Consider the following 57,671-nt stretch of genomic DNA (forward strand, 5'->3'; position numbering starts at 1 on the left):
AGGGCGCATAGCTCAGCTGGGAGAGCACCTGCCTTACAAGCAGGGGGTCACAGGTTCGAGCCCTGTTGCGCCCACCATTTAGGCCCGGTAGTTCAGTTGGTTAGAATGCCAGCCTGTCACGCTGGAGGTCGAGGGTTCGAGTCCCTTCCGGGTCGCCATTCTATTGAAAATAATTATTTGTAACAAATATAAGCGGGTGTGGCGGAATTGGCAGACGCACTAGACTTAGGATCTAGCGGGCGACCGTGGGGGTTCAAGTCCCTCCACCCGCACCATCATTTTAATATATGGAGTTATTTGCGGAAGTGGCTCAGTGGTAGAGCATCGCCTTGCCAAGGCGAGGGTCGCGAGTTCGAATCTCGTCTTCCGCTCCATTTTACGACCCATTAGCTCAGTTGGCAGAGCACCTGACTTTTAATCAGGGTGTCCCGCGTTCGAGTCGCGGATGGGTCACCATTTTATGGCGGCATAGCCAAGGGGTAAGGCAGAGGTCTGCAAAATCTCTATCCCCAGTTCAAATCTGGGTGCCGCCTCCATATGCGCTCATAGCTCAGCTGGATAGAGTGTCTGACTACGAATCAGAAGGTCGGGAGTTCGAATCTCTCTGAGCGCACCAAAAATAAAAAGTTCCAACGTAGATATGCGTTTGGAACTTTTTTGTGTTATGATAGTAAAATCGCAAGTAAATAGATCGCAGCCTTTCTAACTATTAAAAGATCAGAAGGAAGGAGTAGTAGTCATGAAAATTATTACGGATAGTTCCAGTGATTTACCCAAAGACTTGAAGGATAAAAATGAGATCATTGTGATTCCCATGAGCATCGAAGTTGACGGTGCTGAGTACATAGATGGCGTTGACTTGTCACATAATGATTTTTATAAAAAAATGGAAAAAAGTAAATCTTTACCGAAAACCTCACAGCCTTCTACAGGGACCTTCTTGAATGTATATCAACAGTTTATTGAGGCTGACGAAGAAATAATTTCTATTCATATGTCCTCTGAAATTAGCGGAACTTACGAAGGAGCAATGATTGCGGCCAAAGAGATAGGACGTAATATCCACGTCTTCGATAGCAGGTTAGGGACAATGGGGACGGGTTTGGTGACGGTTAAAGCAGCACAATTAGCTCGCAAAGGGTTTAGTTGTAAGAAGATAATTAGTATCTTGGAAGCATATCGTTCTAATGTCAATGTTGTTGGATATTTAGACAGTCTTAAGAATGCTGTTAAAGGTGGCAGGGTTAATCCTTCGAAAAGAATTATTACAGAACTAATGAATATTAAACCAATAACAAAAATAATAAATGGACAAGTGAAAGTAGTGTATTATGCCAGAGGTAAACAAAAAACCTATCAGTATCTTTTGGATATGATAAATGATTCAATTTGTTCATATGAATCGGTGAAGCTTGTAATTGTCCATTGTGATGCCGAAAAAGAAGCCATGCGTTTACAGAGTATGATAACAGAACAAACTGGCATCAAAGACATAACGGTTACTACTATGGGACCTGTAAACAGCACACATGTTGGGATTGGAGGTATTTCTATATGCTATGCACCAGTGTAATCCTTACAAATCGATAACAGATTATTAAAAACTATTTACGGTAAAGTGTTTTTTAAGTAGAATATATTTATTCTAGTAATAAGGGGAGCCGGGATTATGAAAAAAAACAAGTTTATTACTTTTGAAAAAGCTTTATTAACATGCTTTTTTTTGATCTTACTGATGGCTAGTCAAGGAATGAAAGTTTATGCACAACTGGAAGTGGGTGATAAAACAGGTGAAGTTTTATCAACGGATATTATTGCCAGTATCAACAATAAACATATTCCATCTTTTAACTATAATGGGTATACCGCTGTTATTGTTGAAGATTTAAGATCCTATGGTTTTGATGTAAGATGGATTCCAGCGAAAAGGATGTTAAGTATAGAACGTGATTTTCAAAATAATATTGTAGGAAAAGAAGCGTCTACAGATAATAATACAAGCCCCGGTCTTAAGTTATATGATGTTCTATATACGGACATTCAAACCTATATCAATGGCGAAAAAGTTGAATCTTACAATATTGATGGACAGACGGTGATATATTTTAACGCTTTATCAGAGGTTGGAAACATAGAATGGAATCAGGATGCAAGAATGGCTTCACTTTATCTTGAAGATACAGATCAAAAAGTTGCTAAATCAGAGGAAAGCAATGAAGAAATAGCTAAAGCTGAGATAGAACAAATAAATAGTGAAAATTCAACAAGAAGATCTACTAATACGCCTGTTACGCGACAGAAAACAAGAGTAGATCCTGATGCACGCTTTTTGCAAAAGGGTAATTATCATCCATCGATGATCCCTCATAATATTAAAATAGGGCTTTATTTTGGTGAAACAGCCGTATCATCTATTAGTATCGAATCTGATAGTGGTTTTCAAATGGGCATGTTTGCGAATGACAATTTTAAGGATGTATTGACATTAAATGATGCAAAAAATATTACAATTAGTCAAGAGTCATACTATTATGTTGGTTTAGAAACTTCGTTTTCATCATTAAATCAGATGAATGAAGAAATGAAAAGAATGAGAAAGTATACGGATGAAAACTTAGTATACGCTAGAGTGACAGATGGTTGGAACATCTATATGGGTCCTTTTCATAGCAAAACAGAGTCTGCAAATGCCGTGAAAGACTTAGGGCATACAGATGAAACGAAGTGGAAAATAATAGAGCCATCAAACAAGTATATTGCTATTTCAGCTTCAAATCAACCTTTTATCATATATGATAAAAATGAACCTATTTATCTTGCATCAGCAGGTCAAGATTATACGAATTCAATTATAAAAATCGGATCAAAAAAATACAGAGGAGCTGTTACCGCGTTAATAGATAATAATAACAGATTATCTATTATTAACGTATTGCCTATGGAAAAGTATCTTTATGGTGTTGTTCCGAGAGAAGTGCCTCATAGTTGGCCAGAAGAAGCCTTAAAAGCACAAGCTGTTGCTGCTAGAGGATTTGCAGTAGCAAGCTTAAATAAATATGAAAGCTTGGGATTTCACTTGTGCAGTACGGTTAATTCTCAAGTATATGGCGGTTACGAAGCAGAACAACAGCGTACAAATCATGCTGTTGATGCAACAAGAGGCCAGATAATAACCTACAATGGTCACCTAGCAATTCCATACTATCACTCAACTAGTGGTGGACATACTGAAGACAGCGAAAATATTTGGACTAATGCAGTACCTTATGTCAGAGGTGTTTCTGATCAATACTCGTATTCTTCACCACATACTAATTGGGAAAAAACCATATCTGGTGAAGAAGCTCGAGATCTTTTGAAGAATCATAATATCATGATAGGGGAATTAGAACACATGTATGTCGCAGAAATTTCCTCAAATGGAAGAGTGCTTTCGTTTATGGTGGAAGGAAGCCTTGGGCATAGCGAACTGATAAAACAGGAAAGCAGGAATGTATTTGGATTAAGGAGCAGTTGGTTTCAGTTGGAGTATGATACAAAAAACGATATCTATTATTTTGAAGGAAAAGGGTTTGGTCATGGTATAGGAATGAGCCAGTATGGGGCTAAAGGAATGGCAGAAGCAGGTTATCGATATGATGATATATTAAAACATTACTTTACAGGTGTAAGTATTCAATAATATGTATTGACAAATGATATTAAATTTGTTATTATGTTTCTTGTGGTTACTACTTATCACAAGCAACATGCGGGTGTAGTTCAGTGGTAGAACTTCAGCCTTCCAAGCTGATCGCGAGGGTTCGATTCCCTTCACCCGCTCCAAACTGGAGAAGTACTCAAGTAGGCTCAAGAGGACGGTTTGCTAAACCGTTAGGTCGCTTATGCGGCGCGCGGGTTCGAATCCCGCCTTCTCCGCCATATGGCTTATAGCCAATTTCATCCGGGTGTAGCGCAGTTTGGTAGCGCACATGGTTTGGGACCATGGGGCCGGGAGTTCGAATCTCTCCACCCGGACCAGTTTTGCCCAGATAGCTCAGTCGGTAGAGCAGAGGACTGAAAATCCTCGTGTCCGTGGTTCGATTCCGCGTCTGGGCACCACAAAACCAGCTTTTCGCATAATTGTGCGAACAGGTGGTTATTTTTTAAATAAAATAAGGAGCGTCCTCATGGTACTAAAATGGCTGGAAAGACAACACGATATAAATCTAAACTACCAGCAAATAGAAGTGGTCAATCATTTTTCAGGCCCGGCACTTGTCTTAGCAGTTGCTGGAGCAGGTAAAACTACTTGCATATGTACAAGAACGGCTAATCTAGTACTGGAAAAAAAAGTAGATCCAACAAGAATAGGAACGCTTACTTTTTCTAAAGCGTCAGCTATCGATATGAAAAACAGGTTTAGCAAACTATTTGCTCCACTAATACCTGCCGTAAAAAAAGTTCACTTTTCGACGATCCATTCTTTTTGTTATCAAATATTAAAGCATCATTCGATCCAAACACAATGTTCATTTCATCTTATCGAAGGAAGCTCACGACTAAATCATAAAAATATTTTACTCAGGAAGGTTTATCATTATCATTATAATGATTTTATGAGTGAAGATACATTAGAAGAGATAGATCGCCTTATTGGATATGCAAAAAATCATTTAATGACAAAAAAAGAAATTGAGAAATTAGATACGAATATAGAAAAATTTTCATTAATCTATGATACTTATGAAAAATATAAAGCTAAAAATCACTTATTAGATTTCAATGATTTATTGACGAAGACATATATTCTGCTGTTAAAGAATAGAAAGTATCGTGAATTTTTTAGTAGACGTTTCGATTTTTGGCAATTAGATGAGTTTCAAGATGTATCCCCGGTACAATGGGAAATTATCAAACTAGTTTTGAACAATGATAAAAATATTTTATGCGTTGGAGATGATGACCAGACAATTTATAGCTTTCGAGGCTCATCACCATCTATTATGCTTGGTTTTGGTGAGCATTTTAGTAAGTCTAAGAAATATTATATAGAAGAAAATTTTCGTTGTGGATCAGAAATCATTAGAATAAGTAAGGGCTTTATTCAAAACAATCATCATCGGTATCATAAAAATATTTTTACACGAAATGAAAAGCGTGAAGTGCCAGAAATCGTAGTCTATCGCAATGAAAAGGAGCAAGTAGAAAAAACAATTCATTTAATATCGAATCGGCTAAAAGAGAACAAAGATTGTTCAATAGGGATATTGTACAGAAAAAACGTATCCGCTTTGCCAATGATTCATCGTTTACTAGCGTTAGAGATCCCTTTTAGCGTAAGGGATCAAGCGACAAAAGTATTTAGGCATTGGATTGTTAAAGACATATTGGATATCATTGACTATGCTTATAATCCCCACCAAGAAGATTTACTTAAACGAATTTATTACCGAATATGCGGATATATAAAAAAAGAACAGTTAGAGCAAGTGCTTAACACACGATCACCCAATCGGCATATTATTAAATCTATTTTAACAGAATCAGATATTGAAGAGTACCAGGTATTAAAATTGAATAAATTGGCAAGTTCTTTAGAGGAATTGAAAACAAAGAAGGGGAGAAACATCTTAACACATATTCTGCAATCCATTGGATATGAAGAATTTCTGAAACGTAATGGCTCGCTTTCTATCACCTCTTCTGATCATATTATAAGCGTACTATATCAACTAATAGAAAAAATAGAAGAACCGCTGGAGTGGCGCAATTATTTGAATGAAATAGAAGGAGAAATAAGTAAGCTTAAAGCGGCTAAGGATCATCAAAACATAACCCTAAGCACTATTCATTCAGCAAAAGGACTTGAGTATGATTATGTATTTATTATTGATGTAACAGAAAATATTATACCAAGTTTAAAGGCAGAAGCACAAATCAGCGAAAAAAGTATCATTGATCAAATTGAAGAGGAAAGAAGATTATTCTATGTTGCCATGACAAGAGCAAGAAAAAAGGTGACAATGTCAACCTCTTCTAAAATAATCAACAAAGAACAAAAAGAATCGTTTTTTCTTGATGAGATAAAATGTCAGATACCATACGCTAATTCCTTGCTAAAAGCAATTAAAAAGCATTATGATGATAAAGTGACAGAACGAGAGATATCGCTGGATACTGGTTCAGTTGTTTTTCATCATCAGTTTGGAGAAGGGGTTGTCTTACACAAAAAAAATGATTTTGTGGTTGTGAAATTTGGAATAGAAGAAAAAAAGATTTCTATGAAGTATGCTGGAAAAGTGCTAAAAAAAAAGAAGCGTGAAAGATAAAGCAATTTTAAAAGCCCGAATTGCTATTCGCAATTCGGGCTTTTAAGGATAAGGTCAAGCCTGCATAGGCTTATTTTGTTAACATGGATTTGATGAACCATAAGTTTTTGCTGTAACCAGCTACATGATCCTCAAATTCAGCTACTACTTCAAAGTCGCCATTTTCGTCAGCGTCATTTCTAATATCAGTTGCAAGAGCTTTCATTTTTTCTAAGTCTTTTTGAACAATTTCAAGAGCTTCATCTCGGCTAAACTTATCTTTGTCTAACTCGGTTACGGAAGCATGTTTAAGATAATCAGAGATTTTAGCTAACGGGCTAATATCACGCATTTTCATTAATTCAGCAACGGCATCAAACTTTTCAAACATATCATCATACACTGATTCAGTATATTCATGAATTTGAACAAATTGTGGTCCAACCACGTTCCAGTGTACGTTGTGCAGTTTGATGTTCAGAACTGCCAGATTTGATAAATACTCATTCATTTTTGTGTAGTCTTTCATGATGTTCCTCCTTTAGGTAATTGTAATGCTCTTTTGCAACTATTTATATTATACCACAAAGAAAGCAATATAAACATTAATTGATAATAATTATTAAAATTGTTTTCGTCTCAAATTGCTTATCTGTTATAATAGTTATCTAAAGGAAGTACTGGTATTTTTATATGGAAAGGGTGAGTTTTTGGTGGAGTGGTTTGCAATGATCAAAAGAGTCATTATATATATCGTAGGTATGTTTTTGTTGGCAATGGGAGTAGCTTTTTCTATTAAATCTGGACTAGGTGTTTCGCCCGTATCATCCTTTCCATACGCAATGAGCATTGTTTTGGATAAGGACGTGGGATTAATGTCGGCATTAGTGTTTATGTTTTATGTAATGGTTCAAATAGCTCTATTAAGAAAAGAATTTCATCCTAAAAATTTGTTGCAAGTAGGTGTTGCAAGCATGTTTGGTATTTTTGTTTCTTTTTCAAATGCGTTGCTAATAACGGTATACCCTGACACCTATCTATCGAGAATTTACTTGCTTTTAATTAGCTTAGTGTTGATTGCAATCGGCATTATATTTTATCTTACGGCAAACCTTGTTCCGCAGCCACCCGAAGGGATGGTTTTATCAATACAAAAAAAGACAGGAATACCATTTTCTAAAGTGAAAATTATTTTTGACTGTAGCAGCGTCCTTGTTGCAGCATTTTTACTTCTGGTAGCTACAGGGCAAGTACAAGGTTTACGAGAAGGAACATTAATTGCTGCCTTAGGCGTTGGAAAATTAATAGGAATTCTGTCAAAATGGCTTAGGCCTGTATTGATTTCGTTTATAGAAAAAGCGTATTGATTCAAAAATTCTTTTGCAAGATAGTATTATCGTTTTAATGAAAGGGTATATAATATTTCAATATCATGCGGAAGGATGAAGAGAATGATTATTGAGTTAACAGACTCACTAGTACAGAGTATGAAAAAAAGAAAGAAAAAGACAATTACTGTTGAGGAGAAAACCAGAAAATATTGTTGAGCAGCGCCTTATATCCCTTTGGTAAAAGGTGAAAAACCAAAACGAGAAGAGGAATATCAGAAACTGATCATTAAAGATGTAGAAGTATATGTCCATAAACAATTGAAGTATAGTAGCAAAGTACTTAAAATAGAAATTAAAAAGTTTTTTGGTTTTCATATTATTTATGCCTATGATCCTGAAACTATTTGCCTCTGTGGTGGGTATTATAAAGAAGAGCATAAAAAAACTAAGGATATGACGGAGGGTTAAGATGGTTAAAGTAAAGTGGATTGCTATTTCTGTAATTATATTTCTGAGCACTAACATAACAGTAGTTGCAATGTTTGATGACACGCAAGATCATTGGGGAGAAGAATATATATTTTGGGCAACCTTTGATTATTCAATTTTTACAGGATATCCTGACGGAACATTTCGGCCGGATAACCAGATTACCCGAGCTGAGTTTATTTCTATTTTGAATAAGTTATTGCTATTAGCTAATGAACCGTACCCACAAATTACATCAGCTTCAATAAGGTATATAGATTTTGACTCTGAGCACTGGGCATATTCTCATGTTCTATCTTTTTATCAGAGAGCGAAAGGGGCGAGTCATAATGAAATTGATTTAAAACAAGTTTTTTCTGGACCTAGGCTAAAGCCAAATAAGGAAATTACTCGTTATGAAGCAGCTTTGATAAGTGCCAGCATCACAACACCAAGCTTAAATAAGGAGATGCAGACACCTACAAAATTATGGGATATAGATCTTCAAAATCCTAAAAATAAACAGATACAAAACTTAGTTACTAGGGATATCATTACAGGATTTCCCGATGGTTCTTTTAGACCTGAAAAGCCTATAACCCGTGCTGAGGCAGCTTCTTTAGCCAAAAAGATATTTGAAGATTTAAGCTATGTTAAAGAAGATTATTTGGTACCTCTTCCAATGATAGAAAATCAGAGGCCTAACTATCCAATCTTTACTATGGTGGCGGAAATCTATGATTTGAACAATACAAAAGGACACAGGCGCTTTGTTGATGCTGTTACTTCATTGGAATACATTGATATAATAGGATTTATACCTTACGAAGAACGTAATTTATATGATACAGATCCAATAAAAACCTTATGGGAACTGGTTGACTCCGGTTATTCAAATAAAATAGGCACTCACTATTATTTAATAAGAAAGGATGAGTCCTTAACCTTACAACAGAAAAAAAAATTGACTAATGAAGCAATCCAGCAATATCTTTCATTATCTGAAAGATATATTGATGGAATTATTGATTTTATGGAAATTAGCAAAACCTATGCCGATACCGGTCTTTTTGAAATGGCAGCCCAAAAACTTCAAGAATCTACATTACAAAAGAAAGAAAACTTAAGAATGGCAGATCTTCTTAGTGAACACTACATTGATAAAAACAACCTGGAGAAAGCTTTTAATATATACTGGAGTCTCCTCGAAGAAACCAACGATTTTGATATTTTGATAAAGACAGTTCAAAATATTGCCTATATCTCGAACAAATCTAATAATATTAATGAATCGATAAAAATACTCGAAAAAACAAACGATGCATTACAATTGAAAACATTAACAGAAAATGAAAAAGAAGAACTTGTTTATTTAATAGATGCGATTCATAAGCAGCTACTGCTCCAGTAGCTGCTTTACATTTATACATTTTTTCGTTATGATATAACCTGTAAGTTAAAGATAGAATGATAGTAAAAAGGAGTTAATTGATGCAAATTTACTTAGATCATGCGGCCACTTCGCCGATAACATCAGATGTATTGGAAGAAATGAATAAAGCTTACATGAGTCTATATGCGAATCCCTCTTCTGCCCATTCTTTTGGCAGTAGAGTTGAAAAGCGTTGTAAAGAAGCGAAGAAAAAAATATCGAAATACCTTTCGGGCAATATGGATCAAATGATCATTACTTCTGGTGGGACGGAGTCAAACAATCATGCTATTTTTAGTCAAGGGATAAAAGCATTTCAAAAACCAGACAGTTTTCTAACTTCATCCATAGAACACAAGTCAGTTCTGGAACCAATGAAATTTTGGTCACTATCAAAAGAACTGAGCGTACTAAATGTAGAAAAATCTGGACAGTATTCTTTGGATCATTTGGAAAATCTATTAAAAAAAGGAAAAAATCATGTTGCTTTTATTTCTTTAATGCATGTAAATAACGAAACAGGGATTATTCAGCCAATTGAAGAAGCTGTAAAATTAATTCAAGAGTATGCTCCTGATGCCTTCATACATGTAGACGGAGTGCAAGCATTTGGGAAAATATCAATTAAAAATATTCTTTCATGGGTAGACGCTTATAGCATAAGTGCTCATAAAATTAAAGGTCCAAGAGGAATAGGGGCGCTTTGGGTTAAAAAACCCGATAAACTACTGCCGTTGATACGAGGAGGCGGACAGGAAAATAACAACCGTTCTGGGACGACAAACACTCCGGCATTACTAGGTTTTGAAAAAGCGGTATCGAATTGTCATCAAAATATGGAAAAGAATAATCGTAAAAAACATGAGATCAGAGAAAAGATCATAAAAGAACTTAGCAAGAAAGTAGATGATTTTCATATCATTGAATCAGCAACCAGTCAGGTGCCATCTATTATCATGATAGCCTTTAAGAAGATGAAAGGAGAAGTTTTGATACATTCGTTGGAGGCGGATGGAATATTTCTTTCAGCAGGATCGGCATGCAATTCAAGTAATAGTAAAATAAGTCATGTGATAAAAGCAATGAATGTACCATCGGAATGGGAAGATGGGATTATTCGAGTAAGTTTTGATGAAATGCTTGAAGATCAAGAAATAGTCTATTTTACGGATAAAATAGCAAAACACTGTAAACAGATTAGAAGATGGGTAAAGAGGTGAATTAATGGTTCGAAAAGAAATTATTATCCGTAGTGGAGAAACGGTATTAAAAGGAAAGAATCGGAAGTTTTTTGAAGATAAACTTTTGAGTGATTTGCACAGGGTCTTAAAACCAATGGGTATACTCAAAATGTTTAAAAAACATAATCGTGTATATATTCCGGTGAATCATGACAATCACCAAAAAATGATTGAAAGGTTAAAACATGTTTTTGGAGTTGATCTAATATCGATTGCTTCAGTGGTTGAAAAAGATATTGAAGTAATTAAGTCTGCCGCATTACAGGAAATGAAAGAGGTAAAAGCCCTAAAGAAAATAAAGACTTTTAAGGTGGAATCAAAGAGAACGGATAAAAACTATCCCATAGGGTCTTTGGAGTTAAGTCGCTTAGTTGGAGGTTTTCTACTTCATTCATTTGATGATTTAGAAGTTGATGTTCATCATCCTGATGTAACGATTTATGTAGAAGTTAAAGAAGAAGCATATATTTTTACGGATAGAGAAAAAGGGATTGGTGGATTACCGAAAGGGAGTAACGGACAAGCAATGCTATTGCTTTCTGGTGGTATTGATAGTCCGGTTGCTGGATGGATGGTTGCGAAAAGAGGAGTTTTATTAAAAGCGGTTCATTTTCATAGTTACCCATATACTAGCGAGAGGGCTTATGATAAAGTAGTTGAACTAGCGGAACGAATGTCAGCCTATTGTGGATCAATTCAATTATTTTCTGTAAATTTATTACCTTTTCAACAAGCTATTGCAGACACCTGTCCAGAATCAGAGGGAACTATTTTGGTTCGGAGAATGATGACCAGGATTGCAGAAAAGCTTGCTGATGAAAATAAATGTGATGCGTTAATAACAGGGGAATCTCTTGGTCAAGTGGCAAGCCAGACGATTCAAAGTATAAGGGTTACGACAGAAGTTGCAACGTTACCAATATTAAGACCTCTGATAGCTATGGATAAACAGGATATTATTGAGGTAGCAAAGATGATTAAAACATATAAAACATCCATATTACCTTACGAAGATTGCTGTACCGTATTTCTTCCTCAAAAACCTGTTACAAAACCACGTGTTGATAAAATAAAGAAATCGGAAGAGATGCTTGATATTGAAAAGTTGACAGAAGAATTATATAATTCAATGGAAATGCAATGGATAAAAAGCGAAAGTAAGGAGGATTTACTATGGGAGACTTAACACACTTCAACAAAAGTGGTAGAGCTAATATGGTAGAGGTAGGGCATAAGCTCAATACGCAAAGAGAAGCAGTAACATCAGCAAGTATTTTCATGAAGCCAGAAACTCTCCGTAGAATAATGGATCAAAAAATAAAAAAAGGAGATGTACTCGCTGTTGCTCAAGTTTCTGGTATTATGGCAGCGAAGAACACAAGCAATCTGATCCCGATGTGTCATAATATCTTTCTTACTGGAGCCGATGTTGAGTTTGAAACTGACGAAGAAAGTAGCCGAATTGATATAAAAGCGACTGTTAGAACGACTGGAAAAACAGGAGTGGAAATGGAAGCATTAACCGCTGTTTCTGTGGCAGCGTTAACGATTTATGATATGTGTAAATCCATAGACAGAGAAATGGAAATAACGGATATAAAATTATTGAAAAAGTCTGGTGGAAAGTCAGGAGATTACGTGCGAGAAGGATACGAAAAGCTATTAGAAGAATGAAAAGACGAATAAAAAGCACCTGCCTAATGAAAGAATGCAGGTGCTTTTTTTAGATTTAAAACTATTGCTGATGTGAATTACCACATTCGATAGCCGTTCCTTTTAAGATTTCAATTCCATGTACCAAGGCTGGTTGGATAATTTCCAGTGCCTCTAAAGCTCCTCTGGGGCTTCCTGGAAGGTTAATAATGATTGTTTCTTTTCTTATGCCAGAAACAGCTCTTGATAGGATCGCACGAGGATTTTTATCAAAGCTTTTTAAACGAATTAGTTCTGTGAAACCGGGAATATGGCGCTGGATTATGGCTAAAGTAGCTTCAGGTGTAATATCACGTTTGGAAAAACCAGTGCCACCAGTAGTTAGAACCAGATCAAGCTTTTCATTATCGCACATCTGTATCATTTCACTTATGAGAGCTTCTTTATCATCTGGAACAATGTGGTACTGTTTCACGATACCACCCATGTTGTTGATGAAGTTTTTAATAGCAGGACCACTCTCGTCTTTTCGTTCTCCCATTGAACCTTTATCACTTGCTGTGATAATTCCTACAGTAAACATAAATATTCCTCCTAAAATTCTACAGTAGCTGAATAAGCAACAGAACCGTTAACTTCAATTTCAAATTTTTGTGTTCCGGCGCCAGTAACTCTAAACTCAGCTGTTTCTCCATGCTGTTCAATATTATGGCTTTTTCTTTCAAGCAAAGTGCGTTGTTCACCATCAACTCGATATAAGGCCAGTTCTGCCGTTCCTTCGATGTTTAGTGGTTGAGTTCTTAAGGTTCGACTGGAAACAGTTGATGGACGATCATCGTCAACAGCTCCATCGTCTGATGAATGGTCATTGTCATTAAAGGAATTGTCTGGATCATATTCGTATCCGGGATCGTAATCAATCCCTTCCGGACTGTCTTCATAAGGATCATAAGTATCTCTTGGAAGTTCGTACTCCCAGTCTCTTGGAACAATTCCATTATGTTCCTCTGGATAATAAGGAGTCTCACGCTGTGTAAATATTCTAGTCTCTATTTCATGAGAAGGCGTATCTTCAGTTGCTAGTTTTCCTGTGGGAGCATGGATATCCGCCTGTACATGCACCTCGCAATAAGAAGTTGGTTCAGTACCTCTGATGAAAATTTCAGATCGTACAGTACTTCCGCGAGGATCAAGCGTGCAGTACTCAGTTGGCAGTTTACCAGACTTTGAACAAACGCTGACTCTGATAATATTATCGGGGGTTTCAAATCCCTTTGGTTCATGACCTTCGTGGACGCGAAACATAATTTTTTGCCATAATTCAGCGGCCATTCTACTACCTTGCTGAAGTTTTTCTGGCAAATCATGACCAATCCAGACGCTAGCCGTATAATAAGGAGTGTAACCGACGAACCAAGCATCTTTCTGGTCGTTAGTTGTACCTGTTTTACCTGCAACAGGAATGCGGCTGTTACCTTGATCTATTCTGGCTCTTGAACCGGTTCCAGAAGTAACAGCATCTCGCAAGAGATCTGTCATGACAAAGGCTACTGGATCGCTAACCACACGATCTCTTTCTGGTTGGTTTTCCAAGATAAGATTGCCTCGACGATCGTACACTTCTGTGAAGGTGATAGGTTTTGTGTAAACGCCTTTGTTAGCAAGCGTGGCAAAAGCTCCAGTCATTTCCATTGGAGAAACACCACGAGTCATTCCACCTAGTACCATTGAGTAATTCTCATCTGTTGAGGTTCTTCCATTTCGTATAACTGGATTGTCACTACCAACAAGAGAAGTGATGCCCATTCTTTCCATATAATCAAACATTACCGCATATTGTGGTCGGCTGTCATACTCACCCAACTTTTCAGCAAATCGAACAGCGCCGACGTTACTGGAGATTCGAAGTGATTCTCTCATGGTCATCAAGCCGTAAAAGCTATTATAATGGTTCCGTGGCCATGAAGTGTTGGGTGCTTGTGGATTTAAGTAAGAAGGCACATCATCAATAACGGTTGCAGCGGTCATTCCTAGATCAACTGCTGGAGTGAAAGCGGCTAACGGCTTGATAGCAGAGCCTGGTTGTCTGGTTGAAAGAGCTCTATTATAAATTCGATGACCACTAGTCATTCTTCCGCCAATTAAGGCTTTTATTTGGCCACTTTCCTGATCCATAATGACCATGGACGACTGAGGTTGCACATTTCCTTGTTCATCTAATAAAAAGTTACCATCAGAATCTCTTAATGTTCCGGGAAAATTTTCAACTTTATTAAATTCTTCCTCCATAATTTGTTGCATTCGCATGTCCAAAGTACTATGGATGCTAAGTCCTCCGGATTGAAGCATATGAGTTGCTTCTTGATTTGAATAACCAGCATTTTCGAGGGCTCTTAACACATCACGTTGTACAAGTTCTCCAAAAAAAGATGATACTTCACTGCCGCTTAATCTATTAGGTTTAATGCTGGCAGCAATATCCTGATTTAATGCTTCTTCATACTCGCTATCGGTAATATAACCGAGACGATGCATATTATTTAAGACTAGCCTCATGCGTGGAAGTGTCTCTGGATTAAAGACAGTGCTATATTCGTCATCGTCATCGTAATAAACAATATGATCTTCCCGCACTTGATCTTTCCTAATGATGGATACAGGTGAATACCGCCTTGGATTTCTTGGAATTCCAGCAATTAAAGCGGCTTCAGCATTGGTAAGCTCACTAACATCTTTAGAAAAGTAGAGTTGTGAAGCAGCCTGAACACCATTGGCTTGAACACTGTAAGAGCCACTAAAAGCAACACTACCTAAGTTGATCGTATTAACATAAGCTTCTAATATTTGCTTTTTGCTTAATTGACGGTCCAACTGCACTCCATAATAAGCATCTTTAATTTTGCGTGTATAGGTCTGCTCAGGTGATAAGTAAATAATTTTAGCCAATTGCTGGTTGATAGTACTAGCACCCTGTCGGGAACCAGTGCGAAGATTAGTCCAAAAAGCGCCGAATATCCGTTTAACATCAATACCATTATGATCCCAAAAACGTTCATCTTCAATGGCGATAATGGCATTGATTAAGTGTTCGGGTATTTGGTCGAAATCAAGTATTTCTCGATGACCTTCCGTTTGTACTTTTTCGATAAGATTTCCTTCTCTATCATAGATAAAAGAGCTTTCGTCTAGAAACGTATAAATATTACTAGCGTCTACTGGTTCCATCTCTCTTATTATTCCAGTAACAACACCAATGGCAGTACCAGCTACTAAAAAAAATAATAAAACCAGCGCAATCATTGATCCCCAAAACAATTTTGGCCAGAATGATTTCTTTTTTGATTTCTTTTTTGAACTTGATGCTCTCGCCGTCCTGTTTTCTTGGTAAGAGCTTCTTTTTATTGACATATTAGTCCCTCCATAACATTCACAATTCTTAACTTAGCGATAAGATTATATCATAAGTGAAAAAAATACAAAACTAAAGGATTGCTATTCAATTATGATATAATTTAAGACAGCTCATTATATCATGATGAAAAGATTTATAAAAGATAGTTGACAGATGATGGAGAATGAGACAATTGATGACGCACTCTAAAGTTTACGACTTACTCTAATGAAGGAGGCAACATGAAATTGAACACCGGTAATAACGATTTACAAAAAGAAGGCATTATGTTTGGTGTTTATCGGCATAGTAAAGAGCAATATAAAATATTTGATGAAATGAACGAATTGAAATCATTAGCGGAAACTTGTGGCTATCGTATTACTCAAAAATTCATTCAAAAGAGAACCACACCTCACCCACAATATTACTTTGGGAAAGGTAAGCTGGAAGGAATGATGGCACAAATAGATAACAAAACTTCTCGGGTTATCATTTGTAATGACTCTATTAGTGCTGTACAAAAACAAAGGATTGAGGAGTTGACAGGTTTTCCGGTGCTTGATCGATTTCATATCATTTTAAGTATTTTTTCTCAGAGAGCGTTTAGCTTAGAAGGAAAACTCCAACTTAAATTAGCTGAATTACAATATCAAATGCCAAGATTACAAGGTAAGGGCATTGAAATGTCGAGACAAAGAGGCGGGATTGGAACAAGAGGCCCGGGGGAAATGAAGCTGGAACAGGACCGTAGACATATCAAACAAGAAATGGGAAGAATCAAAAGAAAGCTATTAAAAATTAAAGAACAAAATAATATCAGACGCAAACAAAGAAAAACTAGCGCAATGCCTTTAGTAGCGGTGGTGGGATATACGAATGCCGGTAAGTCATCGTTAGTAAACGCATTTATCGATATAAGTATAAGTGGTCAAAATCAAAAAAAAGTTTTATTTGCTGACCAGGTATTCAGCAGTTTGGAAATTAACTTTCGAAAAATAACGCTTCCTGATAAGTTTGAATTTCTTGTGCTAGATACGGTTGGATTTATAAAAAAACTTCCGCATGAACTGGTTGAATCATTTAATACAACACTTCATGAAATAAGCTATGCAGATCTTATTCTGAACGTGATAGATAGTTCCTCGGCGAACAAAGAAATGCATGAAGAAACAACACTTCAGATTTTATCGGATATTAAATGCAACCATATACCTGTTTTAACCGTAATGAATAAAAGAGATCTACTACCAACAAATCCAATTTATCTGACTAACAAAGAATCTGTACAATGGATTTCAACAAAAAATAATCAAGATGTAAACAGGTTAATTGGACAAATAAAAGAAACCTTAGTGCAGGATTCTCGAGTGAAAACATTTCAAATCCCTTATCATCAAATAGAGTTACTGGAATATGCACGTAAAATTGGAAATGTTACAGAAATAGAATATTCAGAAAACAGTATTGTTTTTAGAGGTGTTTTTGATGAGAAAGCAAAGAAGTTAAATAAATGGCTCGTTGAAGAGATCTAAATACCATTTTGAAACTTCGTGTCATCAAATAAATATTAACTTTTTGTAAAATTCTTGTAAAATATTTTTATATAGGTTATGATTAAAGTAAGAAAATAAGTAAAAAAAGGAGGAATTACCATGATTGTCAGAAACTGCGCAGGCGGTGTGGTTTTTTATGCAAATCAGGTGTTTATCCTGCAAAATGAGAAACGCGAATGGGTACTACCAAAAGGAAAAATTCGTAATGACGAGCTGGCTTCTGATACAGCACATCACCGAGTCGAATTTGAGGCAGGGGTGAATGCTGAGATTTTATCAACGGCGGGTGAGACGTGTTACGAATTTTTTTCTGTTTCTCGCAAAGAACCTGTATGCAACCAAATTGTCTGGTATATTATGAAAGCTCACAGCAAAGAACATGAGGTGAATGAGAGTGAAGGCTTTAAGGATGGTGGGTTTTTCCCAATCGAAGAAGCCTTGGAGAAAATAACTTACAGTCAGGATCGATCCTTGGTAAGCCTTTCGTATAAGAAATATAAAGAATTAATGAAAGAAAAAGTTGCCATATAAAAGTAGAAGGCAGAATAGCTATAAAATACAAAAGACAGAATCAAAGTTGTGCATCGGCTTTGGTTCTGTTCTTTTTGAGGATACAGCAAGATAAATAGGATTCTTAGTGGTGGTACTCATTGGATAAAAAAGACTGAGAGGGAATAGATATGTCAGATATAACCAGTAAAAAATCGATAGTAAGTATGAAAGAAAGCTATAAAACGATTAAAAACGAAAAGTGGCATCGTGTGTTTATCGAAAAATCCGAGTTTATTGCATATGTCGCTAGCGTTGAAAATACTTCACAAACAGCTTCTGTAATTGAATACGTAAAAAACAAATGTCCGAATGCTACCCACTATGTATATGCCTATTCCCTTGGAATTGAAAAGGATATCCAAAAATATGATGATGATGGAGAACCTTCAGGAACAGCTGGTATGCCAATTCTAGAAATAATACGCAATCGTGAATTGAAAAATCTTATAGCCGTAGTGGTTCGGTACTTTGGTGGTAAGAAATTAGGAACTGGCGGACTTAAAAGAGCTTATTCCAGAACAGCGTTAAGCGCCATTGAAGAAGCAGTAGAAATAGAAAAAAAGCTGTATCAATGGATACAGATAACAGTAGATTATTCCTTTTGGGGTAAAATAGAGTACTTTTTACAGAAAAGACAAATATTGATAGAGCCGATAAGTTTCACAGATAGAGTATCTTTTAAAATACCATTGCCAGTCAGACAGGTAAAAATGTACATGGATAAAATGATAGAAATAACAGGAGATATAATAGAATTCAATCAGCTTGACATAGAATATTTGGAAAATAGAGATCCACCAAACGAGTGAAATCGATAGCCATTGGGTATAAGACAGATGTGGAATGATACTGTAATAACATTCGTGGAGTGAAAGGAGTTGGTAGATGATGGAGGCAATGGAAGAAATCAAAAGTGAAATGATGAAAAAAAAGACATGGGCAGTAGTTGGTGCAACACCAAACGTGGATAAATTTGGATATAAGATATATAAGACATTACAAGAGCATCAGTACAAAGTTTATGGGGTGAATCCTAATTATAAAGAGCTAGAAGGAGAGGAACTCTGCTCAGATTTGCTTAGTTTGCCGGAAGAACCGGACTGTATAAGTGTAGTTGTGCCACCTAATGTAACGCTGTCTTTATTAGATGAAATTAATCAAACAGGTATTGAATATGTTTGGTTTCAACCCGGCACTTATGATGCAAAAGTTCTTGAAACAGCAAAAAAATTAGACTTGAAAATCGTGTATAACAACTGTGTATTGGTGACGTTAGGGAATCAATAGTAGTATTGAATAACCATAAAAATCCTTGATTGTTGTAAAAAGTAGAAAGTCGCTTTTACAATGATAAAGGATTTTTATTATTTTTAAGGAATAGTGTGATATAATGATTAGAAATATATGTACACAATTAGGGGTTGATCTACTTTTGGATAACATGATGGAATTGTTAACAACTAGAAAAATCGAATGGCTTCAGAAAAAAATGCAAGAATCTGGCACATCAGGATTCATTGTTGGGCTATCAGGAGGAGTTGATTCGGCAGTGGTAGCTAACCTGATTAAACAGGCATCTCCTGATAATTCGATGGCTTTAATTCTTCCGATTTCTAATAGTGAATCGGATGTTGAAGATGCATTGGCTGTTGCAGAAAAAATAGATCTATACTGTGAAGTGATAGATTTGAGTGATGTGCATGAAAAACTGATGCAAAAGGTAGTCGGCTTAGAAAAAATAAAAGAAAAGCTTAGCAAGGAAGCATTAAAAACTTCAAATGCAAATCTTCGAGCAAGACTTAGGATGAGCACTTTATATGCTGTGGCGAATGCACTCAATTATATGGTGGTAGGAACGGACAATGCACCTGAACTATATACAGGGTATTTCACTAAATATGGGGATGGTGGTGTGGATATATTACCTATTGCTGACTTGCTTAAACGAGAGGTCTATCACTTAGCAAAGCATCTTGGGATTTCGAATTCAATAATTTGTAAAGCTCCCTCAGCTGGGTTATGGGAAGGGCAAACCGACGAAGAAGAAATGGGAATTACATATGAAAAAATTGATGCCTACTTGAGTGGTGAAACGATTCACCCTAATGAGCGGGAAATTATTGAAACACTTCACAAAAAAACACAACATAAAAGAGAGATGCCACCTCAGCATAAAGGTACAACAGATATCTAAAACGAATAATTGAATCAATCATTGTGCTATGCTAAAATGTAAGCTGGTAACAGCTGAATATTCTAACAACGATGCGAGATTGGAGATATAGATTGTTATGGGAAGAATAGGAAACATTAAAGAAAGAAAAAACAAACAGGATTCAAAGAAAGCGTCTGTTTATACTAAGTTGAATCGGTTAATAACTGTTGCTATTCGAGAAGGAGGTGAAGATCCGGAATACAATGCATCATTAAAAACAGCATTAGATAAAGCAAGAGCTTCTAATATGCCAAATGATAATATTCAAAGGGCTATCAAAAAAGCTAGCGGAGAAATCGGAAATCAGACCTTTGAAAAGATAATGTATGAAGGCTATGGTCCTTCGGGGGTAGCTGTTATATTGGAGGTTCTAACAGAAAACCGCAATAGGACCGTTGGAGAAATAAGGTATATATTTGATAAGAATGGCGGAAATCTTGGAACTAGCGGCTGTGTTTCTTACTTGTTTGAACGAATTGGTCAAATTCTTATTGAAAAAAGCGAGTTGATTGAAGAAGAGATGCTTCTGGCAGACTCCTTAGAAGTAGGCGCTGATGATCTTGAGGCTGATGAAGAGGTTTATGAGGTAAAGGTTACTCCTTCGATGTTTTTGGAGGTTAAGGATGCACTACTAAAAAAAGGTTACTCAATACTAGACTCAGACATTATATACAAACCGACTAACTTAATCCACTTATCAGAAACAGATAGTATTAGAATGGAAAAATTGATTGATATGCTAGAAGATAACCATGATGTTCAAGAGATTCATCACAATTGGAGTAAACAATAAAGTGTTAAAAAGGAGGATGAAGGTTGAGTAGATATAAAAAGAAATGTATACTGTCATTGATAACCTTATCACTAATAACATCATGTTTGCCGGCATATGCACAGGCAGGCTCGGGAACTGTAGTAGGTGACAATAGTACCGTAAGAAGCGAAGCAAATTTAAATGCGTCTGTGGTACAAACGATACCAATTGGAACAAAAGTAACCATTAATGGTTCAGATAATGATTTTTTACAAGTAGAGGTGAGCGGTAAAAATCTTTCAGGATGGATTCACCAAGATTTAGTGTCGCTAAAAGATTCAGCAAAAAAACAGGATGTTTACAAAGGCGTTGTAACAGCTTCGACGTTAAATATTCGGTCTGGACCTTCAACAGATAGCAACTTGCAGGGTCAGCTGAGGATAGGAAATGAACTTCAGGTGATCGGAGAGTCTGGCGATTGGCTTCAGATTGTTGATGAAAGAAGTAACAAAGGGTGGGTGCATGGTGACTATATTAACAAAATACCGAATTTACCATCAGCCTATGCTAATACTGAACAGATAAGTATTTACACAGAACGAAAAGATTCAAGTGGCATATTGAAGCATCTACAAAAACATGACATCGTTTACATAAAAGACTATAAGGATGGCTGGTACTTAGTGATAACAGAGTCTGAAGTTGAAGGGTGGATTAAAAGAAATAGCGTGACGCTTATTATTAATGGAAATGCTCCGGCAAGCCGGGGGGGCTCAAGGGGGAACATTACTGGTATTGTTTCTACAACAGAAAAATACTTAGGGACTCCATATCGCTACGCTGCAACCGGTCCCAATCAATTTGACTGTTCTGGTTTTGTTTATTATATTTTACATGAGTATTATGGAGATATGCTAAGGCAGAATAACATTAACCTTCCGAGATCATCAAGATATATGGCAACCGTTGGAACAGCCGTTGGACGAAATCAGCTAGAAGTAGGTGACTTAGTATTTTTTAATAATGGATCAAGTAGTAGCATAAATCATGTAGGTATCTATATTGGTGGAAACAACTTTATACATGCTTCATCTGGATCTAATATGAGTGTTATTGTGTCATCGTTAAATGCTGATAACTATCGAAGACGATATTCGACGGCAAGACGACTGTTTTAGTTAAGTTACTACCGAGTGACTAGGAGGTGCCAAATGAAATTAAGTGAGATTCAAAGACTGTTAGATGCGGAAGTTTTATCTGGACATGAGTTTCTGGATCGCGAAGTTACAAATGCTTTTGCAGCTGATTTAATGAGTGATGTGCTTGCTTTTGTAGATGACAAAACATTATTATTGACAGGCCTCACAAACCCTCATACCATAAGAACAGCGGAAATGATGGATATTCATTCAATTGTTTTTGTTCGAGGAAAAAAACCTGATGAAGAAACATTGAAAATGGCAGAAGAGAATCAGGTAGTGACAATGACCACGAAAAATATTATGTTTGTAGCATCAGGTGTTTTGTATCAGGAAGGGCTAAGAGGCGCTAAAATAATTCATAAATAGTAATGACTACCTAGCTCAAAATCATGGGGTGATAGATATTCAAAAAAAATATTCTATTGAGAGAAGAGATTTTCAATCAGCCGGTCAAGTATCTAGTAGTATTAAAAAAATAATGAAGCAAGTAGGTGTAAACCCTGAAGTTATCCGGCGTGTGTCGGTAGCTTCTTATGAAACGGAAATGAACATCATCATTCATTCTAATGGTGGGACGATGGAATTTGTTATTGAATCAGACTATATTATGCTTGTTGCACTTGATAAGGGTCCTGGAATTGATAACCTAGAGCTAGCAATGACGGAAGGATACTCTACAGCAACAAAAGATGTTAGGGAGCTTGGTTTTGGAGCTGGAATGGGTTTGCCAAACATTAAGAGATGTGCCGATCAATTTGAGATTGAATCGGAATTTGGCAAATGGACTAAGATTAGCATTAGATTTGAACATTAAGCGCGTACAAGCAAGATGAAGTAGCTGAATCCGGTTTATAGGATCTGTGACTTAATGGGAATAACCATTCTAGTCTTAATGGAGGATAGAAGATAATGACGATTAAAGAACTTCGCCAGCATTTGAATCTTGAAGTAGTTGTTCTTCCTGAAAATACGGAAGATCGAGTGATTAAAGATGTCTACATTGGAGACATGCTGAGTTGGGTCATTGGCAATGCAGAACATGATAGTTTATGGATAACCATACAGACCAATATAAATATTATTGCCGTTGCTGTCATGGTTGGGATCAATTGCATCATAGTTGCTGAAAATGCAACTATTGATGCTGATACCGTTAACCGGGCAGAAGAGGAGGGAATACCAATTTTTCGTACACCTCTTACGGCGTACCATATTGCTAAGAGGATAGATTTGGGGAGTTAATAATGGATACTTATGCTATTGATTTACACATCCACACAGCATTATCGCCTTGTGGTAGCGAAGAAATGACACCCAATAATATTATTAACATGTCACGATTGAAGGCATTAGATATCATTGCTATTACAGATCATAATGCAATTGCAAATGTAAAGCCCTGCATGGAAGTGGCATTGCAAAGTGACCTTACCGTTATTCCAGGTATAGAAATAACGACGGAAGAAGAGGTTCATTTACTAGCTTATTTTTCTACATATGATGAATTAGAAGCTTTTTTTTGTGAATTGAAAAAATACCAAGCAAATCTGAAAAACCGACCAGAAATATTTGGAAATCAGATGATTTTCAACTCGAAAGATGTTATGATAAGTGAGGAAAAAAACTTGTTAATGAATGCGATTCAGATTTCTTTTGATAGTGCTGTAGCATTAATTAATCGTTTTAATGGAGCTGCCGTACCAGCTCATATTAATCGAAATAGCTTTAGTGTGACTTCGTCGTTAGGTTTTTTGCCACAAAGTCTACCTATCTATTGCATTGAATTATATGAGAGGAATCATATCGAAAATTTTTTGCTTAGCAATCCAAAGTACAGGGAATACAAACATATCATTAGTTCAGATGCTCATCGCCTAACCGAAATTTTGGAAAGGATTTTTTTTATGGAATTAATTAACAGTACACCAAAAGAAGTTGTTAACTGGATGAAAACTAAGTAAGAAGAATGGAGTTGATAGGATGAAAGAACTTGCACTCCACATACTAGATATTTTACAAAATTCCATCGCTGCAAAAGCAACGTTAATACGTCTAAGTATCAATGAAAGCATCAAAAAAGATCAATTAATGATAATGATTCAGGATGATGGTTTTGGTATGGATGAAGAGACACTAAAAAGGGTCACGGATCCTTTTTTTACGTCAAGAACTATTAGGAAGGTAGGGTTGGGAATTCCTTTACTAAAACAAGCCGCAGAAGAGTGCGAAGGTTCATTGACAATAGATTCCAAAGTGAATGAAGGAACGGCTTTGAAAGTAATATTTCGACATAGTCACATTGATAGAGCACCTTTAGGAAATATTTCTGAAACCATCTGTACGATTTTATTGGCAGGCAAAGATTTTGAATTTGAGTATGAACATTGTACTGATAATGGCCAAATGAAATTCAGTACAATTGACATAAAAAAGGTGTTGAAAGAAACGCCGATAACACATCCTGATGTTATTGCATGGATTCGGGATAATGTGAATAGCGAACTGGAGATGATTGGGGCCAGTTCAACAATGTAAAAAGTAGCAATGTACTTTGTATATGATGCGAAAGGGTGAAAAACATGAATTTCTTAACTTTTAAGGGTGGGATTCATCCACCGGATTCTAAGTCTGCGACATCATCAAAACCTATTCAGGAGATGAAGGAACCGGAAGAGGTGATTATTCCATTGCAGCAACATATTGGTGCTCCTTGTAAATCCTTGGTAAAACCCAAGGATGAGGTGAAAGTTGGTCAGCCAATTGGAGAACCACAGGGTTTTGTATCAGCTCCTGTGCATGCTACTGTGTCAGGCACAGTGAAACAAGTAACACCAAAACCAATTGGCGGAGGACGTACAGCTGAATGTGTTGTGATTGAATCTGATGGAAAAAATGAACTACACTCTGAGATTACTCCTTATGAGCCTATCGATGAAATGAGTGAAAAACAAATTGTTGAAATGATTCAAAACTCAGGGATGGTTGGCATGGGTGGAGCTACCTTTCCAACACATGTAAAGCTGTCACCACCACCAGAAAAGAAAATCGATACGATTATTATTAATGGTGCGGAATGTGAACCATACTTAACGGCTGATCACCGACTGATGCTTGAACAGCCTGAAATGGTAATTCAAGGTCTTAAAATTATTATGAAAGCCGTTCAGGCAAAAAAAGGTATCATTGCCATTGAGGCCAATAAACAGGATGCTATTGATATGATACTGAAAAACATTTCTTCAGAGGATCCGATCCAAGTGGTTGCATTACAGACCAAATATCCTCAGGGTGCTGAAAAACAACTTATTGAAGCATGTGTGAAAAAACAAGTTCCTTCCGGCGGTTTACCCATGGATGTAGGGGTTGTTGTTAATAATGTAGGATCGGCATATCAGATAGCACACACTCACAAAACGGGCATTCCTTTAATTCAAAGAATTACAACGGTTACTGGATCATGTATAACAGAACCGAAAAACTTAAGAGTAAGAATAGGTACGCCAATAAAGGATTTGATTGAATTCTGTGGCGGATATTCGGAAAATCCTGGGAAAATAATTTTTGGAGGCCCGATGATGGGCATTGCACAAGACTCAGATGAATACCCGGTAATAAAAGGCACTTCAGGTGTTTTGGCATTTAATCAGAATGAAGCACTAATACCTGAGCCTGTAAATTGCATTCGTTGTTCAAAATGCATTATAGGTTGTCCTATTAGTTTAATGCCTGTGACCATTAGTGAGTATTCGCTTTCCGATCGAATGGACGATGCGAAGCGTTATCATGCTCTTGATTGTATTGAGTGTGGTTCCTGTTCTTATGTCTGTCCATCTAAAAGACCATTATTACATTCTATTCGTGTAGCGAAAAGTAGTATTATGGAAAAAATGAAAAAACAGCAAAAATAGTACTTAAAGATACTTAGACAGGAGGAAGAGAAATGGAGCAAAAGTTAGTTGTGTCTTCATCACCTCATATACGAGATAACAATACGGTTTCGAAAGTAATGAGTGATGTTTTCATTGCACTAATTCCCGCATCGATTGGGGCTGTGTATTTTTTTAGAACCAGAGCGCTACTGATTATGGTAGTAGCTGTTATTACGGCCGTTTTAGCAGAAGCGGCGGTACAGAAAATAAGAAAGCAACCAGTAACCATTAATGATATGAGTGCTGTTGTAACAGGTTTATTAATTGCACTAAACCTATCACCTGCTGTTGCGTGGTGGATACCAGCAATAGGGTCTGCGTTTGCAATCGTTGTGGTGAAACAGTTTTTTGGAGGTTTAGGGAAAAACTTTATGAATCCTGCACTAGCCGCTAGGATTTTATTGACACTTTCATGGACAGATAGAATGACAGAATGGGTAAGTCCGGGGGTGGATATGGTTTCAACAGCGACACCTTTGAGCTTTATAAAGGGAGAAGTTTCTGTTCCGTCTGGAGCACCTTCTTTATTCGATACATTCATAGGGAATATTGGCGGATGTATGGGTGAAACATCTGCGCTGCTTTTATTATTAGGTGGAGTCTATCTACTATATCGAAAAGTCATCTCTTACCATATTCCGGTTATTTATATTGGAACAGTTGCATTGTTAACGTTAGTATACGGTGGGTTTGACATGGAATATATGCTGTACCACGTTATGTCAGGTGGGCTAATGATCGGAGCTATCTATATGGCAACGGACTATGCTTCTTCCCCGCTTACGATAAAAGGAAAAATTGTTTATGCTATAGGTTGTGGTTTGTTAACGGCTACGATAAGAGTTTTCGGTGGTTATAATGAAGGAGTAGGTTTTTCGATTCTATTAATGAATGTAGCAACACCACTAATAGATCGATACACAGTTCCTACGATTTATGGGGAGGTGCAGAAACAACATGCGTGATATTGCAAAAATGGGAATTATATTACTGCTCATCACTAGTGTTTCCGGCATGGTTCTAGGCTTGACAAACAGCTTTACAGAAGGAATTATTATGGAAAGATCCATCGAAAGAGTAATAGCTTCTATAGAGACATTAATAGAAGGTGCAGATGATTTTGAAATGATAGAAAGTGAAGAAGTTGAATCAGCTGAACGGGTAAAAGAAGTTTATGCAGGATATAAAGATGGATCAGTTGTTGGATTTTCAATAAAAAGCTATGCACAGGGATATGGTGGAGAAGTAGAAGTAATGGTGGGAATAACGAATGAAGGTGCTATTACTGGTGTTCAGGTAATGAGCCAGTCTGAAACACCGGGTCTTGGTGACGTTATAACAGATGAAAGTTTCCTGGAAAATTATCAAGGAAACAAAACAGATGAAGACGTTGCGGTGGACACCATAGGTGGTGCTACAGCTTCTAGTCAGGCAGTTAACAATGCAGTTGAAGCTGCGGCTAATCTATACGAAGATTACTTAAAAAACCTGTAGTTTAGGAGGCGAAACAAGTGAAACTATCGAAAGTGTTTTCTAGAGGTCTAGTCATGGACAACCCGGTTTTTATACAAGCGCTTGGAATGTGTCCAATTCTTGCTGTAACGAATACAGCCTTTAACAGTTTTGGTATGGGGATGGCTACCACTTCTGTTCTGCTAGGGTCCAATATTGTTGTATCATTACTAAGAAAATTTATACCAGCAAAAATAAGAATTCCCTGTTTTATTGTAGTAATAGCTACTTTTGTAACGATGGTAGGGATGATTATGGAAGCTTTTTTTCCAGCCTTAGATCAAGCATTAGGTATTTTTATACCCCTAATAGTTGTGAACTGCTTAATTTTAGGTAGAGCTGAATCCTTTGCATCTAAAAATAACACGATAGGATCTATTACCGATGCGTTAGGTATGGGCCTAGGATTTACAGGGGCTTTGGTTCTTTTAGGAATTGTTCGGGAAGTCATTGGATTCGGAACTATCTTTGATATTCAGTTATTCGGAGATTCCTTTGAGCCTATGGGCTTAATGACTATGGCCCCTGGAGCATTTATGGCACTGGGAATACTAATGGCTGTTTTTAATCGTATTGTATACACAAGATTGAAATAATGGAGGTGTTAAAATGTCTGCTTCATCCATATTTGTAATTCTGATTAGTGCAATATTTGTTAATAATTTTGTACTGTCTCGCTTTCTTGGAATTTGTCCTTTTTTAGGTGTATCAAAAAAAGTTGAAACTTCATTAGGAATGGGAATGGCTGTAACCTTTGTAATGACAATGGCTTCTATTATAACCTTTGTAGCTCAGAAGTTCATATTAGACTTGCTTGGCATTCAATATATGCAAACCATTGTATTTATTTTGGTAATTGCTTCACTGGTTCAGTTGGTAGAAATGGTGATACAAAAGACAAGTCCAACACTCTATCAGTCACTGGGTGTTTACTTACCGCTTATCACTACCAATTGTGCTGTTTTAGGATTAACTATATTGAACATACAAAATGACTACAACCTTGTAGAAACCATTTTTCATGCAATAGGAGCAGCTGTTGGATTTACGCTTGCAATTGTATTGTTTGCAGCCATTAGAGAAAGATTAGAACTCGCTGATATTGCTACAGAGTTTAAAGGATTTCCTATAGCGTTAATAACAGCAGGCCTAATGTCCCTGGCATTTATGGGCTTTGCAGGCTTGGTGTAAAGGAGTGATCACATGAACATACAAAATATCTTATTTCCAGTGATAGGCTTGGGTGGCTTAGGGTTGGTTTTTGGTGCGGGATTAGCTTTTGCATCACAAAAATTCAAGGTGGATGTAGATCCGCGCGTTGCAACCATAAGAGAGCTATTGCCAGGTGTGAATTGTGGAGGGTGTGGTTTACCAGGATGTGATAGTTTTGCAAAAGCTGTTGCTGAAGGAACGGCGCCTGTTGATGGATGTCCTGTAGCTGATGGAGAAACAAATGAAGAAATAGCAAAAGTGCTTGGAGTTCAAATAGCAGGAAGTGCCAAACGAGTTGCAAAAGTAATTTGCAGAGGTGGAGCTGAAGAATGTAAAGAAAAATTTATTTATAATGGTATTAAAGACTGTGTTGCGGCAAGTATGGTGAGCGGTGGAAGTAAGTCCTGTCAAAATGGTTGTCTTGGCTTAGGAACTTGCTATAATGTTTGTCAATTTGGTGCCATTAAAATAAATAATAATAACTTGGCAGAAATTATCCCTGAAAAATGTACAGCGTGTAATATGTGTATTGAAGCTTGTCCTAAAGATGTAATTACAATGGTTCCTTATCATCAAGAGGTTGTTATTACATGTAACAGTAATGACTCTGGTAAAACAGTAAAACAAAATTGTTCTGTTGGGTGTATAGGTTGCAGAATTTGCGTGAAAGCTTGTCCAGAAGAGGCAATTGATTTTGAGAATAATCTCGCATTTATAAACTATGAAAAATGTACAAACTGTTATATATGTGTTGAAAAATGTCCAACCAAAGCAATTGAGAAAAAGCTTACAGAAGCTCAAGAAGAAGCTGGTTAGCAAGGCAAAAAACAGCAGCTGGAAGACTGGCTGCTGTTTTTTTATGTCGTTTAGGTGTAAAACTTGCCAGTGTAAGTTTTAAGTGGTAAACTTTAAAAGAATTTCTGGATCTAATAATATATTAATGGAAGTGAAATTTTGTAATGAAAACAAAAAAAATTGTATACTATGGAGTACTTACATCTTTAGGAATAGCGCTTCATATCCTGGAAGGAATGATTCCTAATCCGTTTGTAGGGATTGTACCGGGGGCTAAAATTGGGTTGGCAAACATTATTGCCTTAATTTCTTTGAAGCTACTTGGTCTAAAGTTTGCCATGGCCGTTAACTTAATGCGAGTTTTGATTGCAGGATTGTTGACAGGCGCCGTCACTTCAATGCTATATGGATTTGCGGGTGCTTTTTTTAGCACACTAGCAATGTGGATAACCTTATATTTTTTTAGTAACTACTTTAGTTTGATTGGCGTGAGTTTGTTAGGAGCTTTAGCACATAACATTGCACAGTTAAGTGTTGCAAGTCTTATCATTCAAAATCCTCGTATTTTTATCTATTTACCTGTGATGATGTTTTCTAGCATATTTACCGGTTTCTTTATCGGTCTTGCTGCGTTCTTTGTGTTAGAAAAAATTTCTTTTCACTTTAAAGATACTTCTTACAATACAATCTGACAGAGGGGGAACAGAATGAACAAACATAAAAATATAGGCTGGTTATTCATAACAATTGTTACTGGTGTGTTGATTGGCAGCCTTATAGGGTCCTTATTAGGTAAAGCGTTACCAATCTTAACTTTCGGACCTGGTCCGTTAGGAATAAACAATGTGTCTGCAGATTTTGGAATAGTGGTATTTAATTTTTCTTTCATGATATACTTAAATCTTGCCGGATTAATCGGTCTTATTTTAGCTATTATTTTGTTCAAAAAAATATAAGTAATAGCATCAGGAGGAAGCTATGACGACTAGCAAATATTCTGTAACCATAAAACAAATGCCTGAAACGGAAAGGCCAAGAGAAAAAATGCTACTTGAAGGACCGCAAACTCTTTCTAATGCTGAATTAATTGGTATTATTCTCTCAAGTGGAACCCATAATCAAACAGCGATTGATATAGGGAAAATGATATTATGTCAGAATAAGGAAGGATTGGCTTATTTACGAAACTGCACCATGCAAGAATTAATGAACATAAAAGGAATTGGACCAGCAAAAGCTGCACAGATTGTTGCTGCGGCAGAGCTGGGAAAAAGAATGTCTATTAATGCTCGTAATATAAGGTATCAGATAAAATGCCCTGAAGACATTAGTCGTCTTGTGATGGAAGATCTCAGGTATCTTAATAAAGAAATGTTTAAGATAATACTGTTGAATACAAAGAATGAAGTAATTAGTATCGAAAATATTTCCGTAGGTAGTTTAAATGCGTCTATTGTACATCCACGGGAAGTTTTTTTACCAGCGATTCGAAAGAGTAGTTCTTCAATCATTTTACTTCATAATCATCCAAGTGGTGATCCAACACCAAGTAGAGAAGATAAAAATATAACGCAACGACTTGTTGAATCAGGTAATTTACTTGGGATATCTGTGCTTGATCATGTTATTATTGGTGACAATATATATATTAGTTTAAGGGAGTCTGATGAAAATCTATTTCTACAGTAAAATAGATCCTATTGATGAAAGTGATTTTAAAACCAGCTTTAGTACACATAATAACAAGAATGAATAGAGACGGTGAAAAAATGATCAATATGAATGAACGAAATAAAGTGCCGATATTTATAGCGATAACAGTTATAGTACTCATTATGATAATCGGCTTTACTTCTCAGCAAAGAGAACGTTTAACGCCTGTGGAAAGGTTTGTAGGAGATGTTTTTATGCCAGTTCAGAGGTTGGTAAGTAAAACATATTTTACGATCGAAGAGCAAGTAAGAACGGTGGTTCGGTCGGGAACAATAAAAAATGAGAATCATGATCTGCGAAGAGAAATAGAAAAATATCAATCAGAGTTAGTTGAAATACAGCTTAAAAAAGATGAACTTCATGAACTTAGAGAATTGAAACAAACACTTAACAGCATTGATCGTGTTAATGTTTCAGATCCTATTACAGCAAATGTTATTGGAAGTAGTGATGGGAATTGGTTTCAAATGTTCACCATTGATGCTGGTGAAAGTAAAGGCGTTGGAGTAAACAGTGTGGTTATTGGTTCCGGTGGGCTTATAGGTCGTGTGTATGAAACTGGGAACCATTGGTCAAAGGTTATTTCAATTATTGATAACAGTAGCTCTGTTAGTTTTCAAATATTAAGAAATAGTGATCTCCAAGGGATTGTATCCGGAAGTATTGATAACACTTTAAGTGGCTATCTTTTTGATCCTGAGGCTGATATAGTTGTGGGTGATCGATTGATTACTTCAGGTATTGGGTTATATCCTAAAGGTATTGTAATAGGTGAAATTAAAGAAATAACCACCAGTTCTGATCAGTTACTTCAAAATATTGAGGTTAAACCAGCTGTTAACTTTAATCGGATGGATAAAGTCATGGTCATTAATCCAAAAACATATTTGGAATAGAGGTGAAGCATGCGAAAAATATTTTTGAGTTTATTCTTTTTTTCTAGCATCGTTTTAGAATCTACCTTTTTCTCCTACATACAAATTTTAGGCGTGGTTCCGAATATAACCATGATACTAGTGATTTGCTTTGCGCTTTATTATGAAGAGAAAAATGGGGCAATCATAGGTTTTTCGGCTGGAATTATTAAAGATATCATCATAGGAAGGCTAGTGGGAATAAGTGCATTGACATTTATGGCAATTGGTTTTTTAGTAGGTTATTATAATCGAAAAGTTTTTGCAGAAAACATAACCACCCCTTTTGTATTGACAGTCCTTTGTACGCTTCTTCATGAAAGTATTATGTTGATGGTGCTCTTTTTAGGAGGACATCCCATGCAGTTTGGTATGATCATCAATAGGGTTTATTTATATCAAACACTCTTAAATGCATTGGTTGCTATACCAATCTATGTGATGATAAGTCAAGTGCTAAATAGTCATTTTCTAAGAAAATCTTACTAAGGATGATTTAAGGATGAATTTGAAAGAAACAAAAACACGTTTTTTATTGATGACTGTTATGATACTATTGTTTTTTCTAATCATTATCTTTCGCTTGGCAAGTTTAATGATTGCAGAAGGTGAAACGCATCGGGAATACGCAGAGAATAGAATTGTCAAAAGCTTACCAATCAATGCGCCTAGAGGAGAAATAAGGGATCGTTATGGCAGACTTTTGGCTGGAAATCGGCCAAGTTTTTCAGTGGAAATATCAAAAAATGAAATGATTGATGATAGCATTAATGAAATTAGCGCAGAATTGACACGAATATTTAATGCTAACGATGATCAATACATCGATGACTTTCCAATTATCATGACAGAACATGGGCATATTTTTGAGTTTGATCAAAAGATCGAACAATGGAAAGAAGACTACGACATTCCACCGAGATACAATGCGAAAGAAACATTTGATTTTTTACGAATTCGATATGAAATAGATGAATCAGACCCTATAGATGTACAACAGCGACTTTTGGCTATTCCGGAGCTAACAGTTCCAATTTCTATCAGAACATGGAAGTTTACTGAAGAAATGAGGAAAGAGCAATGGTTTGATCAAATGCGCATACCTGATGATTTAGAAAGGGCTTCAGAAGTTTTTGAATGGCTAAGAAATGAAAAATTTCTTATTCCAAAGAACTACTCAGATCATAGAGCGAGAGACATTATGGCAATAAGAGAGCAAATTGAGACACAGCTACCGGGGTTTATGCAATATCAACCAATTAAAGTGGCGCAAGACATTTCATCTGCATCCGTAAGCCTCATTGAAGAAATGAGTTATGAGTTGCCAGGAGTGAATATTGTTGTTGAACCAGTAAGAACATATCCAAATAAAAGCGCAGCTGCTCATATCCTTGGAAATCTGGGAAAGATATCAGACCAAAGTGAAATTGAGTACTATATTAATGAAAAAGGTTACTTACCAAGTGATATTATAGGTAAAACCGGTATCGAACATAAATTCGAAAGTCAGTTAAAAGGTAAAGATGGTTCTCAGCGTGTCATGGTAGATTCTAGAGGAAGACTTGTAAGGGTATTGGAAAAAGAAGAAGCAACTCCCGGTGATACAATCCAATTAACAATAGATATGGAATTTCAGAAGCGTGTGGAAGAAATACTGGAAGACGTTCTAAAAACAATTCAAACAGGAGGAACCTATCAAACACCTTGGGGAACGAATGACTTGGTAAGTAGACAGGGTCCAAGAAAAAATGCAACATCAGGTTCGGTTGTTGTAACAGATGTTAAAACTGGCGAGATACTTGCTATGGCTAATTATCCAGCCTACGACCCCAATCTTTTTGTTACAGGTATCAGTAATGATGACTGGGAAAAAGTAATGCCGGAAAACCCAAGAGATCCTTTGGCACCAAGGCCTTTACTGAATATCGCTATGTCAACGGCTGTGCAGCCAGGTTCAACGTATAAAATGCTAACAGGATTAGCGGCAATAGATAATGGCTTAAGTCCCAACTACCGAATATTGGATCGTGGATATATTCAAGTAGGAGAGCATTCTTTTGGAAACTGGCTGTGGAATCAAAGTAGACAGACCATGGGTTATCAAAATTTATATGAAGCGATCGCCGATTCAAATAATTACTACTTTTATTCGATTGCTAACGCTTATGATTACAGTAGAAACAGACCCTTGCCCTATAATATGGATGTAGAAACATTAATAGAATATGCACATATGTTTGGACTTAATGATGCAACAGGTATAGAAATTGAACGACCGAGAGAACAAAGAGGCGGGGTGCCAAATCCTGAATCAAAGCTTAGAATGACCAAAGCAGTGCTACGAAATCACTTAAATAGATTGTTGACCGAGGAAGATTTTGAGCCAGAGTTAATTGAGAGCAACTCTGAAACCATAAGCGAGGCAATTGAATTTTTAGTCGATATGGCGGAAGTGAATCCACCACGATATGAGGTTTACCAATATGTAAGAGAGGTTGGCATAAAAGAAAGCAGAGCGAATGCTATCACAGATCTTGTAAAGTATAGCTACTATAATCAGGCAAACTGGAGTATTGCTGACACAATGAATTTTTCTATAGGTCAGGGAAGTCATGCTTATACACCTCTTCAAATGACAAACTATATGGCAATGGTAGCAAATGGTGGTACTAGAAATCCGTTAACCGTTGTTAAAAACAGTTCTTCTAGGGATGAAAGTGAAGCAATACCCCTGAATAACCCTGACAATTTGCTCCACATACACAGAGGGATGTACGAAGCAACAGTTAGTGGCGGTGCCAGACGCTATTTTCAAGATTTTCCCATTAAAGTAGCCGCTAAAACAGGCACTGCTCAACGTGAAGGTAAAATTCCGCCGATAGATGAGGTGGAATACTTATTGGAGAATTTACGACGCTTTAATGTGGATAAGTCCTCTGTGATCGAAGAGACAGAAAGACTAATGGATGAAAATCGTGATCAACATCAGTATCAGGATAAAGGTTATGCAATGCGAAGAGCGATAAGAAATTTAAATCCATCGTTAACCAACCGAGACTTGGATGAATACAAAGAAGATTATGATAATTTTTCCTGGTTTACTGGTTTTGCTCCCTATGAAGATCCCGAAATTGCTATTTCTGTATTAATCTTTCAAGGTGGTGCTGGTGGCTATGGCGCACCAGTCTTTAGAGAAGTTGTAGCGGAATATATGGGATTAAACGTCGAGAATAAAAACGACAATCATATGCTGAATAGCTTTATGACACGCTAACATGTAGTAATACCTAAACAAGAATAAAATAGCAATGAAGATAAGATGAAGGGAAGGAGGTGCATTGTAATGATAAATAAAGATGGTAAAATAGAATTGAAAGGTACAGGAGAGGGTTTAGTCATCAAAGTGCATGTTGATGGCAATCTCGAACCAGTAAAAGAAATGATACAAAGTAAAATAGAAGAGAACCCTTCTTTTTATACAAAAGCTACATTAGCAGAACTTACCTGCGAATATTTATTGCCTAAGGCTCATGATGAGCTTAAACAGTGGCTATTTGATAGATATCAGATGATTCCTCCGCAAAAAAAAAGAAAAAAACTTTTGGAAGAATCTTCTTTGGATTCCAGTGTAAATTTGGAACCAATTGAATGGGACAAAAGATTACACCAAGAAAAAACGAATGATACAAAATTTGTAGAAGGAACAGTTAGATCCGGACAAAAAATACATAGTTCGGGCAATATTGTTGTATTAGGAGATGTAAATCCAGGAGCTGAATTAGTGGCAAAAGGCAATATTGTTGTTATGGGAAGCTTTAGAGGAATCGCACATGCCGGTTCTGAAGGGGATGAGGACGCTTTTGTTGCGGCACTAGTTCTCCAACCAACACAGCTTAGGATTCATCAAGTAATTACCAGATCACCAGATGGAGATCTGGAAAAATCAAAAACACCTGAAGTTGCTCGATTAAAGGATAATGCAATTTGTGTGGAACCTTTTTTTATTAAAAACTATGGATAAAGCAGGAGGGGTACAATGGGAGAAGTATTAGTTATTACATCAGGAAAAGGTGGTGTTGGTAAAACAACGACTACTGCCAATTTAGGAACAGGCTTAGCTCAGATGGGGAAAAAAGTAGTTGTGATAGATGCGGACATAGGTCTTAGAAATTTGGACGTAGTTCTTGGTTTAGAAAATCGAATTGTTTATGATTTAGTAGATGTGGTAGAAGGGACGTGTAGGCTTAGGCAAGCTCTCATAAAAGATAAAAGACTTCCGGAACTATATTTACTTCCGGCAGCGCAAACTCGTGATAAAAACGCCATTAATCCTGAACAAATGGAATCACTTCATACAGATTTGAAAGAAATATTTGATTTTATTTTAGTAGATTGTCCGGCAGGCATTGAACAAGGATTTAAAAATGCTATAGCAGGAGCTGATAGAGCTCTTGTTGTTACAACACCTGAAATATCAGCTGTTAGAGATGCGGATCGAATTATTGGATTGTTAGAAGCTTCTGAAATAAGAAATCCAAAGTTAATTGTAAACCGATTAAAAATTGATATGGTGAAGCGTGGAGATATGATGAATATTGAAGATATGCTTGACATACTCGCTATTGATTTGCTTGGTGTTATCCCAGATGATCCAGAAATCGTCATATCAACCAATAGAGGAGAACCGGTTGTTACAAAGCCAAATTCTTGTGCAGGACAGGCATACAATAATATAGCAAAAAGAATTTGTGGAGAAGATGTTCCATTATTAGATCTGGAAACTCAAGAAGGATTTATTTATAAGCTGAGAAAAATGTTTGGGGTAGCGAAGTAATTTCAAGATATGAAAGGGGGAGCAATCATGGATTTTTTTAAGTTTTTTACGGGAGAAAGTAAAAAAAGTAAGAATGTAGCAAAAGAACGTTTAAAGCTTGTTCTGGTACATGACAGGGCTGACTGCTCACAAGATTTTCTTAATGAGATAAAGGAAGATTTAATTAACGTAATATCGGATTACATGGTAATTGATGAAGATGAGTTAGATATTAAAATTACTCGTACAAAACGCGAATCAGATGAGGCGACCATGCCAGCATTAGTGGCGAACATACCCATAAAGCATATGAAAGACCGAAAACGATAATAAAGAAATATATGACAGAGGAGATAGATTCCGTTAATGAATTTGGAAAAATTACTTAAAAAAGTTGAAAAACCAGCTCAGTACTTAGGGAATGAGTTCAATAGCGTAAAGAAAGAAGTAACAAAAGATACGCTTAGATTTGCCTGGTGTTTTCCTGATCTATACGAAATAGGGATGAGTCACTTGGGAAGCATGATTATGTACCACTTGATCAATGAAAAGACAGAAGTCTATTGCGAAAGATTTTACATGCCAGCAGAAGATATGAGTAAACAGTTATTCGATAACCATTTGAAATTGTTTAGCCTTGAAACAAAGTCAATGATGAAAGAATTTGATTTGGCAGGATTTACGCTTCAATATGAGTTAAGCTATACAAATATTTTACACATGCTTAAACTATCGGATATTCCTTATCTTTCTTCAGATAGAACGGAAGAAGATCCGATTATTATGATGGGTGGTCCTTGCGCCTATAATCCTGAACCAATTGCGAGGATCGCTGATATTATTGTAATTGGCGAAGCGGAAGAAGTAATCCTGGATATATTAAAAACATACAAGAATTGTCGAAATAAGAAAAAAGATTTTTTAGAAGAAGTTGCTATGGTAGAAGGGGTGTATGTCCCTTCATTCTATTATACGGAAACACAAAAGGAAAACTCCCTCTTAACACCGGTACCCATTCATTCAGGAGTTCCCCCTAAAATCACCAAAAGATTCATTAAGGACCTTGATAAAGCATATTACCCTCAAAAACCTTTGATGCCACATATGAAGACGGTCCATGACCGTGCAACTATCGAATTGTTCAGGGGTTGTATTAGGGGATGTCGTTTCTGTCAGGCTGGAATGGTCTATAGACCGGTTCGAGAGAAAAGCAAAGAAAAACTAATAGGTGATACAAACACTATTATTAAAAATACTGGTTACGAAGAATTATCATTGACATCGCTAAGCACCAGTGATTATTCTCATTTAAATGAACTGGCGGATGAACTTATGCATGACCTGGAAAAAGATAAGATAGGTTTTTCGTTACCTTCTTTACGGTTGGATAATATGACACTTGAAATCTTAAAACAAGTTCAACGCGTCAGAAAATCAGGACTTACTTTTGCTCCTGAAGCAGGAAGTCAGCGTCTTAGAGATGTTATTAATAAGGGCATAGAGGAAGAGGATTTGATTTATGCGGTTAGACAAGCTTATGAAGCAGGATGGAGTCAGGTAAAGCTCTATTTTATGATCGGACTTCCGACAGAAACGATGAAAGACGTAGAAGCTATTTTTGATCTTGTTTCAAAGTTAGATCATGAAGTGTACCATAAACGCAAACCTGAGCATAAACATCCATTAAGAATCAGTGTTAGCGTTTCGAACTTTGTACCAAAACCATTTACACCATTTCAATGGGTAGCTCAAGATTCGAGGGAGAAGCTGAAAGAAAAACACCAGTTTCTTAAGGAAAAATTCAAATGCAAAAAAACGGTACAATTTAATTATCATGATTCAGAAACTAGTTTTCTAGAAGGTGTTTTTGCAAGAGGTGATCGCCGCCTATCTGAAGTTTTGATTAAAGCGTACGAAAAAGGCTGTAGGTTTGATGGATGGATGGAACATTTTGATTTTTCGAAATGGGTACAAGCTTTTGAGGAAACAGGGATCGATCCGGAAAAATATACTCAAGGAATAGAAGGATTTGAGCAGGCATTGCCTTGGGATCATATTGACCCACTCATATCGAAAGACTTTTTAATGAAAGAATTTGAGAGGGCCAAAGTGGCTAAAAAAACCCCTCATTGTCGAGAGCAATGCACAGCCTGCGGATTACACACCGTCGAAGGGGGTGGGGTATGTCCATGATTATGAGAACTAAATATTCAAAAACTGGAATGATGAAATATTTGTCACATCTTGACCTTGTAAGGCTTTTTGAAAGAGCTTTACGTCGGGCGAAAATACCCATTGCCTTTTCACAAGGTTACAACCCACATCCGATGATATCCTTTGCATCCCCTCTGAGTATTGGTGTCAGCAGTGAAGCTGAGCATTTTGACTTAGTACTGGCGGAACCGGTTGATGAAAATGAGTTTACACATAAAATGAATCTGGTATTACCTAATGAAGTATGCATAATGAAGGCGAAATTTTATAACGAAAAAAAACTGACTTCTTTAATGAAAGAATCAGCGTTATTGACTTATCACATAGAAATAAGGACTGCTGAACCTATTTCTACAGATGAAATAAAGAAGTCTATTGATGTTTTTATGGATAAAAACGATGTTTTTATTACCAAAATCATAAAGAAAAACAAATACAAACACAGGAAACAAGCAAAGTCTACTAAGGTGAATATTCGACCACTGATTCATTCCTTTACAATAAAATCCATAACAGAAGAGGGATTGATCCTATCTCTGGAAATTTACAACTCAGATAGTGGAACTGTAAAGCCAATCATTGTTTGTGAAAACTGGTTACAGATAGCAGATTTGTCATTAGATGTTGAAGACTTTATGATTCACCGAAAAGAAGTAATGAAGTTGAATGATAAAGGAGAGTACGAAGTTATTCTTAAGTAGAAAAATTCAAGCTATAAATAATGGAAAGAGAGAAATGCAATGAATCAAATTGTAGCTGATGTAGGTGCTCTTGAAACACGCATAGCTGTTTTGGAAAATGAAATTGTTAAAGAGCTTCATTTTGAAAGGAAAAACCATACAAGTATTGTGAATAACATATATTGTGGAACGATTATTAATATTGTCAAGGGAATTGGGACGGTTTTTGTTGATATAGGTGTAGAAAAAAATGTGTTTTTACATGAAACTGAGGTAAATAAACCAATAACAAGACTTAACAAGGGAGATAAGCTACTGATTCAGATAAAAAAAGATGCTATCAGTGAAAAGGGTGCCAAAGCAACTACTTTTTTATCACTTCCTGGCAAGTATGTCATTTTTCTTCCTGAAGAAAAACAAATAGGAATCTCCAGTAGAATAACGAATCAAAAGGATAGAGCAGATCTGGAAGCGATGGGTAAAGAAATAATAGAAGGAACGAGTCATGGGATTGTGATGAGGACGGAAGCACTTTATCAGAGCATCAGTAAGATTAGGCAGGAATATCAAAACCTTAGTACTATTTGGAATTCTATTACGTTAGAAAAAGCTAATAAAGGAGACTTGTTATTTCAGGAAGATGCCTTGTTGGATAGATTGATACGTGATGTTATGAACAAAAATACTAAAGAATTTGTGATTAATGATTCCTTGGAGGCTAAAAGACTTCGAGCCATATGTTGGGAACAAAACCCTGACGATTGCATTAAAATTATTGAATGTGATCCTGATGAAAATCTTTTTGAACGATACAATATTGAAAACCAATGGAAACAAGCAATGCAAAATAAAGTTTCTTTAGAGAGTGGAGGCAGTATTGTTATCAATACTACTGAAGCCCTCACGGTTATTGATGTTAATACGGGTAAAAATATAGGATCAGATAAATTTGAAGATACGGTACTGGAGACTAACCTGGAAGCAGCGGTGGAAATTTCCAGGCAACTGCGTTTGCGTGATATTGGTGGAATTATTGTTATTGACTTTATTGATATGAAAAAAAAACACCATCACTATAGATTGCTGGCATTACTACGGAATGAACTAAAAAAAGATCGGCAAAAAACTGTAGTAGCAGGAATGACAAAACTTGGCCTGGTAGAAATGACAAGAAAAAAAACAAGAGAAAAAGTAGATCAAATGTTTATGGAAATCTGTGATTCTTGCAACGGCACTGGCGATGTTCCTTCTGTTTATCAGGACATGTATACTTTGGAAAAAAAATTGCGTTTGTTAGTAAAACATAAAGATATTGAGCAGATAAAAGTTTCTATACATCCTAAAACATGGCAAAAAATACAAAAAGAAGGATTGAACTTAAAGGTGATGACCGACAAATATAATCATAAAGCTACGTTTATCCAAGATTCGATGCTACCGCCTAGTGGTTTTAAAGTTGAATTATATAAACAGAAGTCTAAACGGCGATAGTCATCGGATAAAAAAGAAAGATAATGCAAAAAATGGATTTTATTGACATATAGAATGTACAATGGTATAATTTATTTTCGTAGAAGCCGCTCAAATCGGGTTTAAACCTTAGGTGCCTTGATTTGGCGAGATTGGTAAGAGGAGGTGTCATTATGTACGCTATTATTGAGACAGGTGGAAAGCAGTACAGAGTCGAAGAAGGAACTACTTTGGTAGTAGAGAAGTTAGAAGTAAAAGAAGGTGAAACAGTAAAACTGGATAAGGTGTTGGCAGTATCTAAAGATGGTGAACTTAAGACTGGTCAGCCAATGCTTGAAGGTGCAACTGTTGATGCAACTGTTGTTGAAAATGGTAAAGCTGACAAGGTGATTGTATTCAAATACAAGCCTAAAAAAGATTACAGAAGAAAAAAAGGACATCGGCAACCATATACAAAACTAAAAGTTCAGAATATTAATCTATAGGCTAATAAAAAATGATTCGAATTCACATTTTTCGTAATCAGCAAAAGGATATTGTTAAGTATACGGTTGATGGTCATGCCAATGCAGACAAACACGGCAAAGATATTGTCTGTGCAGCCATTTCAGTGCTAGCGCAAACAATGATTCTTGGGGTTCACCGCATTTTAAGTGCTGAACCTGAATGGAAAAGTGAAAGTGGAGAGCTGATTTGTATTCTACCGGATAATATTTCTATAGAAAACAGAAAACAGATTAATGCGTTGTTGGAAACAATGGTTTTGGGATTTGATAATATTCGACAACAATATCCTGATCTTATTAAGATTTATACAAAGGAGGTGCGCTGATGTTATTCAATATGGATTTACAGCTATTCGCTAGTAAAAAAGGTGTTGGGAGTTCTAAGAATGGTCGTGATAGCCAGTCAAAAAGACTTGGTGTTAAACGAAGCGACGGACAAGAAGTTACAGCTGGAAGCATCATTATGCGTCAAAGAGGAACTAAAATTCACCCTGGACATAATGTAGGTCGTGGTGGAGACGATACTCTTTTTGCAATGATCGATGGTATTGTGAAATTTGAGCGTAAAGGCAAAAAGAAGAAGCAGGTTAGCATATATGCTTCTGAAAGTATACCAGTACAATAATTAAACAGCTCACTAATGAAGCCGCCGTTAAGGCGGCTTTTTTACCATTCCATGCAAAATGGAATGATTTTGAAAGGTTGGAAAATAAAACATGTTTATAGATCAAGCAGAAATACAGTTAAAAGCAGGAGATGGCGGGAATGGCATTGTAGCCTTTAGACGTGAAACCTTTGTTCCAGATGGAGGTCCATCAGGTGGAGATGGTGGCAAAGGTGGAGATATTATTTTCGAAGCAGATAGTAATTTGAGAACCTTAATGGACTTTCGATATAAAAAGAAATATGAAGCAGAACGTGGAGAAGATGGTAAAAACAAGAATCGATTTGGTCGTCAAGGAAAAGATTTAATTATAAAAGTTCCTTGTGGAACAATGGTGATCAGTAAGGATAGCGATAGATTACTGATAGATTTAACTGAAGATGGTCAACAATATCTAGTCACAAAGGGTGGACAAGGTGGTAAAGGAAATGCCCGGTTCAAGACGTCTGTACGTCAAGCTCCACAATTTGCAACAGCGGGAGAAAAAGGCGAAAGTACAGAAATTATTTTAAAACTAAAGCTAATAGCCGACGTTGGACTAGTTGGATTTCCGAACGTTGGTAAATCAACGTTGCTTTCTGTCATTACAGATGCACAGCCTAAAATTGCAAATTATCATTTCACCACACTAACACCCAACCTTGGTGTAGTTAGAACTCAATGGGGAAATAGTTTCGTAGTAGCTGATATTCCTGGAGTAATTGAAGGGGCTCATCAGGGAGTTGGACTAGGCTTAGACTTTTTAAGACATATAGAAAGAACCAGAGTGTTGATACATGTAGTAGATATAGCAGGTATAGAAGGTAGAGATCCATCAGAGGATTTTGACAGGTTAAATGAAGAGTTGAAACAATATGAAATAGATTTATCAAATCGTCCACAAATTATAGCTGCTAACAAAGCTGACTTAATTAGTGGCGTTGAAATTACTGACCAATTTATAGAAGACATGCAAGCAAAAGGCTACAAGGTTATTCTTATATCGGCTGCTACAGGAATGGGTACAGATGAACTGCTGAAAGAAGTTGGTGTTCTTCTTGAAAAAGAAGAAGAAAAAGATAAAGCTGTTCAAGCGATAAATGAAAAGGAAAAACAAACAAAGAAAGTCATCCGTTTTTCAGATCAAGAAGAGCAAGGAAGATTTACAGTGTATAAACAGAACAATATCTACCATCTGGAAGGAGAATTACTGCGAAAACTTATTTATTCTCTTAATTTAGACAGTATGGATTCATTACTTCATTTCTACCGAGTGTTGCAAAAAAATGGAGTGATAAAAGAATTAAAGAAGCTTGGAATACAAGAAGGAGATACGGTGAAAATTATGGATATAGAGTTTGATTACGTGGAAAATCCTGAAGAGTATTAATATCATCAATTGTAAAAAAGGTGGGTAACTCTTGAACAATAATCGTAAGAGGAAAGTTGGAATTCTAGGTGGAACTTTTGATCCTATACACACTGGACACTTATTTATTGCTCAAACAGCATTAGATGAAGCGGCACTTGATGAAGTGATTTTTATCCCTTCAGGCTGTCCTCCTCACAAAAAAAACAATGAAGTTACTAAAGCATCTTGTCGTTTGCAAATGGTTACTGAAGCTATTGGATCTAATCCATACTTTAGTGTTTCGGAGTTAGATATCAACAAAAATAAAACAGGTTATACTTATGACTTGTTAATCTTGCTGACGGAAAAGTATCCCGAGGTCAGTTTTTATTTTATTATGGGTGCTGATTCTTTTATGGAGATTAAAACATGGTATCGTTATGATGAACTTCTAACGATGGTAGGGTTTATTGTAATGAAACGTAAAGGATACAATAGTGAAGAAATGGATTATCAGACTGGAATCTTCAAGAAAACTCATCAAACGCGCATTGTTATTTTAGACAGTCCCAAACTGGAAATATCTTCATCTGAAATCAGGAATCGCATAAAAACTAATAAATCAATTAAGTATTTACTGCCAGAAAAAGTAGAAATGTACATTTATCAAAACCATCTCTATGATAAAGACTAGGAGCTGTTATGGAAGACAAAAGACTAATTGATGTTATTCGAAAAAAAGTAAAGCTGAAAACAACTCATAAAAGATACAGGCATATAGAGGGTGTGGTTACATCTGCCATATGGTTAGCTAATCGATACGGTGCTGATGTTTACTTAGCCGAAATAGCAGCTTTACTTCATGATTATGCAAAAAACTACACGAAGAGTGAATTGATGCATCTTGCAGATAAATTCAATTTAAAACTTGATCCAATTTTAACAAATGCATATCAATTGCTACATGGAAAGATTGCTGCTAAAATGGCGCAAGAGGAATTTGGAATAACAAATCAAGATGTATTGGCAGCAATTGAGTTCCATACAACAGGAAGACCTGATATGAGCAAGCTAGAACAAATTATTTATCTTGCTGATTTTATAGAACCAGGTCGGGAATACGCTGATGTAGATACGCTTAGAAAACTCTCGGAAGACAGTTTGGAAAGGGCGGTCTTTACCGCCTTAAACAATACGATGATTTATGTGTTGAAAACAAATAAACTACTGCATCCTAACACATTGGATTGCCGTAATAAAATGCTGATAAACAATCCATCTCTTGCGGATATTAGTTAATAGATATATCGTAAAAGAAAGGTAGGTGTATTTATGGAAACGAAACAATCGATTGATCATTTGATGAAGCAGATAGTAAACCATATTGAAGAAAAGCAAGGTGATGAAACCATTGTGCTTAATCTCAATGATATATCTAGTATGTGTGATTACTTTATCATAAGCAGTGCTTCGTCAGAGCGCCAACTAAAAGCTATCGCAGATGAAATTAAAAATGAGTTGGAGGAAAAAAATATTTTTCCAAATCATGTTGAGGGGATGAGAGAGGCTAGATGGATTCTTATGGACTATGGAGATATTGTGATTCATCTTTTTCTAAAAGAAGATCGTGAATACTATGGTCTTGAAACTATTTGGAAAGATGCTCCTATTGTAAATATTGACACACTGTAATGCATTGCGATATAATATTGTGAATGAAATAAGAGTTCGGTAATGATTTATATAGGTCAGAGAGGCTTTCTGAGAAATAAGGTTGCATTGCGGAGTGAACTTCGCTCCCTTATGGAACAGAAAGCTTTTTATATAAGCAACTCCGGATATCGAAAACAAAGGAGGAATAAATTTGTCGACCTACGACTATCAAACAATTGAAGGAAAATGGCAAGATAGATGGAGAGAACAGCAACTTTATTCAACAACTGCATCAGAAAAACCAAAATACTATGCTTTGGAGATGTTCCCTTATCCTTCTGGAAAAATACATATGGGTCATGTCCGTAATTATTCTATTGGTGACGTAGTTGCACGATATAAAAATATGCAAGGTTACGAGGTTTTACATCCAATGGGATGGGATGCGTTTGGGTTACCAGCAGAAAATGCAGCAATTCAAAATAAAGTTCATCCAAATGCATGGACAGATAAAAATATTACGGAAATGAAAGTTCAACTTAGTAAATTGGGTCTAAGTTATGATTGGAATCGAGAGCTATCCACGTGTTCTCCAGAATACTATCGGTGGACACAGTGGATTTTCTTACAGTTTTATAAACATGGCTTAGCGTACAAAAAAGAGTCACGTGTAAACTGGTGTCCTTCTTGCGAAACCGTTTTAGCTAACGAACAAGTAGTGAATGGACAGTGTGAACGATGCGATAGTCACGTTACGAAAGAAATGCTGAATCAATGGTATTTTAAAATAACAGATTACGCCGAAAAACTATTGCAAGACTTGGAACTATTAGAAGGATGGCCTGATAAAGTTAAAACAATGCAAGAAAATTGGATTGGTAAAAGTACAGGTGCTGAAATTGATTTTCCTATTGCTGAAACGGACATGCATCTAAAAGTCTTTACTACAAGACCAGATACTGTTTTTGGAACCACCTGTATGGTAATGGCTCCAGAACATCCTTATGTTTCTCAAATGATAAAAGGGACCGAGTATGAAGAGCCTGTTAAAGCCTTTGTTCATCAATTACAACACTTAAGTGATATTGAAAGAACATCTACTGAAACAGAAAAAGAAGGGATGTTCATTGGCAAGCACTGTATTAATCCGTTAAACAACGAAAGGATACCCATCTATATAGCCAATTATGTGTTAGCTGATTACGGTTCTGGCGCTATCATGGTAGTGCCTGCTCATGACCAACGAGATTTAGATTTTGTGAATAAGTATAATGAGAAAGTGACTCCTGTTATCAAGCCCGTGGATGCTGATGAGCCTTATAGGGTTGATCAGGAAGCATATGACGGCAATGGAATAATGATTAACTCTGGTAAATACAATGGCATGGAGAATGAAAAAGCCTTTGATGCAATTTGTCATGATATAGAAAACCATGGCATTGGACGAAGAACAGTTACTTATCGGTTAAGAGACTGGCTTTTGTCACGGCAAAGATACTGGGGTGCGCCTATCCCGATTATTTATTGTGAAAGCTGTGGTATTGTTCCGGTTAAGGATGAAGATCTTCCTGTCAAATTACCTGTGGACATTGAGTTTAGTGGGAAGGGAAAGTCGCCTTTAACAACCAGCTCATCTTTTTTGAAAACGAAATGCCCCAAGTGTGACGGTGTTGCCACTAGAGAAACGGATACGATGGATACGTTTGTTGATTCATCTTGGTACTTTTTGCGTTATACCGATCCTAACAATGAAAAACTACCTTTTGATAAAGAGAAAATAAGCCAGTGGTTACCGGTAAATCAGTATATTGGTGGTGTAGAGCATGCAATTCTACATCTTCTATACTCCAGATTTTTTGTTAAAGTAATGAAAGACTTGGATTTACTTGATATTGATGAACCATTTCAAAACCTATTAACGCAAGGAATGGTGCTCAAAAATGGTGCGAAAATGTCAAAATCAAAAGACAATGTTGTCAGTCCAGAAGAAATTATTTCACAGTATGGTGCTGATACAGCTAGATTATTTGTCCTTTTTGCAGCACCGCCTGAAAGGGACTTGGAATGGAATGACCAAGGAGTTGAAGGCTGTTATCGTTTTCTAAATCGTGTTTGGAGACTTGTGCAGGAAGTAGATGAACAACATAAAGAAAAACGGAGTATGGATGAAGTTTCAGAAGATGATAAAATGATCATCTATAAAATTCACAGCACAATCAAAAAAGTTACAGATGATATAGAATTACGCTTTAACTTTAATACAGCGATAAGTGCTGTGATGGAATTAGTCAATGAGCTCTATAAATATAAAGCCATGGATAAAGAAAAAATAAATTCAAGACTATTGGAGGAAGGTGTAGAAACCGTTTTACTGCTAATGGCACCATTTGCCCCGCATATGACAGAAGAGTTGTGGAGTCAGTTGGGGAATAAAGATTCAATTCACCATCATCAATGGCCAAAAGCTGATTTAAGCAAATTAATATTAGAAACGGTTGAAATTATTGTACAAGTTAATGGAAAAGTAAAAGAGAAAATGATTATTTCTGCAGACTTATCGGAAGAAGAAATAAAAGAAATCGTATGGTCCAACGATAAAGTAAAACTAAGTATTGATGGAAAAGATATCAAAAAAGTAATCATTGTTCCGGGTAAATTAGTAAATATTGTGGCAAAATAGAAGCACTTGGGACAAAAAGGAGTCGTTTAGGATGGATAATCAGCAGAACCTACACCCCACTCTTGTTAGTATGATTCCAATTGTTCACTCCCTTGGAAAGACACTAGGGAAAAACTGTGAAGTTGCTTTGCATGAAATAAACGAATCAGTTAAAACAATTGTTGCTATCAGTAACGGGCATGTCACCGGCAGATCTGTCGGCAGCCCTATGGTTAACGAAGGTCTGGAAGCGGTCAGGAAAGATGATCATTCTGACCATATTCTTAATTACAAAAATAAGAGTGCTGATGGTAAAACCCTTAAGTCATCTACAATGATGTTGAGAGATGAACAGGGAGAAATCATCGGATGCATGTGTATTAATATTGACATTTCGGAATTTATGATAGCCAGAAAAGTATTGGAAGAGTTTACTAGCATCGATCAAAATGAAGTAGATCATTTTCATGGCACTGGACATAATCGAGTAAATGATGTATTAAATACATTAGTTACGAATACCTTGGATAACTTTGGGAAGCCTGTGGCTTATATGAATAAAGAAGAAAAGGTAGCCATTGTTAAAAGGCTGGATAATCAAGGTGCTTTCTTAATAAAAGGAGCGATTGATTATGTGGCAAAAATTTTGTGTGTTTCCAGATATACAATTTATAACTATCTGGATGAAATAAGAGCAAATAATCAACCATAAAAAAGGAGAGGTTTATATGAGTAAAATGCATGCAACATCGAAAGCTCCAGCTGCTATTGGGCCATATTCTCAAGCTGTTGAAGCAGGAAATATGATTTTTGTATCTGGACAACTACCGATGGATCCAGAAACAATGCAGTTTGTTTCAGAGGATATCCAAGGCCAAACGAAACAATCATTGAACAATCTTAAAGCAATATTAGAATCTGCTGGTTTTACAATGGAGCAAGTGGTTAAAACAACCGTTTTTGTAAAAGACATGAATGAGTTTGGGGAAATGAACAAAGTATATGGAGAGTTTTTTACGGATCACAAACCAGCAAGAGCTTGCGTAGAAGTTGCTAGGCTACCAAAAGATGCAAAGGTTGAAATTGAGGCAGTTGCAATAAAAGAATAAATCAAAAACCGGTTCCAATCTAATCTTAAATAGGAACCGGTTTTTATTTGCTATTATTGATAACGTTCCATACGTCGCCGTAAATAAGCCTGTCTTCTTATTTTTCTGACCCTGAACACATAGATTTGCCAAGCGATAAAGAGGAATAGAACCAAACTAAGCAAAATAGCCGTAATAGGTATCCTTTTGAAAAAAGGAAGAAATTCGACGGACTCCATGGCGATTAAACTTGTATTTCCAATGACTCGATCATTATGATAAAAAACAATTTCACCAAGTTCTATATTAGCTTCTATAGGAGCTTCATAAACATCTTTTATCTTAATTTCTTTGCTAATAAAGTCGGCGGAAACCGTTGTGGGAAGGATTGTATGAACGGCTTTTTCGGTGAATAATGCGATATTATCATGAGTACCATTAACGATAGGAACACTGGTGATAAGCATTTTTTCATCGGTTAATGTTACCAATTGATAATTATCCAACCCATGATCAAGAAGTGCTCTGGAATCAGGGTACAGATTTTCTCTTTCTGCATTTAAGACGACAGCAATTACCTGTCGGTCATTGTCAGTAGCAGAGCTTACAAGACAATGTTTGGCAGCGTTTGTAAAGCCTGTTTTTATTCCGTCAACTCTGGGGTAATACAAATTGATCCATTCACCTTGATATAGCATTTGGTGACTGGTACCTCTTCCCCATAAAAAACGATTACTATTATTATAAATACGTTGCTCAGGTGTTTCTTTGGTTTCAGGTATCACAAGTGATGGAGAAGAAACGATTTCTCGAAAAGTAGGGTTTCTCATAGCGTATCTAGAAATAAGGGCTAAATCATAAGCCGTTGTTAAATGATCTTCATCTGGTAATCCGTGAGGATTTGTAAAATACGTGTTTTTAGCTCCAATTTCTAAAGCTTTTTTATTCATTAAATCAACAAAAGATTCTACACTTCCGGAAATGTGATTTGCTAAAACTTCAGCAACATCATTACCAGATCTAATCATTAAAGCTTGTACTAGTGTTTCTACTGTAAATGATTCGCCGGGCAAAATATACATACTGGAACCAGGAACACCAGGTTCATAGTCAACATAGATCATTTCATCTAATTCCGCATTTTCTAAAGCGACGATAGCTGTCAAAATTTTGGTTGTACTTGCTGGATACGTAGGTTCATGAGCATTTTTTTCAAAAATAACTTCGCCTGTTACTTCATCCATCAGGATGGCTCTTGGTGCACTGATCTCCGGTAGTTCTGAAGCATTTACAGTAAGGGGGAAGCACACTAACAAAAATAATAAGAAAGTACAAGTAATGATGTAATTATGATTCGTTCGAAATTGTCTGATATAGTGCAATACAATCGACTCCGTTCGGAAATAGTTTTTCTTACTGATCTATGCAAAGAAGAAACAAATGAAAAGAATAGCGTTTTCATGTGGCAAATACTTACTTAAATATAGTACAATAATTATAGCCTTTTGTTAAGTGAAAAATTAAATTCCATTAATGACAATATACTGGAAAGCGAGGGCTGTCTTTGGAATTAACAAAAAAACAAAAAATATCATTGCTTGCAATTGCGGTTATTATATTTACCTATATTTCTGTTCGAGAAGTAATGTACTTAAGAAGCAAAACATATATCCTAACAGCACCATCAGAGATGAATCATTCCGTAGAATCCGTAGAAATGGAACACAACCAAAATGAAGATTCTTTTTTTAACAAGGAAGATGCAATCTCGGAAAGTACTTATATAATGGTCCATATAGAGGGCGAGGTTAACAAACCGGGTGTTTACGAATTAGCCGAAGGAAGCAGGGTAGTTGATGTTGTTGATAAAGCAGGAGGATTAACGTCATCGGCAAATCGCAGGATCATTAACAAAGCTCAGAAATTAACAGATGAGATGTTTATTTTAATACCCCATATTGATGAAGAAGTCCACATATCATTTGCTGAAAGGGTGGATCATTCATCTTCTGGTGAATTATCCACTCCCAATGATGGTATGATTAATATTAACACAGCAGATGTAAAATTGTTAGAAACACTTCCGGGAATTGGGCCAGTTTTAGCTCAACGAATCGTCGACTACCGGAACCAGCATGGTAAATTTAATCATGCGGACGATTTAATGAACGTTGCAGGAATAGGGGAAGGGCGATATAAAGATATTTCAGATCAAGTAACAGTTAGATAACAATAGAGAAGAGGTGTTGAAGATGAGTATAAAAAAATTAACTCAAATGACTCAAAGTGCAGGCTGAGCAGCGAAAATAGGACCGGAGGTTCTATCTAAGGTGATAAAAAACTTGCCCGTGCAACATAATCCCAATGTTTTAGTTGGTCTTGAAACGGGAGACGACGGAGCTGTATATAAATTAAAAAATGATCTAGCGATCATTCAAACCCTAGATTTTTTTACACCCGTTGTGGATGATCCGTATATATTTGGACAAGTTGCAGCGGCCAATTCTCTGAGTGATGTATATGCGATGGGAGGAAAACCAATACTAGCATTAAATATTCTCTGCTTTCCAAATTGCCTGCCGACGGAAATAATGGAAAAAATACTCAAAGGTGGAGCTGATAAAGTAATCGAAGCAGGTGCCGTATTAATAGGAGGACACTCCGTGGAAGATAATGAGCCTAAATACGGATTATCGGTAACTGGAACCGTTCATCCTGAGCAGATATTAACGAACAAAGGATCTAAACCAGGAGATTGTCTTATTTTAACAAAGCCCTTAGGCTCAGGTATACTTAATACAGCAATAAAGGCAGAGATGATTTCTTCTGAAGCGTATAACCAAGTAATTCATGTGATGACATTACTAAACGAGTCTGGCTTAAAAGCTGTTGAAAACGTGACGGTAAATGCCTGTACGGATATTACAGGCTTTGGATTAATAGGTCACGCTGTTGAAATGGCAGAGGGAAGCGAAATAACGCTTATGATTAACGCTAGCAAAATCCCCTATATTGAAGAAACAAAAGAAAAGGCTGAGATGGGTCTTATTCCTGGTGGAATGTATCGCAATCGAGAGTTTTTTGAGAAGAAAGTTAAAATGGATACTGGTATTGAAGAAGCTATCGTAGATATAGTCTATGACCCTCAAACTTCCGGTGGCCTGTTACTTTCGGTTCCTGAAAATGAAGTGGACAAAGTAATGGACCGACTGGCGCATAATCATTCCTGTGAATATGCACTAATTGGCAGAGTAGTACCTAGATCAGAAAAGCCAGTAATATTAGAGAGATAGGACAAGTAAACTATTGAAGAGGTGGAAATATGACAGAAGCAAAATCTCTATTAAGATGCCTTCCTAAAGTAGATGAACTGCTACAGCAAGATGAAATTACTCAATTGCTGGAAATGATAGGAAGAGAGCGATTAGTTGATATAATACGAGAAACGATTAATGATTTGCGGAGTAATATTTTATTAAAAGAGATGGTTGTAGAAAGTGATACTAGTGAAGAAAGGATTATCGAAACAATTAAGGAAAAAGTAAAAAAAACCAATGAAATACAGATCAGAAAAGTAATCAATGGTTCAGGAGTGGTTCTGCACACTAATTTAGGAAGAGCGCCTTTAGGATCCTATGCACAAGAAATAATCCAAGAAGTATCCGAAGGGTATAGCAATTTAGAAATCGACTTAGACACAGGCAAGAGAGGGAGCCGTTATCAACATATAAAAGATCTAATATTAACCCTTACAGGAGCGGAAGATGCTATTGTCGTTAATAACAATGCGGGGGCTGTATTGTTGGCATTATCGGCGGTTGCGAAAGGGAAAGAAGTAATTATTTCCAGAGGCGAACTAGTTGAAATAGGAGGATCCTTTCGTGTTCCGGAAGTAATGGAACAAAGTGGTGCAAAGCTTGTTGAGGTGGGTGCAACCAATAAAAGTTATTTGAAAGATTACCAGAATGCCATTACAGAAAATACGGCGGCTTTATTAAAAGTTCACCGTAGCAATTTTAAGTTAGTAGGATTCACACATGAAACGACTAGCGAAGATTTAGTGGCACTTGCTAATCAAAAACAAATACCAGTAATGAATGACTTGGGTAGCGGCTTGTTAATCGATTTGCAGAAATATGGCTATCCATATGAGCCGACGGTTAAAGATGTGGTGAACTCTGGCTGTGATATTATTACTTTTAGCGGCGATAAGTTGCTGGGAGGAACTCAAGCAGGAATTATCGTAGGAAAAAAACACTGGATCAAAATAATCGAAAGTCATCCCCTAACCAGAGCTTTGAGAGTAGATAAACTAACTCTCAGTGCTCTAGAAGCGACATTAAAGCAGTATATCAAACCAGAAAAGGCTATACAGCAGATACCAGTTCTTAAAATGATGATAGCGACAGAAGAAGATATGCTCAAAAAAGCAGAAGAGTTTATTCGACAGCTACCCGAATCAATAGATAGATTAAAAGCTAGCATTAAGCGAACAACATCTCAGGTTGGTGGCGGCTCATATCCAGGACACGAAATGAACAGCTATGCCGTTGTTTTTGAAGGTAGTCAGGATGACATCGTCAGCCTAGAGCGTTTTTTAAGAACAGGAACGCCTTCTGTTATAGGGAGGCTATCAGAAGGTGTTTACCTATTAGATGTTCGAACGATCATCGAAAAGGAAATGATAATAATATCAGAGAGGCTACAAGATTGGGTCAAAAGGAGTGAAAAGCGTTGAAGCATTTAGTCATTGGAACAGCAGGTCATATAGATCATGGAAAAACGACTTTGATCCAGGCTTTAACAGGACGGAATACAGATCGCTTAAAAGAAGAAATGAAAAGAGGTATTTCTATAGAGCTGGGCTTTACCCATTTTGATTTACCAGGTGGCATCAGAGCAGGCATTATAGATGTACCAGGTCATGAACGGTTTATTCGGCATATGCTTGCTGGTGTAGGTGGGGTTGATCTGGTGATGCTTGTTATTGCAGCAGACGAAGGGGTCATGGCACAAACAAAGGAACATTTGGATATTTTACAGATGCTGTCTATTAAAAAAGGTATCGTAGTGCTGACAAAAGCGGATATAGTAGAACCAGAATGGTTAGAGATGGTTAAGGAAGATGTAAGAGAAAGTTTACAGGAAACATTTCTGGAATCGGCACCAATAATAGCGGTAGATTCAGTATCTAAAAGAGGTATCAATGAGTTAATTGAAAAATTAACCGATCATTATCAAGAGGTAGATTCTCGAGATGAAAAAGCACCTTTTAGAATGCCTATTGATCGTGTGTTTACGATAACAGGCTTTGGAACTGTAGTGACCGGTACCTTGATGGAAGGTTCCCTTAATATTGAAGAGACGGTTCAATTATATCCTGGTGAAGAGACGCTTCGAATTAGAAACATACAGGTTCATGGTGAAACGGTCAAAAAGGCTTATGCGGGACAAAGAGTTGCACTAAACCTGTCTGGAATAAAAAAAGAACTAATTCAGAGAGGTGATTATCTAGCAAAACCAGGATCCTTAAAGTCGACTATGATGGTGGATGGTAGGCTAACATTATTAAAAAATGCCCCCAGAAGTCTTAAGCAGCGTGATCGAGTGCGAATTTATCATGGAGCATCTGAAATTTTAGCGCGAATCGTCATCCTGGAAAAAGATGTGATTGAACCTGGCGAAAGTACGTTGGTTCAGTTTAGACTGGAAGAAAATGCTGTCTTTAAAAAAGGTGATAACATTATTATTCGATTTTACTCACCAATGGAAACTTTAGGTGGTGCCGTGATCATAGAACCATCCCCCGAGAAACATAAATCGATGCAGCAAGATATCATTGATAAATTAATGCTGAAAGAATCAGGTGGTATAGAAGCGGATTTAGAACAAGCCCTGCAAAAAATAAGCGATACATTTCCAGATAAATCAATATTAGCAGAATCAATTGGTTGTGATGAGTCAGATATTAAAGAAGTGATTGGTTATTTACAGGACCAAAACCTAATCTATTCAATTGAAGATAAGTATTATATTCATCGAGATTATTATGAATCAATTATTGATGAAATTAGCATGAACCTTATAAATTATCACAAAAAAAATCCTCTAAGGCAAGGAATGCTAAAGGAAGAATTAAAGAGCAGGGTATTTTCTAATCCTAAAAACAGAGCGGCGGACCTTTTCCTAGAACTAATCAGCCAAGAAAAGATCATCTGTATTGAAGGTAAATTTGTTTCAGCACAAGGCTTTTCCATCAAACTAACTCCAGAGCAAAAAGAAATTCTGAATCAAATTGAAACCATTTATTTAGAGTCCTTGTATAGTCCACCTCGTCTGGAAGAGGTGAAAAAGGGTATTAAAGGAAAAGAAAAAACCATTCAACAAGTGATAGAAATGATGATGGGAGACAAGTTATTGCGCTTGCAAAACGACTTAGTTCTTCATCAAAAAGCTTATGAAGGTGCGAAGGAAAAAATAAAAGAACATTTTATTAATTGTGAAACCCTGAGCGTTGCAGAATTTAGAGACTTACTAGGGACTAGCAGAAAATATGCTGTTGGCATTTTAGAGTATCTTGATCAAGAAAAATTCACTAAAAGAGAGGGCGATAATAGAACTTTAGGAAAAAAATAGCAAAAGACTTATAAACGACTCTTGCTGTTGAGAAGTTCTTTGTGCTATAATAAGTTCTGTTATGGACTGCAGAATTATAAGGGAGTAGATGGGTGCTGGTGTGCCCTCTGGTCTTCAAAACCAGTACGAGGGGTTAGGAGCCTCTTGGGTGGGTTCGATTCCCACGTACTCCCGCCATTGTCATTTACTGAGGGCTTCGGCTCTCATTTTGTTTATTTATAGAAAGATTAATCGGAGGGTTACTGTTATGGACCAGGAAATAGGCCGATGTCAGCAAGAATTGAAGTCGAAAGGGTATAAGTTTACGAAACAAAGAAGAATAATCATTGAGATCCTTTTATCTTCCCAACGACATCTGATGACAGCTAGCCATATCTATGAAGAAGTTAAGAAAAGAAAGCACCCAATAAACTTTTCAACTGTCTACAGAAATTTGGAAACATTGCTAGAGTGTGGACTAATCAGAAAAGCTTTGTTGCAAGATGGAATTGCAAGCTACGAATTGAATATTCATCATCACCATCATCATTTAATATGTTTACAATGTCATGATGCCGAAATGATTCATTTTTGTCCTTATGAAGAAATTAATAAACATATTAGAAAAAACACTCACTTTCATCCTGTAGAGCATAAAATTGAAATATATGGTTATTGTGAACAATGTCACAAAAAGATTACAAAGGATTTGAGTCAAAAATGAGAATTTTAGGGATTGACCCAGGATTAGCAACTACAGGGTATGGAGTGATCGATTATCATAAAAATCAATTCCAAGCAGTACAGTACGGTGTGATAAGAACAAACAGTAAAACCTCTATGCCACAACGACTGTCTATTATCAATGCAAACTTAAAAGAGGTTATCCTACGCTATGAACCGGATGTAATGGCTGTGGAAGAATTGTTTTTTAATACAAATGCAAAAACAGCTATGTTGGTTGGACAAGCCAGAGGGGTTGTTTTATTAACAGCAACAATGGAAGGCATCGAAACATATGAATATACACCTTTACAAGTAAAACAAGGAGTAGCTGGATATGGCCGAGCAGAAAAAAAACAAATACAGCTCATGGTAAAAACACTATTAAACCTTAAAGAACTACCAAAACCGGATGATGCGGCAGATGCACTGGCTATTGCCATGTGCCATGCACACACAGGGAACTTTTGTAATGTATTTAAAGTGTAGCGATGTCTTTGAAAGTCTTTAGAAGGGACTGAGTAAGCCTTGATTGAATATATAAAAGGAACAGTTGAGTTTGTCACCAACGAAAAGGTTGTTGTTGAAGCAAACGGATTGGGGTATGGCGTATACTCTTCGACAAAAAGCTTGTCAGACATTCACGTGGGAGCGTCGGTTACTTTATTTACTTATTACAGTGTAAGAGAAGATAGCATTAGTCTGTATGGTTTTGCTACCAAAACGGAACTGGATATGTTTAAGAAATTAATTTCAGTAACAAAGATAGGCCCAAAAGCAGCTATTGGAATTCTTTCTACCTTTACAGTTGAGACGCTTTGCCAACAAATTGCAACTCAAAATATTGCTATGATTTCAAAAGCGCCGGGAGTTGGAAAAAAAACAGCCGAACGAATTGTATTAGAACTTAAAGATAAGGTTAAGGATTTAAATGTGCTGGATAACAAGGAGAATTCTCAATCTATGCAAGATATGCTCTTTGAAGATGAGATATTAGAAGCACTGTTGTCACTAGGTTATCAACAACAAGAAGCAAAACAGGCAATCATGGCTGTGGCATCGGAAGCAACGACAACAGAAGCTGGGCTAAAAGCGG

The 57,671-nt window shown here is 36.5% G+C and carries 60 protein-coding genes and 12 tRNA genes (1 of these 72 running past the window's edge); 68 read left to right on the forward strand and 4 right to left on the reverse strand.

The genetic code is table 11. The annotated features are described in order from the left end of the window. The first annotated feature begins 1 nt into the window (after position 1). From BLV55_RS07490 to BLV55_RS07555, 14 genes are all read left to right on the forward strand, one after another. Positions 2 to 77 (forward strand) — tRNA-Val (locus tag BLV55_RS07490). Between the two features lie 4 nt (positions 78 to 81). Continuing rightward, positions 82 to 158 (forward strand) — tRNA-Asp (locus BLV55_RS07495). A 34-nt stretch (positions 159 to 192) separates the two neighbouring features. Continuing rightward, a tRNA-Leu gene (locus BLV55_RS07500) sits at positions 193 to 275 on the forward strand. A gap of 24 nt (positions 276 to 299) precedes the next feature. Beyond that, a tRNA-Gly gene (locus tag BLV55_RS07505) sits at positions 300 to 374 on the forward strand. A 6-nt stretch (positions 375 to 380) separates the two neighbouring features. Continuing rightward, a tRNA-Lys gene (locus BLV55_RS07510) sits at positions 381 to 456 on the forward strand. A gap of 6 nt (positions 457 to 462) precedes the next feature. Further along, positions 463 to 536, forward strand: a tRNA-Cys gene (locus BLV55_RS07515). Positions 537 to 539: 3 nt separating this feature from the next. Next, a tRNA-Arg gene (locus BLV55_RS07520) sits at positions 540 to 616 on the forward strand. A 123-nt stretch (positions 617 to 739) separates the two neighbouring features. Then, positions 740 to 1,573 (forward strand): DegV family protein, encoded by an 834-nt coding sequence (locus tag BLV55_RS07525; RefSeq protein ID WP_093312981.1) that lies wholly within the window; start codon positions 740 to 742, stop codon positions 1,571 to 1,573. 96 nt (positions 1,574 to 1,669) lie between these two features. Beyond that, the gene (locus BLV55_RS07530) at positions 1,670 to 3,682 is read left to right on the forward strand and encodes a SpoIID/LytB domain-containing protein (protein ID WP_093312983.1); all 2,013 of its coding nucleotides are present in this window, start codon (positions 1,670 to 1,672) and stop codon (positions 3,680 to 3,682) included. Positions 3,683 to 3,751: 69 nt separating this feature from the next. Beyond that, positions 3,752 to 3,825: transfer RNA gene (locus BLV55_RS07535), tRNA-Gly, on the forward strand. A gap of 4 nt (positions 3,826 to 3,829) precedes the next feature. Next, positions 3,830 to 3,921, forward strand: a tRNA-Ser gene (locus tag BLV55_RS07540). 22 nt (positions 3,922 to 3,943) lie between these two features. Further along, positions 3,944 to 4,020, forward strand: a tRNA-Pro gene (locus BLV55_RS07545). Positions 4,021 to 4,025: 5 nt separating this feature from the next. After that, a tRNA-Phe gene (locus BLV55_RS07550) sits at positions 4,026 to 4,101 on the forward strand. Between the two features lie 68 nt (positions 4,102 to 4,169). Further along, entirely contained in the window at positions 4,170 to 6,311 is a 2,142-nt protein-coding gene (locus BLV55_RS07555) for an ATP-dependent helicase (protein WP_093312985.1), read from the forward strand. 70 nt (positions 6,312 to 6,381) lie between these two features. On the opposite strand, the gene BLV55_RS07560 is transcribed toward BLV55_RS07555, so the two are convergent. Next, positions 6,382 to 6,819: a Dps family protein gene (locus BLV55_RS07560; protein WP_093312987.1), complete on the reverse strand. Its 438-nt coding sequence runs from the start codon at positions 6,817 to 6,819 to the stop codon at positions 6,382 to 6,384. A gap of 199 nt (positions 6,820 to 7,018) precedes the next feature. On the opposite strand from BLV55_RS07560, the gene BLV55_RS07565 reads away from it, so the two are divergent. From BLV55_RS07565 to moaC, 6 genes are all read left to right on the forward strand, one after another. After that, positions 7,019 to 7,657, forward strand: a complete 639-nt coding sequence (locus tag BLV55_RS07565; protein ID WP_093312989.1) for a YczE/YyaS/YitT family protein — start codon at positions 7,019 to 7,021, stop codon at positions 7,655 to 7,657. Between the two features lie 198 nt (positions 7,658 to 7,855). Next, positions 7,856 to 8,089 (forward strand): hypothetical protein, encoded by a 234-nt coding sequence (locus tag BLV55_RS07570; RefSeq protein ID WP_093312991.1) that lies wholly within the window; start codon positions 7,856 to 7,858, stop codon positions 8,087 to 8,089. A gap of 1 nt (position 8,090) precedes the next feature. Continuing rightward, the gene (locus BLV55_RS07575; RefSeq protein WP_093312993.1) at positions 8,091 to 9,500 is read left to right on the forward strand and encodes an S-layer homology domain-containing protein; all 1,410 of its coding nucleotides are present in this window, start codon (positions 8,091 to 8,093) and stop codon (positions 9,498 to 9,500) included. 80 nt (positions 9,501 to 9,580) lie between these two features. Then, entirely contained in the window at positions 9,581 to 10,741 is a 1,161-nt protein-coding gene (locus BLV55_RS07580) for a cysteine desulfurase family protein (protein ID WP_093312995.1), read from the forward strand. Between the two features lie 4 nt (positions 10,742 to 10,745). Beyond that, a complete protein-coding gene (gene thiI / locus BLV55_RS07585) occupies positions 10,746 to 11,948 on the forward strand; it encodes a tRNA uracil 4-sulfurtransferase ThiI (protein WP_093312997.1) in 1,203 nt (400 codons plus the stop codon). After that, positions 11,936 to 12,436, forward strand: a complete 501-nt coding sequence (gene moaC / locus BLV55_RS07590; protein WP_093312999.1) for a cyclic pyranopterin monophosphate synthase MoaC — start codon at positions 11,936 to 11,938, stop codon at positions 12,434 to 12,436. The genes thiI and moaC overlap by 13 nt, the downstream gene beginning before the upstream one ends. Before the next feature lie 61 nt (positions 12,437 to 12,497). Here moaC and BLV55_RS07595 read toward each other — a convergent pair whose 3' ends face one another. Further along, complete coding sequence (locus BLV55_RS07595; protein ID WP_093313001.1) at positions 12,498 to 12,998, reverse strand: MogA/MoaB family molybdenum cofactor biosynthesis protein; 501 nt, start codon at positions 12,996 to 12,998, stop codon at positions 12,498 to 12,500. Positions 12,999 to 13,009: 11 nt separating this feature from the next. After that, the gene (locus BLV55_RS07600) at positions 13,010 to 15,823 is read right to left on the reverse strand and encodes a transglycosylase domain-containing protein (protein ID WP_093313002.1); all 2,814 of its coding nucleotides are present in this window, start codon (positions 15,821 to 15,823) and stop codon (positions 13,010 to 13,012) included. A 225-nt stretch (positions 15,824 to 16,048) separates the two neighbouring features. On the opposite strand from BLV55_RS07600, the gene hflX reads away from it, so the two are divergent. The 40 genes from hflX to BLV55_RS07800 all read left to right on the forward strand — a co-directional run bounded on the left by hflX (position 16,049) and on the right by BLV55_RS07800 (position 49,258). Next, positions 16,049 to 17,341 (forward strand): GTPase HflX, encoded by a 1,293-nt coding sequence (gene hflX, locus BLV55_RS07605; protein ID WP_093313004.1) that lies wholly within the window; start codon positions 16,049 to 16,051, stop codon positions 17,339 to 17,341. A gap of 120 nt (positions 17,342 to 17,461) precedes the next feature. Beyond that, positions 17,462 to 17,893 (forward strand): NUDIX hydrolase, encoded by a 432-nt coding sequence (locus tag BLV55_RS07610; protein ID WP_093313006.1) that lies wholly within the window; start codon positions 17,462 to 17,464, stop codon positions 17,891 to 17,893. Positions 17,894 to 18,042: 149 nt separating this feature from the next. Next, entirely contained in the window at positions 18,043 to 18,723 is a 681-nt protein-coding gene (locus BLV55_RS07615) for a YigZ family protein (protein WP_093313008.1), read from the forward strand. A gap of 76 nt (positions 18,724 to 18,799) precedes the next feature. Then, entirely contained in the window at positions 18,800 to 19,201 is a 402-nt protein-coding gene (locus tag BLV55_RS07620; RefSeq protein ID WP_242870069.1) for a CoA-binding protein, read from the forward strand. 154 nt (positions 19,202 to 19,355) lie between these two features. Continuing rightward, a complete protein-coding gene (gene nadE / locus BLV55_RS07625; protein ID WP_207646060.1) occupies positions 19,356 to 20,108 on the forward strand; it encodes an NAD(+) synthase in 753 nt (250 codons plus the stop codon). A 97-nt stretch (positions 20,109 to 20,205) separates the two neighbouring features. Then, on the forward strand, positions 20,206 to 20,922 hold the full coding sequence (locus BLV55_RS07630; protein ID WP_093313010.1) for a YebC/PmpR family DNA-binding transcriptional regulator: 717 nt from the start codon (positions 20,206 to 20,208) through the stop codon (positions 20,920 to 20,922). Between the two features lie 23 nt (positions 20,923 to 20,945). Next, positions 20,946 to 22,061 (forward strand): C40 family peptidase, encoded by a 1,116-nt coding sequence (locus BLV55_RS07635; RefSeq protein WP_093313012.1) that lies wholly within the window; start codon positions 20,946 to 20,948, stop codon positions 22,059 to 22,061. 33 nt (positions 22,062 to 22,094) lie between these two features. Next, a complete protein-coding gene (locus BLV55_RS07640; protein ID WP_093313014.1) occupies positions 22,095 to 22,451 on the forward strand; it encodes a DRTGG domain-containing protein in 357 nt (118 codons plus the stop codon). Positions 22,452 to 22,479: 28 nt separating this feature from the next. Then, positions 22,480 to 22,899, forward strand: coding sequence for an ATP-binding protein (locus tag BLV55_RS07645; protein ID WP_278280002.1), 420 nt, complete (start codon positions 22,480 to 22,482; stop codon positions 22,897 to 22,899). A gap of 95 nt (positions 22,900 to 22,994) precedes the next feature. Further along, complete coding sequence (locus BLV55_RS07650) at positions 22,995 to 23,327, forward strand: DRTGG domain-containing protein (protein ID WP_093313016.1); 333 nt, start codon at positions 22,995 to 22,997, stop codon at positions 23,325 to 23,327. A gap of 2 nt (positions 23,328 to 23,329) precedes the next feature. Further along, on the forward strand, positions 23,330 to 24,046 hold the full coding sequence (locus tag BLV55_RS07655; protein WP_093313018.1) for a PHP domain-containing protein: 717 nt from the start codon (positions 23,330 to 23,332) through the stop codon (positions 24,044 to 24,046). 19 nt (positions 24,047 to 24,065) lie between these two features. Continuing rightward, a complete protein-coding gene (locus BLV55_RS07660; protein WP_093313020.1) occupies positions 24,066 to 24,620 on the forward strand; it encodes an ATP-binding protein in 555 nt (184 codons plus the stop codon). A gap of 44 nt (positions 24,621 to 24,664) precedes the next feature. Next, the gene (gene rsxC, locus BLV55_RS07665; RefSeq protein WP_093313022.1) at positions 24,665 to 25,993 is read left to right on the forward strand and encodes an electron transport complex subunit RsxC; all 1,329 of its coding nucleotides are present in this window, start codon (positions 24,665 to 24,667) and stop codon (positions 25,991 to 25,993) included. Positions 25,994 to 26,025: 32 nt separating this feature from the next. Continuing rightward, positions 26,026 to 26,979, forward strand: a complete 954-nt coding sequence (locus tag BLV55_RS07670; RefSeq protein WP_093313024.1) for an RnfABCDGE type electron transport complex subunit D — start codon at positions 26,026 to 26,028, stop codon at positions 26,977 to 26,979. Then, positions 26,972 to 27,508, forward strand: coding sequence for an RnfABCDGE type electron transport complex subunit G (locus BLV55_RS07675; protein ID WP_176968323.1), 537 nt, complete (start codon positions 26,972 to 26,974; stop codon positions 27,506 to 27,508). The genes BLV55_RS07670 and BLV55_RS07675 overlap by 8 nt, the downstream gene beginning before the upstream one ends. 17 nt (positions 27,509 to 27,525) lie before the next feature. Beyond that, entirely contained in the window at positions 27,526 to 28,122 is a 597-nt protein-coding gene (gene rsxE / locus BLV55_RS07680; protein ID WP_093313028.1) for an electron transport complex subunit RsxE, read from the forward strand. A gap of 13 nt (positions 28,123 to 28,135) precedes the next feature. Then, positions 28,136 to 28,717, forward strand: a complete 582-nt coding sequence (gene rsxA / locus BLV55_RS07685) for an electron transport complex subunit RsxA (protein ID WP_093313030.1) — start codon at positions 28,136 to 28,138, stop codon at positions 28,715 to 28,717. Positions 28,718 to 28,729: 12 nt separating this feature from the next. Then, on the forward strand, positions 28,730 to 29,554 hold the full coding sequence (locus tag BLV55_RS07690) for an RnfABCDGE type electron transport complex subunit B (RefSeq protein WP_207646052.1): 825 nt from the start codon (positions 28,730 to 28,732) through the stop codon (positions 29,552 to 29,554). Positions 29,555 to 29,697: 143 nt separating this feature from the next. Next, the gene (locus BLV55_RS07695) at positions 29,698 to 30,225 is read left to right on the forward strand and encodes a Gx transporter family protein (protein WP_093313032.1); all 528 of its coding nucleotides are present in this window, start codon (positions 29,698 to 29,700) and stop codon (positions 30,223 to 30,225) included. A gap of 15 nt (positions 30,226 to 30,240) precedes the next feature. Beyond that, positions 30,241 to 30,489: a DUF4321 domain-containing protein gene (locus BLV55_RS07700; protein ID WP_093313034.1), complete on the forward strand. Its 249-nt coding sequence runs from the start codon at positions 30,241 to 30,243 to the stop codon at positions 30,487 to 30,489. A gap of 22 nt (positions 30,490 to 30,511) precedes the next feature. Continuing rightward, positions 30,512 to 31,222 (forward strand): RadC family protein, encoded by a 711-nt coding sequence (gene radC, locus BLV55_RS07705; protein ID WP_093313036.1) that lies wholly within the window; start codon positions 30,512 to 30,514, stop codon positions 31,220 to 31,222. Positions 31,223 to 31,236: 14 nt separating this feature from the next. Next, positions 31,237 to 32,142 carry a rod shape-determining protein MreC gene (gene mreC, locus BLV55_RS07710; RefSeq protein ID WP_093313038.1) on the forward strand — a complete coding sequence of 302 codons (906 nt, stop codon included), beginning with the start codon at positions 31,237 to 31,239 and terminating at the stop codon, positions 32,140 to 32,142. A gap of 9 nt (positions 32,143 to 32,151) precedes the next feature. Then, the gene (gene mreD / locus BLV55_RS07715; RefSeq protein WP_093313040.1) at positions 32,152 to 32,649 is read left to right on the forward strand and encodes a rod shape-determining protein MreD; all 498 of its coding nucleotides are present in this window, start codon (positions 32,152 to 32,154) and stop codon (positions 32,647 to 32,649) included. Between the two features lie 13 nt (positions 32,650 to 32,662). Continuing rightward, on the forward strand, positions 32,663 to 35,434 hold the full coding sequence (locus BLV55_RS07720; RefSeq protein ID WP_093313042.1) for a penicillin-binding transpeptidase domain-containing protein: 2,772 nt from the start codon (positions 32,663 to 32,665) through the stop codon (positions 35,432 to 35,434). A gap of 69 nt (positions 35,435 to 35,503) precedes the next feature. After that, the gene (gene minC, locus BLV55_RS07725; RefSeq protein ID WP_093313044.1) at positions 35,504 to 36,181 is read left to right on the forward strand and encodes a septum site-determining protein MinC; all 678 of its coding nucleotides are present in this window, start codon (positions 35,504 to 35,506) and stop codon (positions 36,179 to 36,181) included. A gap of 15 nt (positions 36,182 to 36,196) precedes the next feature. Beyond that, positions 36,197 to 36,994, forward strand: a complete 798-nt coding sequence (minD, locus tag BLV55_RS07730) for a septum site-determining protein MinD (RefSeq protein WP_093313046.1) — start codon at positions 36,197 to 36,199, stop codon at positions 36,992 to 36,994. Between the two features lie 24 nt (positions 36,995 to 37,018). Next, positions 37,019 to 37,303, forward strand: coding sequence for a cell division topological specificity factor MinE (gene minE / locus BLV55_RS07735; RefSeq protein ID WP_334292457.1), 285 nt, complete (start codon positions 37,019 to 37,021; stop codon positions 37,301 to 37,303). 36 nt (positions 37,304 to 37,339) lie between these two features. Beyond that, entirely contained in the window at positions 37,340 to 39,166 is a 1,827-nt protein-coding gene (locus BLV55_RS07740) for a TIGR03960 family B12-binding radical SAM protein (RefSeq protein ID WP_093313050.1), read from the forward strand. Beyond that, positions 39,157 to 39,888, forward strand: a complete 732-nt coding sequence (locus BLV55_RS07745; RefSeq protein WP_176968324.1) for a TIGR03936 family radical SAM-associated protein — start codon at positions 39,157 to 39,159, stop codon at positions 39,886 to 39,888. Before BLV55_RS07740 ends, BLV55_RS07745 begins: the two co-directional genes overlap by 10 nt. Positions 39,889 to 39,927: 39 nt before the next feature. Then, entirely contained in the window at positions 39,928 to 41,358 is a 1,431-nt protein-coding gene (locus tag BLV55_RS07750; protein ID WP_093313054.1) for an Rne/Rng family ribonuclease, read from the forward strand. Between the two features lie 152 nt (positions 41,359 to 41,510). Beyond that, positions 41,511 to 41,822: a 50S ribosomal protein L21 gene (gene rplU / locus BLV55_RS07755; RefSeq protein ID WP_093313056.1), complete on the forward strand. Its 312-nt coding sequence runs from the start codon at positions 41,511 to 41,513 to the stop codon at positions 41,820 to 41,822. An 11-nt stretch (positions 41,823 to 41,833) separates the two neighbouring features. Then, the gene (locus BLV55_RS07760) at positions 41,834 to 42,169 is read left to right on the forward strand and encodes a ribosomal-processing cysteine protease Prp (protein ID WP_093313058.1); all 336 of its coding nucleotides are present in this window, start codon (positions 41,834 to 41,836) and stop codon (positions 42,167 to 42,169) included. Further along, positions 42,169 to 42,468 (forward strand): 50S ribosomal protein L27, encoded by a 300-nt coding sequence (gene rpmA / locus BLV55_RS07765; protein ID WP_093313060.1) that lies wholly within the window; start codon positions 42,169 to 42,171, stop codon positions 42,466 to 42,468. Before BLV55_RS07760 ends, rpmA begins: the two co-directional genes overlap by 1 nt. A 91-nt stretch (positions 42,469 to 42,559) precedes the next feature. After that, entirely contained in the window at positions 42,560 to 43,876 is a 1,317-nt protein-coding gene (gene obgE, locus BLV55_RS07770) for a GTPase ObgE (RefSeq protein WP_093313062.1), read from the forward strand. Between the two features lie 31 nt (positions 43,877 to 43,907). Next, on the forward strand, positions 43,908 to 44,531 hold the full coding sequence (gene nadD, locus BLV55_RS07775; protein WP_093313064.1) for a nicotinate-nucleotide adenylyltransferase: 624 nt from the start codon (positions 43,908 to 43,910) through the stop codon (positions 44,529 to 44,531). An 8-nt stretch (positions 44,532 to 44,539) separates the two neighbouring features. Continuing rightward, positions 44,540 to 45,136: a bis(5'-nucleosyl)-tetraphosphatase (symmetrical) YqeK gene (gene yqeK / locus BLV55_RS07780; RefSeq protein ID WP_093313066.1), complete on the forward strand. Its 597-nt coding sequence runs from the start codon at positions 44,540 to 44,542 to the stop codon at positions 45,134 to 45,136. Between the two features lie 33 nt (positions 45,137 to 45,169). Next, positions 45,170 to 45,529 carry a ribosome silencing factor gene (gene rsfS / locus BLV55_RS07785; RefSeq protein WP_242870072.1) on the forward strand — a complete coding sequence of 120 codons (360 nt, stop codon included), beginning with the start codon at positions 45,170 to 45,172 and terminating at the stop codon, positions 45,527 to 45,529. 172 nt (positions 45,530 to 45,701) lie between these two features. Continuing rightward, positions 45,702 to 48,170 carry a leucine--tRNA ligase gene (gene leuS / locus BLV55_RS07790; RefSeq protein WP_093313068.1) on the forward strand — a complete coding sequence of 823 codons (2,469 nt, stop codon included), beginning with the start codon at positions 45,702 to 45,704 and terminating at the stop codon, positions 48,168 to 48,170. Positions 48,171 to 48,201: 31 nt separating this feature from the next. Next, positions 48,202 to 48,861: a helix-turn-helix transcriptional regulator gene (locus BLV55_RS07795; protein ID WP_093313070.1), complete on the forward strand. Its 660-nt coding sequence runs from the start codon at positions 48,202 to 48,204 to the stop codon at positions 48,859 to 48,861. A 16-nt stretch (positions 48,862 to 48,877) separates the two neighbouring features. Then, entirely contained in the window at positions 48,878 to 49,258 is a 381-nt protein-coding gene (locus tag BLV55_RS07800) for a RidA family protein (protein ID WP_093313072.1), read from the forward strand. A 53-nt stretch (positions 49,259 to 49,311) separates the two neighbouring features. On the opposite strand, the gene BLV55_RS07805 is transcribed toward BLV55_RS07800, so the two are convergent. Beyond that, complete coding sequence (locus tag BLV55_RS07805) at positions 49,312 to 50,547, reverse strand: D-alanyl-D-alanine carboxypeptidase family protein (protein WP_278280004.1); 1,236 nt, start codon at positions 50,545 to 50,547, stop codon at positions 49,312 to 49,314. A gap of 254 nt (positions 50,548 to 50,801) precedes the next feature. Between BLV55_RS07805 and BLV55_RS07810 the strand changes: the two genes are divergently transcribed. The 8 genes from BLV55_RS07810 to ruvA all read left to right on the forward strand — a co-directional run. Further along, the gene (locus tag BLV55_RS07810; RefSeq protein WP_093313076.1) at positions 50,802 to 51,467 is read left to right on the forward strand and encodes a helix-hairpin-helix domain-containing protein; all 666 of its coding nucleotides are present in this window, start codon (positions 50,802 to 50,804) and stop codon (positions 51,465 to 51,467) included. A gap of 22 nt (positions 51,468 to 51,489) precedes the next feature. After that, positions 51,490 to 52,530: a selenide, water dikinase SelD gene (selD, locus tag BLV55_RS07815; protein ID WP_093313077.1), complete on the forward strand. Its 1,041-nt coding sequence runs from the start codon at positions 51,490 to 51,492 to the stop codon at positions 52,528 to 52,530. Between the two features lie 29 nt (positions 52,531 to 52,559). After that, on the forward strand, positions 52,560 to 53,975 hold the full coding sequence (selA, locus tag BLV55_RS07820; RefSeq protein WP_093313079.1) for an L-seryl-tRNA(Sec) selenium transferase: 1,416 nt from the start codon (positions 52,560 to 52,562) through the stop codon (positions 53,973 to 53,975). After that, positions 53,972 to 55,873, forward strand: coding sequence for a selenocysteine-specific translation elongation factor (gene selB / locus BLV55_RS07825; protein ID WP_093313081.1), 1,902 nt, complete (start codon positions 53,972 to 53,974; stop codon positions 55,871 to 55,873). Before selA ends, selB begins: the two co-directional genes overlap by 4 nt. Before the next feature lie 80 nt (positions 55,874 to 55,953). Continuing rightward, positions 55,954 to 56,050: transfer RNA gene (locus tag BLV55_RS07830), tRNA-Sec, on the forward strand. Between the two features lie 70 nt (positions 56,051 to 56,120). After that, the gene (locus tag BLV55_RS07835) at positions 56,121 to 56,576 is read left to right on the forward strand and encodes a Fur family transcriptional regulator (RefSeq protein WP_093313083.1); all 456 of its coding nucleotides are present in this window, start codon (positions 56,121 to 56,123) and stop codon (positions 56,574 to 56,576) included. After that, a complete protein-coding gene (gene ruvC / locus BLV55_RS07840; RefSeq protein WP_093313085.1) occupies positions 56,573 to 57,064 on the forward strand; it encodes a crossover junction endodeoxyribonuclease RuvC in 492 nt (163 codons plus the stop codon). Before BLV55_RS07835 ends, ruvC begins: the two co-directional genes overlap by 4 nt. Positions 57,065 to 57,103: 39 nt before the next feature. After that, on the forward strand, positions 57,104 to 57,671 hold the 5' portion of the coding sequence (gene ruvA / locus BLV55_RS07845; RefSeq protein WP_093313087.1) for a Holliday junction branch migration protein RuvA. 23 nt of this gene lie beyond the right edge of the window; 568 of the gene's 591 nt are visible here — the first part of the coding sequence; it begins with the start codon at positions 57,104 to 57,106; its stop codon lies beyond the right edge, outside the window.

The sequence above is a fragment of the Tindallia californiensis genome (assembly GCF_900107405.1).
In the GTDB taxonomy this organism is placed as follows: Bacteria; Bacillota; Clostridia; order Peptostreptococcales; family Tindalliaceae; genus Tindallia; species Tindallia californiensis.

Coding starts and splice junctions, on each gene's coding strand:
- BLV55_RS07525 (WP_093312981.1), top strand. CDS start 740: ATGAAAATTATTACGGATAGTTCCAGTGATTTACCCAAAGACTTGAAG.
- BLV55_RS07530 (WP_093312983.1), top strand. CDS start 1,670: ATGAAAAAAAACAAGTTTATTACTTTTGAAAAAGCTTTATTAACATGC.
- BLV55_RS07555 (WP_093312985.1), top strand. CDS start 4,170: ATGGTACTAAAATGGCTGGAAAGACAACACGATATAAATCTAAACTAC.
- BLV55_RS07560 (WP_093312987.1), bottom strand. CDS start 6,819: ATGAAAGACTACACAAAAATGAATGAGTATTTATCAAATCTGGCAGTT.
- BLV55_RS07565 (WP_093312989.1), top strand. CDS start 7,019: ATGATCAAAAGAGTCATTATATATATCGTAGGTATGTTTTTGTTGGCA.
- BLV55_RS07575 (WP_093312993.1), top strand. CDS start 8,091: ATGGTTAAAGTAAAGTGGATTGCTATTTCTGTAATTATATTTCTGAGC.
- BLV55_RS07580 (WP_093312995.1), top strand. CDS start 9,581: ATGCAAATTTACTTAGATCATGCGGCCACTTCGCCGATAACATCAGAT.
- thiI (WP_093312997.1), top strand. CDS start 10,746: ATGGTTCGAAAAGAAATTATTATCCGTAGTGGAGAAACGGTATTAAAA.
- moaC (WP_093312999.1), top strand. CDS start 11,936: ATGGGAGACTTAACACACTTCAACAAAAGTGGTAGAGCTAATATGGTA.
- BLV55_RS07595 (WP_093313001.1), bottom strand. CDS start 12,998: ATGTTTACTGTAGGAATTATCACAGCAAGTGATAAAGGTTCAATGGGA.
- BLV55_RS07600 (WP_093313002.1), bottom strand. CDS start 15,823: ATGTCAATAAAAAGAAGCTCTTACCAAGAAAACAGGACGGCGAGAGCA.
- hflX (WP_093313004.1), top strand. CDS start 16,049: ATGAAATTGAACACCGGTAATAACGATTTACAAAAAGAAGGCATTATG.
- BLV55_RS07610 (WP_093313006.1), top strand. CDS start 17,462: ATGATTGTCAGAAACTGCGCAGGCGGTGTGGTTTTTTATGCAAATCAG.
- BLV55_RS07615 (WP_093313008.1), top strand. CDS start 18,043: ATGTCAGATATAACCAGTAAAAAATCGATAGTAAGTATGAAAGAAAGC.
- BLV55_RS07620 (WP_242870069.1), top strand. CDS start 18,800: ATGATGGAGGCAATGGAAGAAATCAAAAGTGAAATGATGAAAAAAAAG.
- nadE (WP_207646060.1), top strand. CDS start 19,356: ATGATGGAATTGTTAACAACTAGAAAAATCGAATGGCTTCAGAAAAAA.
- BLV55_RS07630 (WP_093313010.1), top strand. CDS start 20,206: ATGGGAAGAATAGGAAACATTAAAGAAAGAAAAAACAAACAGGATTCA.
- BLV55_RS07640 (WP_093313014.1), top strand. CDS start 22,095: ATGAAATTAAGTGAGATTCAAAGACTGTTAGATGCGGAAGTTTTATCT.
- BLV55_RS07650 (WP_093313016.1), top strand. CDS start 22,995: ATGACGATTAAAGAACTTCGCCAGCATTTGAATCTTGAAGTAGTTGTT.
- BLV55_RS07655 (WP_093313018.1), top strand. CDS start 23,330: ATGGATACTTATGCTATTGATTTACACATCCACACAGCATTATCGCCT.
- BLV55_RS07660 (WP_093313020.1), top strand. CDS start 24,066: ATGAAAGAACTTGCACTCCACATACTAGATATTTTACAAAATTCCATC.
- rsxC (WP_093313022.1), top strand. CDS start 24,665: ATGAATTTCTTAACTTTTAAGGGTGGGATTCATCCACCGGATTCTAAG.
- BLV55_RS07670 (WP_093313024.1), top strand. CDS start 26,026: ATGGAGCAAAAGTTAGTTGTGTCTTCATCACCTCATATACGAGATAAC.
- BLV55_RS07675 (WP_176968323.1), top strand. CDS start 26,972: ATGCGTGATATTGCAAAAATGGGAATTATATTACTGCTCATCACTAGT.
- rsxA (WP_093313030.1), top strand. CDS start 28,136: ATGTCTGCTTCATCCATATTTGTAATTCTGATTAGTGCAATATTTGTT.
- BLV55_RS07690 (WP_207646052.1), top strand. CDS start 28,730: ATGAACATACAAAATATCTTATTTCCAGTGATAGGCTTGGGTGGCTTA.
- BLV55_RS07695 (WP_093313032.1), top strand. CDS start 29,698: ATGAAAACAAAAAAAATTGTATACTATGGAGTACTTACATCTTTAGGA.
- BLV55_RS07700 (WP_093313034.1), top strand. CDS start 30,241: ATGAACAAACATAAAAATATAGGCTGGTTATTCATAACAATTGTTACT.
- radC (WP_093313036.1), top strand. CDS start 30,512: ATGACGACTAGCAAATATTCTGTAACCATAAAACAAATGCCTGAAACG.
- mreC (WP_093313038.1), top strand. CDS start 31,237: ATGAAAGTGATTTTAAAACCAGCTTTAGTACACATAATAACAAGAATG.
- mreD (WP_093313040.1), top strand. CDS start 32,152: ATGCGAAAAATATTTTTGAGTTTATTCTTTTTTTCTAGCATCGTTTTA.
- BLV55_RS07720 (WP_093313042.1), top strand. CDS start 32,663: ATGAATTTGAAAGAAACAAAAACACGTTTTTTATTGATGACTGTTATG.
- minC (WP_093313044.1), top strand. CDS start 35,504: ATGATAAATAAAGATGGTAAAATAGAATTGAAAGGTACAGGAGAGGGT.
- minD (WP_093313046.1), top strand. CDS start 36,197: ATGGGAGAAGTATTAGTTATTACATCAGGAAAAGGTGGTGTTGGTAAA.
- BLV55_RS07740 (WP_093313050.1), top strand. CDS start 37,340: ATGAATTTGGAAAAATTACTTAAAAAAGTTGAAAAACCAGCTCAGTAC.
- BLV55_RS07745 (WP_176968324.1), top strand. CDS start 39,157: ATGTCCATGATTATGAGAACTAAATATTCAAAAACTGGAATGATGAAA.
- BLV55_RS07750 (WP_093313054.1), top strand. CDS start 39,928: ATGAATCAAATTGTAGCTGATGTAGGTGCTCTTGAAACACGCATAGCT.
- rplU (WP_093313056.1), top strand. CDS start 41,511: ATGTACGCTATTATTGAGACAGGTGGAAAGCAGTACAGAGTCGAAGAA.
- BLV55_RS07760 (WP_093313058.1), top strand. CDS start 41,834: ATGATTCGAATTCACATTTTTCGTAATCAGCAAAAGGATATTGTTAAG.
- rpmA (WP_093313060.1), top strand. CDS start 42,169: ATGTTATTCAATATGGATTTACAGCTATTCGCTAGTAAAAAAGGTGTT.
- obgE (WP_093313062.1), top strand. CDS start 42,560: ATGTTTATAGATCAAGCAGAAATACAGTTAAAAGCAGGAGATGGCGGG.
- yqeK (WP_093313066.1), top strand. CDS start 44,540: ATGGAAGACAAAAGACTAATTGATGTTATTCGAAAAAAAGTAAAGCTG.
- rsfS (WP_242870072.1), top strand. CDS start 45,170: ATGGAAACGAAACAATCGATTGATCATTTGATGAAGCAGATAGTAAAC.
- BLV55_RS07795 (WP_093313070.1), top strand. CDS start 48,202: ATGGATAATCAGCAGAACCTACACCCCACTCTTGTTAGTATGATTCCA.
- BLV55_RS07800 (WP_093313072.1), top strand. CDS start 48,878: ATGAGTAAAATGCATGCAACATCGAAAGCTCCAGCTGCTATTGGGCCA.
- selA (WP_093313079.1), top strand. CDS start 52,560: ATGACAGAAGCAAAATCTCTATTAAGATGCCTTCCTAAAGTAGATGAA.
- BLV55_RS07835 (WP_093313083.1), top strand. CDS start 56,121: ATGGACCAGGAAATAGGCCGATGTCAGCAAGAATTGAAGTCGAAAGGG.
- ruvC (WP_093313085.1), top strand. CDS start 56,573: ATGAGAATTTTAGGGATTGACCCAGGATTAGCAACTACAGGGTATGGA.